Here is a 57,671-nt window from a genome sequence, read left to right on the forward strand (position 1 = left end):
CGGCGGCATCGGGGTGATGAACATCATGCTGGTGTCGGTAACCGAGCGAACCCGGGAGATTGGCATCCGCATGGCGGTCGGGGCCAGAGCCAGCGACGTGCTGCAGCAGTTTTTGATTGAAGCCGTGCTGGTGTGTCTGGTCGGCGGTGCGATGGGGATTGCGCTCTCGATGATGATCGCCTTCGCGCTCCAGCTCTTTTTACCCGGCTGGGAGATTGGCTTCTCGCCGGTGGCCATTATTACCGCATTCTTGTGTTCGACCTTTACCGGCATTTTGTTTGGCTGGTTGCCCGCCCGCAACGCGGCGCGGCTGGATCCGGTGGATGCGCTGGCTCGGGAATAACCCGAAAATAAAAATGCCAGCCGATCGGGCTGGCATTTTGACTGCGGGATGTACACAATAAAACAGAGAGCTATGCAACCGTCTCTGCTTCAATGGGGACGATAAGGCTTGCATGATTGCCTTTTGGTCCCTGGTGGACATCGAACCGGACGGACTGCCCGGCTTTGAGCGTTCTGTAACCATCCATCTGAATGGTGGAATAGTGAGCGAAGATATCCTCGCCGCCGCCTTCGGGGCAGATGAAGCCAAACCCTTTGGCGTTGTTGAACCACTTAACAGTACCCATTTCCATGCTTCGACATCCTTCGTAAATCTTATAAGTTAAGATGGAATGAACCGGTGGTGGAGTGGGGGCTGTTCAAAACCTCGCCATCTCACGCTTGTACAATTTAGAGAAACGAAAGAAGTCGTCAAGCGTTTGGCGCTGGAGATGGGACAATAATCAACCAAAGTTTGAAGCAGTTAACGCTATTGCAACAGTTTGTGACAGACATCGCGGATGACAGTAATAGATGATTGTTATCTAACATCTGAGGTAGATTCAAAGTGGTTATGCAAAATGGGTAAGACCAACGACTGGCTGGATTTTGACCAGCTGGCGGAAGACAAAGTGCGTGACGCGCTAAAACCGCCATCTATGTATAAAGTTATGTTAATGAACGATGATTACACGCCGATGGAATTTGTTATTGACGTGCTACAAAAGTTCTTTTCTTATGATGTAGAACGTGCAACGCAACTGATGCTTACCGTTCATTATCGTGGCAAAGCTATCTGCGGCATCTTCACTGCCGAAGTGGCGGAAACCAAAGTGGCGATGGTGAACGACTATGCGAGGGAGAACGAGCATCCGTTGCTGTGTACGCTGGAAAAGGCCTGATAAGGCATAAAATTGGGGGAGGTGCCTATGCTCAATCAAGAACTGGAACTCAGTTTAAACATGGCTTTCGCCAGAGCGCGTGAGCACCGACATGAGTTTATGACCGTCGAGCATTTACTGCTCGCACTGCTTAGCAACCCATCTGCCCGCGAAGCGCTGGAAGCCTGCTCCGTGGATCTGGTGGCGCTACGTCAGGAACTCGAAGCCTTCATCGAACAAACCACACCGGTGCTGCCAGCCAGTGAAGAGGAGCGCGACACGCAGCCGACGCTCAGCTTCCAGCGTGTGCTGCAGCGCGCGGTATTCCACGTCCAGTCTTCCGGACGTAGCGAAGTGACTGGCGCAAACGTCTTAGTCGCCATCTTCAGCGAGCAGGAGTCACAGGCTGCCTATCTGCTGCGCAAACACGAAGTCAGCCGCCTCGATGTGGTTAACTTTATCTCTCACGGAACGCGCAAAGACGAGCCTAACCAGGCGTCGGATTCCAGCAATCAGGTCAATAACAATGAAGAGCAAGCAGGCGGGGAGGATCGTATGGAAAACTTCACCACCAACCTTAATCAGCTTGCTCGCGTTGGCGGTATCGACCCGCTGATTGGTCGCGATAAAGAGCTGGAGCGCGCGATCCAGGTGCTGTGCCGTCGCCGCAAGAACAACCCGCTGCTGGTGGGGGAATCTGGCGTGGGTAAAACCGCAATTGCCGAAGGGCTTGCCTGGCGCATTGTGCAGGGCGACGTGCCGGAAGTGATTGCCGACTGCACCATCTACTCGCTGGATATCGGCTCGCTGCTGGCGGGCACGAAATACCGCGGTGATTTTGAAAAACGCTTCAAGGCACTGTTAAAACAGCTGGAGCAGGATACCAACAGCATCCTGTTTATCGATGAGATCCACACCATCATCGGCGCGGGTGCGGCCTCCGGCGGCCAGGTGGATGCGGCTAACCTGATCAAACCGCTGCTCTCCAGCGGCAAGATCCGCGTGATTGGCTCCACCACCTACCAGGAGTTCAGCAACATCTTTGAGAAAGACCGTGCGCTGGCGCGCCGCTTCCAGAAAATCGACGTGACCGAACCGTCCGTCGAGGAAACGGTGCAGATCATCAACGGCCTTAAGCCGAAGTACGAAGCGCACCACGACGTGCGTTACACCGCGAAAGCGGTACGTGCGGCGGTGGAGCTGGCGGTGAAATACATCAACGACCGTCATCTGCCGGATAAGGCGATTGACGTGATTGATGAGGCAGGGGCGCGTGCGCGCCTGATGCCAGCCAGCAAGCGTAAGAAAACCGTTAACGTGGCGGATATTGAGTCCGTGGTAGCCCGCATCGCGCGTATCCCTGAGAAAAGCGTCTCTCAGAGCGACCGCGACACGCTGCGCACCCTCGGCAATCGCCTGAAAATGCTGGTCTTTGGTCAGGATAAAGCCATTGAGGCCTTAACCGAAGCGATCAAGATGGCCCGTGCCGGGCTGGGGCATGAGCACAAGCCTGTCGGTTCCTTCCTGTTTGCCGGCCCGACCGGCGTGGGGAAAACCGAGGTAACGGTTCAGCTCTCCAAAGCGCTGGGCATTGAGCTGCTGCGCTTTGATATGTCCGAGTATATGGAGCGTCACACCGTCAGCCGTTTGATCGGTGCGCCTCCGGGCTACGTGGGCTTTGACCAGGGCGGCCTGCTCACCGACGCGGTGATCAAGCATCCGCACGCGGTACTGCTGCTCGATGAAATCGAGAAAGCGCACCCGGACGTGTTCAATATCCTGCTGCAGGTGATGGACAACGGGACGCTGACCGACAACAACGGGCGCAAAGCGGACTTCCGTAACGTGGTGCTGGTGATGACCACCAACGCCGGGGTACGTGAAACCGAGCGTAAATCTATCGGCCTGATCCACCAGGATAACAGCACCGATGCGATGGAGGAGATCAAGAAGATCTTCACGCCGGAGTTCCGTAACCGTCTGGACAACATTATCTGGTTCGATCACCTGTCTACCGAAGTGATCCACCAGGTCGTAGACAAGTTCATCGTCGAGCTGCAGGTTCAGCTGGATCAGAAAGGCGTGTCGCTGGAAGTGAGCCAGGAGGCCCGCAACTGGCTGGCCGAGAAAGGCTACGACCGTGCGATGGGCGCCCGTCCGATGGCGCGTGTGATTCAGGACAACCTGAAGAAACCGCTGGCGAACGAGCTGCTGTTTGGCTCGCTGGTGGACGGCGGCCAGGTGACCGTGGCGCTGGACCAGGCGAAGAACGAACTGACGTACGATTTCCAGAGTGCGGCGAAGCACAAGCCGGAAGCGGCTCATTGATTTCTTACGTAGGTCTTAAAAAACCGGGCAATAGCCCGGTTTTTTTATGCCTGCTTTTCTCCCTCTCCCTGTGGGAGAGGGTTGGGGTGAGGGCAACAGACCGCAGAGGAATTTTGCGAGGCGCTTTCCAGTTTCGTACGACGTTGGTTGCTGGATAAATCCACAGTAATAAAATGGCGGCGCACCTGCAAAATCAGGTGCCGGGATTGGCGTCCTGAAAGTGTGCACAAACAATCTTACGTGCATAAAGGATCACATATGATTGATATTAATAATTTCGCCCAACTTTACAGCGAACTCTTCCTCAACCCCGATCTCCCCACCCTGGCCGAGCGCTGCAACCTGCTCACCGAGATCCTGCTGGATTGCAAATCACTCCCACAAACGCAGCCCGTATGTCGTTGCCTCGGGGCTTATCTGGAAGAGGTAAAATCCGGCCTCACAGAATCCATGCGTGATTTTCAGATAGTGGAATTTGAGGACGAATCGGAACCACCGCAACAAAAGGAATGGCTGCTGGAAGATACAAAAACAAAGTGTGACTACTGTCGGGCGTTAAACCATGTACTAATGGTGTCGCAGTTTGACCGCGATATGCTGCCGCACCTGACGGGGTTGCTGCATGACATTACGCATTCAATGGCCGCGGATGTCGTTGCGCCTCAACGTGCAGAAACGATAGTTCACATTATTTCCTGAATGTAATTCGTAGTGTCGGGGAAAGACTACTGACACCACTGGCTTGACCTTTTTTTTGATGATTACGTAACCTTTTGATTTATATAATGCGAATTTACGTTCCAGAAAAAGGGTTTTATGCGGGAAAGTTGATTATTTTCTTTTCTAACAATAAGATGGCGTGGTTTCCTTTCAGTTCACTGCCGTACAGGCAGCTTAGAAATTCAAGAAGACCGAGTTCGACGGCTTTGGCGGGTTCACTGCCGTACAGGCAGCTTAGAAAATTGTGTTCGCGTGGGTGGACGAACAGAGCGAGTTCACTGCCGTACAGGCAGCTTAGAAATCCCGCAAACCCTGGGCGACGCACGAAAGGAGGTTCACTGCCGTACAGGCAGCTTAGAAATGGAGCGCGATAGCACGCTCGGTGGCTTTTGATGTTCACTGCCGTACAGGCAGCTTAGAAATGAAATCACAGAGATTGCAGCCGATGATATCGGTTCACTGCCGTACAGGCAGCTTAGAAACCACGCCTCATACATGAATACACAGCGAACTCGTTCACTGCCGTACAGGCAGCTTAGAAATCGGCGGGTTTTTTCATTTCAAGAGGCCAATAGTTCACTGCCGTACAGGCAGCTTAGAAATGCTGCGCTACCTGTCTGCTGCAAACCGTATCGTTCACTGCCGTACAGGCAGCTTAGAAAAGCTCGATGAACTGAAAAACAAAACGTGTAAGGTTCACTGCCGTACAGGCAGCTTAGAAATATCACTTGCACATCAAAAGTGGGCTCGAAGCGTTCACTGCCGTACAGGCAGCTTAGAAATTGCCGGGCGTGTATTCAGTCACGCCTGAAAAGTTCACTGCCGTACAGGCAGCTTAGAAAGGAAGCGGCTATGCCGCAGGTGATAACCTGACGTTCACTGCCGTACAGGCAGCTTAGAAATTTGCCGCCCGCCGCAGCAGGCGGTCAAAGGCGTTCACTGCCGTACAGGCAGCTTAGAAAAGCGGCCGCACGCGAGGAGATCTCCCGCTAACGTTCACTGCCGTACAGGCAGCTTAGAAAATCTACGCATCGGGCGTGGATGTTACAACGGCGTTCACTGCCGTACAGGCAGCTTAGAAATGGCTGGCTGCGGTCATTTAGCGCTGCTTTCGGTTCACTGCCGTACAGGCAGCTTAGAAATTGATCCGCCAGGGCGTGCAACGTCCATTATGGTTCACTGCCGTACAGGCAGCTTAGAAACATGGCGTTTAGCTTCTTGCTGATGCGCCTTCGTTCACTGCCGTACAGGCAGCACACCTAAAACCAACCCTATGAAACATTCACTCTACCTATTTAAACCTTAATGCCATCAAACCTGCACTCTTTATTTTTCACAATAAATAAAAAATCCATTCACACACTAATTATATTCTGACCAATATATTTTTGGTAAAAATAATGCATTAAATGGAAAAGTGATCTTCAGTTTTATTATCACGGTAATTACTGTTCATTTGATACTCGTCACATTTGTTTTCATCTTATCTTCGATAACATACCCGCATTCAACACCTTGAAGTAAAAGCCGTTGCTATGCCTGCAAACAGCATTACCCCAACAGATTTAAAAACTATCCTGCATTCGAAACGCGCCAACATTTATTATCTGGAAAAATGTCGCATCCAGGTAAATGGTGGGCGTGTTGAATATGTCACCCAGGAAGGCAGGGAGTCGTTTTACTGGAATATTCCCATCGCGAATACCACGGCAGTGATGCTGGGAATGGGAACATCCGTTACGCAAATGGCAATGCGGGAGTTTGCCCGGGCTGGTGTGATGGTCGGTTTCTGTGGAACGGATGGCACGCCGCTTTATTCTGCGAACGAGGTGGACATTGACGTCTCATGGCTCAGCCCGCAAAGCGAATACCGCCCGACCGCATATTTACAAAACTGGGTCTCATTCTGGTTTGATGAAGAAAAACGTCTGCAGGCGGCAAAGCATTTTCAGTTTGTCCGTTTACAGCAAATTGAAAAACAGTGGGAGAGGCTGCGGATGCATCGGGAAACACTTTTTCAGCCTGATAAGGTCGCGCTGGAGACTATCCTGGAGCGGGCCAGAACGGGCATGGAAAACGCACAGGATCACACCTCACTGATGCTCCAGGAAGCACAGCTCACAAAATCGCTCTACAAACTGACCAGTCAGACGCTGGGTTATGGCAGCTTTACCCGCGCCAAACGCGGTGGTGGGGCTGATATGGCGAACCGTTTTCTCGATCAGGGTAACTATCTGGCCTATGGGCTGGCGGCCGTCGCGGCTTGGGTAACGGGCATTCCTCACGGTCTGGCGGTCATGCACGGTAAAACCCGGCGCGGCGGGCTGGTTTTTGATATTGCCGATCTAATCAAAGACGCACTCGTTATGCCGCAGGCGTTTATTGCGGCTATGGAGGGTGAGGATAATCAACAGTTTCGTCAGCGCTGCATCAACGCGTTTCAACAGTCTGATGCGCTGGATGTGATGATCACCACCTTGCAGGACATCTCGCAATCGCTGGCTGGCGTCGCAAAATGAATGTGCTGATTATCTCCCGGTGTACCAAACGCGCGCGCGAGCAAAGCTGTCAGATTATCGATCAGTTTGCTGAACGTACTGGGGATGCCGCGTGGCAGACGACGATAACGATGGAAGGCGTTAACACGCTGCGCAAGCTGCTGCGTAAAACGGCACGCCGTAATACCGCTGTGGCCTGCCACTGGCTGAAAAAAAACGGTCAAAGCGAGCTGTTGTGGATAGTCGGGAATTTGCGTCGCTTTAACGCGCAAGGGCGCGTGCCTACGAATCGCACGATGCTGCAAATTATCCGCAACGACGGGGAATACCGCTGGCAAAGTGCGGAAAGCATCGCCTTGCTGGCGGCGATCGCCGGGCTGTTTCATGATTTTGGCAAAGCGGGGATGTGCTTCCAGCAAACGCTTAAGGGAGAAAGTCAGCACGTTTGCCAGCCGTATCGACATGAGTGGATCTCGGTTCGTCTGTTCGAGGCGTTTGTGGGAGAGCAAACGGATGCGCAGTGGCTGGCATCGTTGACACAGCTTAAAGCCGCTGATGAAAAGTGCATGCTGAAAGTGTTGAAGATGGACAGGGTAGAGTGGAGCAATAGCCCACTCGAAAAATTGCCCCCTGTCGCCAGGGTGGTGGCGTGGCTAATACTATCGCACCATCGTTTACCTCAACCGTACCCGGCAAAATCCTCGTTACTGTACAGCGAAGGCTGGCTTGAGCGGCAGCTAAATGCAGACTGGAACGCGCTTAATCATAAATCCAATGAAAAACATCAGTGGAAAGAGCGTGATTTTAAAAATGTCTGGAAATTCCCCCACGGCACACCGCTAAGAAGTCAAACCTGGCGCGAGAAGGCCCGCCAGATTGGTAAACGCATCCGGAACCTGCCCGCGCTACTTCACGCGGGATCGCTGGATAATCTTTTCACCCTCCATCTCGCCCGCCTGTCGCTGATGCTGGCCGATCACGTTTACTCCTCACAACCCGCGTATTTAGCCTGGCAGGATGATGCCGTCCCGTGCTGGGCCAACAGCGACCGCCAGTCCGGGCTGCTTAAGCAAAAACTGGATGAGCACAATGTCGGTGTCGCCCATCAGGCGCTGTTGATGGGACGTTCTCTTCCGGCGTTGCGCCGTTCATTGCCCGCCATCGCCCGGCATAAAACGTTTCGGGAGAGGGCGAAAGATCCGCGTTTTCACTGGCAAAACAAGGCGTGGGACGTGGCGTCTTCTCTGCGCGAGAAGAGTGCCGGGCAAGGCTTCTTCGGCATCAATATGGCCTCGACCGGATGCGGTAAAACCTTTGCCAATGCCCGAATTATGTACGCTCTGGCGGATGAGCAGGAAGGGTGCCGTTTCAGCGTCACGCTGGGGTTACGCACGCTGACGCTGCAGACGGGTCAGGCTCTGCAGTCGCGCCTGGGGCTGGATGACGACACGCTGGCCGTGGTGACCGGTGCTGCGGCAGTGAAGGAACTGTATCAGGGCAATGATGCTGAAGATACCAACAGCGCCAGCGACGAAACATTCTTCGCCAGCCACCATTACGTGCATTACGAAGGTGCCACCAGTAGCGGTATCGCGCAGCAGTGGCTGGCGAAAGAACCGATGCTCAATCGTCTGGTCAGTGCCCCGGTGCTGGTGACAACTATCGATCATCTGATGCCGGCAACGGAAGGCGTGCGCGGCGGCAGGCAGATCCCTGCCATGCTGCGCCTGCTGACCAGCGATCTGGTGCTTGATGAGCCTGACGATTTTGACGTTGATGATTTGCACGCCCTTTGTAGGCTGGTTAACTGGGCGGGAATGCTCGGCTCGCGCGTGCTGCTTTCCTCTGCAACATTACCCCCCGCCTTAACGGAAGCGCTGTTTGAAGCCTATCGGGAAGGGCGCAAAGCCTGGCATACGGCGTCCGGCCAGTCGGACAGACTGACGAGTATCTGCTGCGCCTGGTTTGATGAGTATGGCGCGCAGTCGCAGGATGTGGCCGACGATGCTCAATTTCGTCAGGCACATGACGATTTTGTCAGGCAGCGGATTAAACGTCTGCCAGACCAACCCCGGCTTCGTCTGGGTAAGTTGGCCGCAGTAATACCGCAATCTTGCCGTAATGCCGATGTTGTCTCTGCGCTGGCACAGACGTTTCACCAGCAAATGATCGCGCTGCACGGCGATCATCGCAGCACGCACAAAAGCGGCAAAACCGTGTCGTTTGGTCTGGTGAGGATGGCCAATATCAATCCGCTGGTTGCCGTCGCGCAGGCGCTGATGGCATTACCATCCCCGGACAACCATCGTATTCATTATTGCGTGTACCACAGCCAGCACCCGCTGGCGGTGCGGGCGGCCATTGAAAAACGTCTCGACGCGGTGTTCACGCGACACGAACCGGAGCAGGTCTGGCAGTTGCCTGACGTTAAGCAGGCGCTGATGTCACCGGAACAACATCACCTCTTTGTCGTGCTGGGGACCTCTGTTCTGGAGGTCGGGCGCGATTTTGATGCCGACTGGGGGATTATTGAGCCGAGTTCAATGCGTTCGCTTATTCAGTTTGCGGGGCGTATTCAGCGCCATCGTCAGATCGTTCCTGACAACGAAAATCTGGTGATTCTGGAACGTAACGTTCGCGCGCTTCGCGGAGAAAAGATCGCCTACTGCCGACCCGGTTTTGAAACCGAGCATCACCTTCTGCCTCACCACGATCTCCGGGAGCTGCTCAGCGAAGAGAGCTATCGCACTCTGAATGCGATCCCGCGCATCGTTGAAAATTTTCCCGGCAATGCGCTGGCAGAGCTGGAGCATGCTCGCTTGCGCGCCGCGTTGTTGGGCGCAGAGTTGGGCACAGATGCAGTTGCCGCCTCGTGGTGGCGGCTGCCGCTGACGTGGAACGGCGAGCTTCAGAGACGTACACCGTTTCGCCGCTCGTCGCCGCAGGACACTTTCTTTTTGAGTATGGAAGAGGAAGGTGATCAACCTGAGTTTTGCCTGATGCAGGAAAACGGAGTGTTAAAGCCTGCGGGACGGTTTTGCGAGAAGACCTTATCGATGGCTCGTGGCATAGAACCGTGGATGGCGATTGAGTATGGCGAGGTATTACAGGCGCTGGCCGAGGCAAGACAGATGGAGCTGGCCGCGGTATCGCGACGGTATGGCGAAATCACATTGAGAATCAGCAGGCAGGAGGAGACAGAGCAATGGCTGTATCACCCGATGCTAGGTGTGTTTCGCGCCCTCTGAAAGAGGGCGCGAGCTGCTTGTACAGCAGTGAAGTGTGATTCATGGAGATTTTATATATTTCTAAGCTGTCTAATCGACAGTGGTAGGCATTATATTCATATTTTTATTTATAACAAATTAATGCAGCTTAATGATGTCAGTGATTTTATATAGGTGTGGATGGAAGGCATGAAATAGAGTATTTTACCTTTGGTAAAGTAAATGGAATATTCATGCTGATGATAATTAATGGGATTTTATTATATGCGTTTATGATTATACTTTTCATGTACTCAGGGAATTTATATTAATTATGTTTTTTTAACATATATAAATAAGAGTTATGGGAAAGGCTTAATATTAAGGTGGATTATGAAGGAAGGAGATTTAGTCTCATTTCTTTCAACTTATATTGCCGGACGACGGCAAACAAAGCTGGAAGCATTTGATAAAGAGGCCGCAAAGCGTAGCGCTGAAGAGAGCGCGACGATTGCGGCAGAACGGCGGGATCTGGAGCTTCGCTATGAACCGAAAGCCTGGCTGACGGATGCCGCGAAGCGAGCCGGACAAATTAACCTTGTGACGCATGCGGCGAAATTTACCCACGGGGATTCAAAAAGTAGCAGTATTTACAGCGAGGCAGTGGCGCAGGAAGGGTATCTCTGCACCGCTGCGTTGTCAGGTCTGGAACCGGATGCCGTGGGAAACGCTGCTGCGCTGGACGTTGCGAAATTGCTGCAAACACGGGTTAACGGTGGTGATTCTCTACTGGCGAGCCTGAAACGTGGTGATCACGCTGCGCTGGCCGCTTTTACCGATGAGGCGAACCAACGGCGTGAATGGATTGCGGGTTTTTCCCGTGCGTTAACGCCCGGCGAACCCGCTTCGCACAAGTTGGCTAAACAGGGGTATTTCCCGGTAGGTGAAAATTACCATCTGTTGAGCCCGTTATTTGCCACCTCGCTTGTTCACGCCATGCATCAGAAAATGATTGCCTTCCGTTTTGGCGACGATGTTAAAGCTATCTGGAAAGCACGCCGGGAAAAAACCTGGCATCCCACTCCGCTGACGCTTTTCCCGGATTCAGCGGAAATACACTTTGGTGGCACCAAACCGCAAAACATTTCCTATCTCAACAGCGTGCGCGGGGGGCGTAGCTGGCTGCTTTCCTGTCAGCCTCCGCAGTGGAAAAAAACAGAAAAGCCGCCGACGAAGTTACGTTCTATTTTCACTTCAGGTGGTCAGTTTGATCGGCGTGCAAACAGCACTGTTCAATTGCTTGTGTCTTTATTGACCAGAACCGGTGATTACACCAACGTCCGTATTCGCGAAGCGCGTGATGAATACATTGATGCGCTTATCGATCTGCTCTTTGTGGTCGCATCGGAACTACAGCGTGATACGTGGCAAAACTGGACGCTCTCGTGCGAACGACTAGTCAGTCATCAACAACTCTGGCTCGATCCCTGGCGCACCAAAACCGATGAGGCTTTTCGTCTCGAGCGGGATAAAGACGACTGGCAGGTAAGCGTCGCGACAGATTTTGCCCTGTGGCTTAACGGGCGCCTGAGCAAGGCATTGAAGGATGTGGGGTATGTGGAACAGCGTGAATGGCAAACCCGTGAACGTTTACGCAGCAACTTACGTGAGATGGAAAAAATTATCCGGGAGGCGCTGAAATGAGTTCCTTGATCCTGCTTCACCATATCAGCGTCGAAAACGCCAACGCAATTGCTGGCCTGACTTACGGTTTCCCCGCCATTACCCATTTCCTGGGATTTACCCATGTGCTGTCCCGCAGGTTGAAGGAAACGCACGGGCTGCGCATTGATGGCTGTGCTGTCGTCAGTCACGAACACCAGATCCACGCGCATACCTCTGGCCGCGATTATCAATTTGCCCTGACCCGCAACCCGCTCACACGGGAAGCGAAAACGGCCTCCTTTAACGAAGAGGGGCGCATGCACATGACGGTTTCACTGCTGCTGGAGTGTCACGGGGAAATTCCAAATGGCGAATACGGTCAGCGCGACCTTGCCGAGCATCTCAGGCAGGTATGTCCGACGCTCCGACTGGCGGGGGGAATCATCGTCAATATCCAGGACATTTCGGTTATGGCGATGCCTGCCAGCGGTCAGGAGATGGGCCGATTAAAGTGGCAACTGATGCCGGGCTTTGCCTTGCGGGATCGCAGCAACTGGCTGGGCGAGCATCATAAGACTCTGCTTGAACATAACCCGGATGCAACGCTTCTCGACGCCTGGCTGGATTTTGCCGCGCTAAAAATACAGGCAGAAACGCCAGAGGATAGCAATATCCAGGAAGGCGAACCGGCCAACTGGCACGTTGTTCCCAAACCTAACCCCGGTTATCTGGTGCCGTTGATGACGGGCTATCAGCGCATCTCTGAACTCTACGCGCCGGGCATCGTGGCAAACGCACGCGATGCAGAAACGCCCTTTGCATTTACCGAAGCGGTGTATGGCGTGGGCGAGTGGTGCGGTCTGCACCGGATTCGGTCACTGGAAGAGATTTTCTGGCGTTATCGCACGACAGAAACAGGCTACTACTGTCAGGGCGCGGGCGCGCCGGTGACAACTGAACATCTTAATTAAAAAGGACTTATCTATGGCAAAGGCTCCAACTGCCGTTAAAACGGCATCTGTACTGGCATTTGAACGTAAGCTGGCAACCTCGGATGCGGTGATGTATTCCGGAAGCTGGGAGGGCAAGCAGTGGCAACCGATCCGCATCCAGGAAAAAGCGGTGCGTGGCACCATTTCTAACCGTCTGAAAAACGCGCTAACCAACGATCCGGCAAAACTGGATGCTGAGATCCAGAAAGCGAACCTGCAGCGTGTGGATGTGGCGGCGCTGCCTGCCGATGCAGATACCCTGAAGGTGAAATTTACCCTGCGCGTGCTGGGAAACCTGTCGACGCCTTCTGTGTGTAATGACCGCGCGTATCAGGATGAACTTCAGCAGGTTATCGATGGCTACATCAATGAACACGGTTTTGCCGAACTGGCGCGCCGTTACGCAACTAACCTGGCGAACGGCCGTTTTTTATGGCGCAACCGCGTCGGTGCTGAAAAAATCATCGTGAACGTGACGGGCAGTAAGTCGTGGACGTTTGATGCATACAATTATGCGCTGCGAGATTTTACAGCCAGCGACGAGAGCCTAAACGCGCTGGCGCAGGAAATCGAAAAAGGACTTAGCGGTGAAGGTTTTGTGCTGTTGAACGTCGAAGCGCAGGTGCTGCTCGGTGCCGGGCAGGAGATCTTCCCGTCGCAGGAGCTGGTTCTGGACAGCAACAGCAGCAAGAGCCGTCTGTTGTATCAGGTAGACAGTGTTGCGGGCATGCATTCGCAGAAAATCGGGAATGCCATTCGAACTATCGATACCTGGCATCCTCAGGTAGATGCGCTGGGCGCTATCGCCGTTGAGCCGTACGGCTCAGTCACCAGTCGCGGTGTGGCTTGTCGTCAACCGAAAGAGAAAATGGACTTCTACACCTTACTGGATAACTGGGTGACGAAAGGACTGAAACCTGAGATCGAGCAGCAGCATTACGTCATGGCTGTTCTGATCCGCGGTGGCGTTTTCGGTGAGAAGGGCGACTAAGGAGTGGCTATGGATCACTATCTTGAGATCCGCGTTCTGCCTGATCCGGAGTTCAGCGAGGAGATGCTGATGGCTGCGCTGGTGGCCAAACTGCACCGCGCGCTGGGACAACGAGGGCAGGGGGATATTGGGATCAGCTTCCCGGCATATGGCCTTAAGCCTGGCCCCGTATTACGCGTACACGGTCATCATCAGGCATTAAGCGATCTTGAAGCATTGTCCTGGCGAAAAGGATTAAGTGACTATTGCTTGTCCTCGGGAATACAGCCTGTACCTGCCGTTAATCAATGGCGCTGCGTGAGTCGCGTTCAGGTTAAAAGCAGCGCGCATCGGCTTATGCGACGTTCGGTGAAAAAAGGATGGTTGACAGAGGAGGAGGCGCAACAACGTCTTCTGACGATGCAGGAGACAAGGTCGGATCTACCCTGGCTAAACTTGCGCAGCCTTTCTACGGGCCAGACGTTTAAACTCTTTATTTGTCATGGAGAATTGCTCTCCTCGCCTGTCGCGGGGACGTTTACGACCTACGGTCTTAGCGCGACGGCGACGGTTCCCTGGTTCTGATATGCATCACCGCATCCGCGTTCAGGGTGCGGTTTTTTCTGTCAGGCGGGTATCAAAAACAAAGGGGAGTTGCTGAACTGAATTTAGCGCCGGGTGGAACGCCGGATGTAAGGGGTTAAGGATGGCATTGTTTTCATAAGGAATGATACAGGAAGGTAAGATGAGCGCGAGGGCACTGTTAGCCTGTAACCAACCGGTTCCCAGATCCATTGTCGATACCGGCGCCGGATTTTCCTGCCAGTCCTCAGGGAGCCACGCTTTATCCAGGTAATCTATCTGGTCATCCGGGATATCAATGCTGAAAAGCTGGTACTGATTCAGCACGGTATCTTTTCTGACATGTACCAAAATCTCCAGTGAGGCCAGCGAGATGGAGGTGGAGGCATATACAGCTGGATGGCCTTTATGATTCCACCGTCCGCCATACTGATTTGCGCCACTTCCACTCCACGCTTCGCTGGCATAGCGGCCTGTCACCAGACGATAAAAAATCATGCGAACACTCCGTGTTCCAGGCGGCCAATTAAATCGGTGACTTCCAGCGCACCGGTTTCCGTCGCTATTAAGTCGACGGGCGCCACGTTCCCCAGTCCGCGCACTGGTGCCTGCAGCCAGGTCCATGCTTCTTCTTTACTGCCAAAATAGTCAACGGCAGCATCCAGCACCCGAACGAAACGGGCCACGCGTTCGCTCTCGTCGGGCGTTAACGTCCGTCCCGCGCTTTTGCGGCGGGCTACGTTACGTTCGTTGATACCCGTGACACGCAAAATGTCCGCTTTCGACATGGACGTCCACTCGTGGATGTTGTCGAGCACGCTGACGGGTAATCCCTGATTGAGAAATTCAATCAACCGCATACCTCGGTTGGCAGGTAAACCGGCGTAACGCCAAAGCGCGTTATCAGCAGGTTTCTGTGCGGGGATCCATGTTCTCATGTAACCTCCTGAGTAATGTCATTTGTCATAGACAAGTATAGTCATTTGTCAGAGGGAGTGGAATGGGCGTTTTTTGTGCGGGTGGTTAATGCGAAGAAAAGTGTTTTGACCCTAATTTTTAGAGATTGTGTAATATATTGATTTTAAATGATTATTTTGGGTGGATGAAAAAGAGGGTTAGAGAAGGTTTTTTAGCTTTTTTTGTATGCAAATCATAAGGGTGTGGAGATATTATTTCAGTGCGCTGCCGTACAGGCAGCTTAGAAAACCATTCCGGGTAATGACCTGTCGCGTGATAGGTGCGCTGCCGTACAGGCAGCTTAGAAAGTGCAGTCAGTTCATCCATGCGCAGCAGCTCGGTGCGCTGCCGTACAGGCAGCTTAGAAACTGACACCAGAGGTCAAGGCCTCGCTACTGGCGGTGCGCTGCCGTACAGGCAGCTTAGAAAACCCCATTGCCGGCACGCTTCTTTTTGGCAAGGTGCGCTGCCGTACAGGCAGCTTAGAAACTGTATCGAGTAGCGCCTGAATAAAACCGGCTTGTGCGCTGCCGTACAGGCAGCTTAGAAACAGGAGAGCTGGCAAGCACACGATCTGTTATCGTGCGCTGCCGTACAGGCAGCTTAGAAAATGCCGTCCCAACCCCCGCCACCGGGCGGGAAGTGCGCTGCCGTACAGGCAGCTTAGAAAGCCAGGACGTTAACACCATTAATGCGGCGGATGTGCGCTGCCGTACAGGCAGCTTAGAAATGGCGCGCGGAGTTCGTAGAAGCGCCGGATCAGTGCACTGCCGTACAGGCAGCTTAGAAAATTATGGCCTGAAGATTCCTGAATACTCTGTTAGTGCACTGCCGTACAGGCAGCTTAGAAAGCCGGCGGATGGAAATATGGTGATGTGGCCGATGTGCACTGCCGTACAGGCAGCTTAGAAAAGTTGACCAGGATATATTTGGTTATCAAGAGCGTGCACTGCCGTACAGGCAGCTTAGAAAATCACCAGCGCCACCCCGTGGTCAAAGTCAACGTGCACTGCCGTACAGGCAGCTTAGAAATTCAACAAATATCCAGCGCTCAATGTTTAACCGTGCACTGCCGTACAGGCAGCTTAGAAAGGTAATCACGCGAATGTCACGCAGGATATCGCGTGCACTGCCGTACAGGCAGCTTAGAAAGTGGAAAACATTAACGCTGCAGCGGTTAATTTGTGCACTGCCGTACAGGCAGCTTAGAAAGAAAAGTACCTGGGAATGAAGCCACGGACGGCGTGCACTGCCGTACAGGCAGCTTAGAAGTTCAATCGAATTAACCGACAGTTCCGGGAGTAGTGCACTGCCGCACACGCAGCTCAGCAAAATAGAAAATAAGGCCTCACACTTCTTGCTCTCTGCACTGTCGAACAGACAGCCCTGAAGCAGAAACAAAACCCAAATAATTGTTCAAATAATCAACTGCACCACAAAAAAATAAAGCCGGGAAAACCCCGGCCTTATTTAATATTCATCTGCCATTACAGGCGAAAACAATTAGCGACTACGGAAGACAATGCGGCCTTTGCTCAGGTCGTACGGGGTCAGTTCAACAGTCACTTTGTCGCCCGTCAAAATGCGGATGTAGTTTTTGCGCATTTTACCGGAGATGTGCGCAGTTACCACGTGACCGTTTTCCAGCTCTACGCGAAACATGGTATTAGGCAACGTATCAAGTACGGTACCCTGCATTTCAATATTGTCTTCTTTGGCCATCTAATCCTCTGGGGTATCACTACCAAGTTTTGAACCGGCAAGATAATGCCGAAATTCATCAATTAAGTAAAGAATTGCGCGATTAAAACGCAGCAAAACAGTTTCGGCGCATTGCCCAAGCGTCACGGTACAACCGAACAGGAAGCGCATTCGTAAAGGGGAGACAACAGGATAAACGTCAGGACGTTATCTGAAGCGAGGGTCCCAAACGGCGGCGGGGCAACAGGCAGAAGCTACTCTGCGGCATAATTATAACACCCTCACAAAAAATATGCGGAAAACATTTAGGCATTGGGCATAAAGAGCGTTCTCGGTATCCAGAAGTCGCGGGGGAGCTTCTCCTGACGACTGGCATCCAGATGCTCGATGTACTGGCGTCTCGGGATCTCAACGGCGCCGAGAGAAGCCGTGTGCTCGTTAAGCACCTGACAATCGATCAGGCGTCCACCGCGCTGGGCAAACGCCTGGCTGAAGACCAGCAGCGCCGTTTTCGAGGCATTCACCGCGCGGGAGAACATCGATTCGCCGCAAAACAGCGTCCCCTGCGCCACGCCATACATGCCGCCGACGAGTGCTCCACCGTCCCATACCTCGATGGAATGAGCGTAGCCAAGCTCATGAAGCTGGTGGTAGGCGGTAATGATATCGCGGGTAATCCATGTTCCCTCAAAGCGGTCTTCGGCACAGCCTTCAATGACCTGTCCAAAGGCGTGGTTCAGGGTGACGCGGTAGGGGGATTTCGCATGGAAACGCTTCATGCTGCGGCTCAGGTGAAACTGCTCTGGCCACAGCACGGCACGCGGATCGGGAGACCACCATAAAATGGGGTCGCCGGGAGAAAACCAGGGGAAGATTCCGCGCTGGTACGCCATCAATAGCCGCGCAGGGCTGAGGTCACCGCCAAGGGCCAGCAGCCCATTGGGCTCACGCAGCGCCCCTTCCGGAGAAGGGAACGCGATATTATGACGAGAAAGCTGGACCAGGCGCATGACAGCAAAACTCCAGTACGCGAGTGAGGACGCTACAAATATAGTCTACAGACGCTGTTTAAACTGGTAGTAGCGACCCTGTTTCGCCAACAGCTCTGCGTGACTACCTTGCTCAATAATGTGTCCGTTGTCCATCACAATTATCCGATCAAAACTCGACAGTCCACGCAGGCGGTGCGTGACCATCAGGACGGTTTTACCGGTCATGACATTGGCCAGCAAATCAAGGATTTGGCTCTCGGTCGTGGCATCCAGCCCTTCGGTGGGCTCGTCAAGCAGCATCAGCGGCGCATCGTGCAGCAGCGCGCGCGCAATCGCCAGGCGGCGCAGTTCACCGCCGGAGAGTTGACGACCGCCTTCGCCCAGCCAGCTGTTCAATCCCTCGTCCTCAAGCAGCTTATGCAGACCGACCTGTTCCAGCATGGCGCGAAGCGCATCATCCGTGGCCTCTGGGGCTGCCAGCAGCAGGTTATCGCGCAGGGTGGCGCTGAACAGATGCACGCGCTGCGGAACGACGCTGACCGTTTTGCGCAGGGCCTGCTCGCTGAAATCATTCAGCGATGTGTTATTAAAACGAATCTGGCCGCGCTGCGGATCCCAGGCGCGGGTCAGCAGCTGAAGCAGCGTCGATTTACCGCAGCCGGTACGGCCGAGGATCGCAATCCGCTGACCGGCATTAACAGAAAGGGTAATACCGTCCAGCGCGTTCTGCGCCTGTTTGTCGTAGCTGAAGGTGACATCTTCAAGCGTCAGCGCAACCTGCCCAGGTACCACGGTCTGCCCGGCACTGAACGTGACTTCAGGTTTCTGCTCGGCAATCTGGGTGATGCGCAGGGCAGAAGCGATGACCTGCCCCAGATGCTGGAAGGCGCCCGTCACCGGGGCCAGCGCTTCAAACGCGGCCAGCGCACAGAAGACGAAAAGGGCAATAAGCGGACCCGGCTGTGTATTTCCCCCGATATCGCCGGATGCCAGCCAGAGCATGGCTATCACCGCCACGCCGCCGATCAGCATCATCAGCGCCTGAGAGAAGGCCGTCAGTTCCGACTGGCGGCGCTGGGCTTCATGCCAGTTCAGCTCCGTGCTTTCCATCCGCGCGCGGTAGCGCTTGCTGGCACCAAAAATGGTCAGCTCCGCCTGCCCCTGAAGCCAGGCGGTCAGCTGCTGACGGTAGTCCCCGCGCAGGCGCGTCAGGTTTTCCCCGGTGGATTTCCCGGCGCGGTAAAACAGCGGCGGCAGAATGATAAGCGTCAGCAGCATGATCCCACCCAGCGTCAGCGCAACGGGGACATCCAGAACAGACAGCCCCAGCGTGACCACCACAATCACCACAAACGCGCCCACGATCGGGGAAATCACCCGCAGGTAAAGGTGATCCAGCGTGTCGACATCCGCCACCACGCGGTTAAGCAACTCGCCCTGACGAAAACGCGCCAATCCGGCAGGGGAGAGGGGCAGCAGTTTGCTAAAGGTATAGATACGCAGGTGCTGCAGCACGCGGAAAGTGGCGTCGTGGCTGACCAGCCGTTCGAAATAGCGTCCGGCAGTACGGGTGATGGCGGTACCGCGAACCCCGGCAGCCGGAAGCATGTAGTTGAAGCTGTATAAACCGGCGAACCCCGCGACGGCCGAGGCCGACAGGAACCAGCCGGAAAGCGTGAGCAGGCCGATGCTGGCGAGCAGCGTGACAATAGCCAGCACAATACCCAGCGTCAGCATCCATTTGTGGCGTTTATAGAGCGCCAGGTAAGGTAGCAGAGCGCGCATCAGATATCCTCCTGACGGTTCGCCAGCAGGGTAGCAAATGGCCCCTGGGCGGCAACGAGAGAGGCGTAATCGCCTTGCTCAACAATACGGCCGTTTTCCATGACCCAGATCTGGTCCCAGTCGGCAATCCCTTCCAGCTGGTGGGTGACCATTAGTGTGGTTTGCTGCAGGGAGGCGGCGTTAAGCGCTTCCATGACGCGCTGCTCGCTGTGTGCGTCAAGGCTGGCTGCAGGCTCGTCCAGCAGCATCAACTGGCATGGGTTGAGCAGCGCGCGGGCAACGGCTACACGCTGCGCCTGCCCGACCGACAGCCCGGCGGACTGGTCGCCGACAACGGTATCCACCCCTTGCGGCAGCAGCGGCAGAAACTCGCTAACCCAGGCGCGGTCGAGAACCGATTGCAGTTCATCTTCACGCGCGTCCGGGCGCGCCAGAAGTACATTTTCGCGCAGCGTAGCGGCGGGAAGCTGTGGGTTTTGGCCTACCCAGCTGAGCTGTTTACGCCAGGCGTCAGGGTCGAGATTGCGCAGTTCGGTTTTGTTGATCCGCAGTGAACCGGTGTAGGCCATAAAACCGGACAACGCGTTCAGCAGAGAACTTTTCCCGGAACCGCTGATGCCGACAAGGACCACGCGTTGTCCGGCAGGTAAGGTAAAGTTCAGCGGACCGGCGAGCACTTTGCCTTCGGGCGACAGAATGGAAAAGTCCTGCGCTTCAATGGTCACCGGATCTTTCGCATTCAGCGTCACGTCACCGCGCTCCGGGTGGGCCAGCGGCGTTTCCAGGAACGTTTTAAGGCTATCGGCGGCGCCAACCGCCTGAGCTTTGGCGTGATAGAAAGTTCCCAGATCGCGAAGCGGCTGGAAAAATTCCGGCGCCAGGATCAGCGCCAGGAAACCGGCGGAAAGGGTCACCGCCGTGCCGTAATGGCCGAAATCCAGCGCACCGAGGTAGGAGAAGCCGAAGTAGACCGCCACAAGGGCAATCGACAGCGAGGTGAAGAATTCCAGAACGCCTGAAGACAGGAAGGCGAGGCGTAGTACTTCCATGGTGCGCTGACGGAAGTCCTGTGACGCCAGGCGAATATTTTCGGTTTCCGCTTCACCGCGGCCAAAAATGCGTAACGTCTCCATGCCGCGCAGACGATCGAGGAAATGACCGCTTAAGCGACCCAGTGCGAGGAAGTTACGGCGGTTGGCATCCGCAGCTCCCATGCCGACCAGCGCCATAAACAGCGGGATCAGCGGGGCGGTGCCCATCAGAATCAGCGCCGCCATCCAGTTCACCGGGAAGATGGCGATCACGATCAGCAGCGGAACGAAGACGGCAAGGGCCATCTGCGGCAGATAGCGTGCGTAGTAGTCATGCATATCGTCAATCTGCTCAAGGATCAGCGTCGCCCAGCTACCGGCCGGTTTACCCTGGATCCACGCGGGCCCGGCTTCCTGAAGCCTGTCGAGCACCTGACGGCGGATCTCGTAGCGGATGTGCTGTCCGGCGTGAAAACCGACACGCTCACGCAGCCACACCACCCAGGCGCGCAGGATAAAAATCAGGATCAGGACAATAAAGGGCAGCAGGAGCGCTTCGCGTGGAATGTTCTCCATGATCATGTGATTAAGAATGCGGGCCAGCAGCCATGCCTGGGCAACAATCAACAGACCGCTGACGAAACCCAAAAGACGGGAAATCGTAAGCCAGCGGCGGGAAAGAACGCTTTGCTGTTTCAGCCAGCGTGTTAACTCTTGTTGACGGGTTTTTTCCATTGCGTACTTTGCAGGTGACGTTATTAGAAGTTGGGCAGCGCAATGTTACAACGGGGAGACAATAAAGGCGACTTATCGCCGCCTTTATTTACGTTTGTTACTGACTTGTAAAGATTATTTACCTTGTTCAGCCAGTCCATCAAGGTAGCGTTCAGCGTCCAGCGCGGCCATACACCCGGTGCCCGCAGAGGTGATCGCCTGACGATAAATATGGTCCATCACGTCGCCAGCCGCGAATACGCCCGGGATGCTGGTTTGAGTCGCATTACCATGAATGCCGGACTGCACTTTGATGTAGCCGTTTTCCAGCTCAAGCTGACCGTCGAAGATTGCGGTGTTCGGGCTGTGACCAATGGCCACAAACAGACCCGCCACTTCCAGCGTTTCGACATTATCGGTGTTCTGGGTATCACGAATACGCAGACCGGCAACGCCCATCTGGTCGCCCGTCACCTCTTCCAGCGTACGGTTGGTGTGCAGCACGATGTTGCCGCTTGCTACTTTGTCCATCAGACGTTTGATCAGGATCTTCTCCGCGCGGAAGGTTTCGCGGCGGTGGATCAGGTGTACTTCAGAGGCAATGTTCGCCAGGTACAGCGCTTCTTCCACGGCAGTGTTGCCGCCGCCGATGACCGCGACCTTCTGATTGCGATAGAAGAAACCGTCGCAGGTGGCGCAGGCAGAAACCCCGCGGCCTTTAAACGCTTCTTCGGATGGCAGGCCGAGGTAACGGGCAGAGGCACCGGTTGCAATGATCAGCGCGTCACAGGTGTATTCACCGCTGTCACCCGTCAGGCGGAACGGACGGTTCTGCAGGTCGACCTTATTGATGTGATCGAACAGAATTTCGGTTTCGAATTTAGCAGCATGCTCGTGCATACGCTCCATCAGCAGCGGCCCGGTCAGGTCGTTCGGGTCGCCTGGCCAGTTTTCCACTTCGGTGGTGGTGGTCAGCTGACCGCCTTTTTCCATGCCGGTGATTAATACCGGGTGCAGGTTAGCGCGTGCAGCATAGACCGCCGCGGTATATCCCGCAGGTCCAGAACCAAGGATTAGCAGCTTACTGTGTTTGGCCGTGCCCATGAGATCCCCATTGTTGTTGGCAGACATTTGGCTGGATTGTAGGGAATTTGTTGCCGTAAAAAAAGAGCGCAGCAATTTTGATATCAATCTGTGTAATAGCCATGGACGATGAATCGCGCCCGATAACATCACGCTTTCTCCAGAAAAGCGGTCGTTTGTAAGGCAATAAAATGAGGATTAATACCCTGCCGCAATGAATATCCGGCATGTTGTACTAAAAAACGATGTTTTGCTTTGACAATCCCCTGCGCTTTTGCGAAAACATTCAAGGAAGAAAAAAAACCGCGTTAACCGTATGCCGCATAGGCATGCACGTAAATGCCATTTTTACCGGGTCAGTGAAATCTACGCATGGCGTGGACAGACGCCATACGTGATGTCGGTGACTGCCTTCGGGCAACGGTTTTCTTACCAACAGAACCCGAATCCGCATCGCGTCTATTACATAATCAGGCGATGTGATGACTAACGGGTACAGGCTCTGAACAGTGATGTGCACAGGGTCCAGGCAGGAGTAGGGAAGGAATACAGAGAGACAATAATAATGGTAGATAGCAAGAAGCGCCCTGGCAAAGATCTCGACCGTATCGATCGTAACATTCTTAATGAATTGCAAAAGGATGGGCGTATTTCCAACGTCGAGCTTTCAAAACGTGTGGGACTTTCCCCGACGCCGTGCCTTGAGCGTGTGCGCCGACTGGAAAGACAGGGTTTTATTCAGGGCTATACGGCTCTGCTGAACCCGCATTATCTGGATGCCTCACTTCTGGTATTTGTTGAGATTACTCTGAATCGTGGTGCGCCGGATGTGTTTGAGCAATTTAACGCCGCTGTACAAAAACTTGAAGAAATTCAAGAGTGTCATCTGGTGTCCGGTGATTTCGACTACCTGTTGAAAACCCGTGTGCCTGATATGTCCGCCTACCGTAAGCTGCTGGGGGAAACCCTGTTGCGTCTGCCGGGCGTGAACGACACCCGTACGTACGTGGTGATGGAAGAGGTCAAACAGAGCAATCGTCTGGTTATTAAGACGCGCTAACACGGAACAGGTGCAAAATCAGCGTAGTTTGATTACACTCCTGTTAATCCATACAGCAACAGTGCCGGGGAGTCCCGGCGCTGTTGTCCGTTTTAGCAAACAGGCAGGATATGCCTGATACCTGGAGAGCCTTTCTTGAGCCAGGAATACACTGAAGACAAAGAAGTCACACTATCGAAGCTAAGCAGCGGACGTCGTCTCCTCGAGGCTTTGCTGATTGTTATTGCCCTTTTTGCCGTCTGGCTGATGGCAGCCTTACTCAGTTTCAACCCCTCGGATCCCAGCTGGTCACAAACTGCATGGCATGAGCCTATCCATAATTTGGGCGGTGTCCCCGGTGCCTGGCTTGCGGACACGCTGTTCTTCATTTTCGGTGTGATGGCCTACACCCTTCCCGTCATTATCATTGGCGGATGCTGGTTTGCGTGGCGTCATCGTCAGAACGATGATTACATCGACTATTTCGCCGTCTCGCTGCGCCTGATTGGCGCGCTGGCGCTGATCCTCACCTCCTGCGGGCTGGCGGCGATTAACGCCGATGATATCTGGTACTTCGCCTCTGGCGGGGTGATCGGCAGCTTATTAAGTTCTGCGCTCCAGCCGATGCTGCACAGCAGCGGCGGCACGCTGGCGCTGCTGTGCATCTGGGCCGCCGGGCTGACGCTGTTTACCGGCTGGTCCTGGGTGAGCATTGCCGAGAAAATTGGCAGCTTTATCCTCACCATTCTGACTTTTGCCAGCAATCGTACCCGCCGTGACGATACGTGGGTGGATGAAGACGAATACGAAGATGAAGAGGAAGATGACGCGCCTGTGCAGCGTCGTGAGTCTCGTCGTGCCAGAATTTTGCGCGGCGCGCTGGCGCGTCGCCAGCGTGTTGCTGAGAAATTTGCCAACCCGCTCGGCCGTAAAACCGATGCGGCGCTCTTCTCCGGTAAACGCATGGATGAAGACGAGCAGGTGGCGTATCGCGCTGCGGGTGTCGCCGTCGATCCTGACGATGTGCTCTTCTCCGGCAGCCGGGCCACGCCCGGGGACTTTGACGAATACGACCCGCTGTTAAACGGCCACTCGGTCACCGAACCGGTAGCAGCCGCGGCCGCCGCGACGACTGCAGCCCAGGCGTATGCCGCGCCTGTCGACGCCGTGATGCCATCCGCGCCGGTCCCGCCACCGGAATCCGTTATTCAGCAGCCTCAGGTTGAGTGGCAGGCTGCGCCGGGTGTTCACACGCCAGAGCCCGTCATTGCGCCTGAACCTGAAAGCTACATCCCCGTGCAGCAGGAACAGTGGCAGCAGCCTTATCAGCCGCCGCAGCCTGAGTATGAACCGCAGCAATATCAGCAGCCAGTGGCTCAACCGTATCAGGAGTACGTGCCTGAACCGGTTGAACCTGTGCAGCCTTATGTTGCACCGCAGCCTGAACCTGAGCCTGAAATCGTGGAAGAGGTGAAGCCTGCCCGTCCACCGCTGTACTATTTTGAAGAAGTCGAAGAGCGCCGCGCGCGTGAGCGCGAACAGCTGGCCGCCTGGTATCAGCCTGTGCCTGAACCAGTGCAGGAGCAGGTTACGAAAGCGCCTTCTGTTTCTGTTCCACCTGTCGACCCGACGCCTGCTGTTGCACCCGTAGCGGAAAGCGTGAAGCAGGCTACCGCGGCGGCGGCCGTGGCTGCACCCGTCTTTAGCCTGGCAACCGGGGGGGCACCTCGTCCTCAGGTGAAAGAGGGGATCGGTCCGCAGCTGCCTCGTCCTAACCGCGTCCGCGTGCCAACCCGCCGTGAGCTTGCTTCTTATGGCATCAAGCTGCCTTCCCAGCGTATGGCTGAAGAAAAAGCGCGCGAGTCTGAATACGACGATGATGCTGATGAAATGCAGCAGGACGAGCTGGCCCGCCAGTTCGCTGCGCAGCAGAATCAGCGCTACGGTGAAGAGTATCAGCACGATGAACCGGCGCTGGAAGACGACGATGACGCCGCGGAAGCGGAACTGGCGCGTCAGTTTGCCGCCACCCAGCAGCAGCGCTATTCCGGTGAACAACCGGCTGGTGCAAATCCGTTCTCGCTGTCGGACTTTGAATTCTCGCCGATGAAAGATCTGGTGGATGATGGCCCAAGCGAGCCTTTATTTACCCCGAGCGTGATGCCGGAAGCTGAGCCTGTGCGCCAGCCACCGGCACCACAGGCCTACGCGCAGCCGCAACAGCCCGTTCAGCAGCCGTATACACAACCGCAGCAGCCACCACAGCCGCCGCAGTTCCAGCAGCCTGCGCCTCAGCCTCAGGAGAGCCTGATTCACCCGCTGCTGATGCGTAACGGTGAAAGCCGTCCGCTGCAGCGTCCAAGCACGCCGCTACCGTCTCTGGATCTGTTAACGCCGCCGCCGTCAGAAGTTGAACCGGTTGATACCTTCGCGCTGGAGCAGATGGCGCGTCTGGTGGAGGCACGTCTGGCTGACTTCCGTATCAAGGCGGACGTGGTGAACTACTCGCCGGGTCCTGTGATCACCCGTTTTGAACTGAACCTGGCGCCGGGCGTAAAAGCCGCGCGTATTTCCAACCTGTCCCGCGACCTGGCGCGTTCGCTGTCGACCGTAGCGGTGCGCGTGGTGGAAGTGATACCGGGTAAACCTTACGTTGGTCTTGAGCTGCCGAACAAAAAACGTCAGACCGTCTACCTGCGTGAAGTGCTGGATAACACCAAGTTCCGCGATAACCCCTCCCCGCTGACCGTGGTGCTGGGTAAAGATATCGCTGGCGATCCGGTGGTGGCAGACCTCGCAAAAATGCCTCACCTGCTGGTCGCGGGTACTACTGGTTCCGGTAAGTCCGTCGGTGTGAACGCCATGATCCTCAGCATGCTCTATAAAGCGCAGCCGGAAGATGTGCGTTTCATCATGATTGACCCGAAAATGCTCGAACTGTCGGTCTATGAAGGTATTCCTCATCTGCTGACCGAAGTGGTCACCGACATGAAAGACGCCGCCAACGCTCTGCGCTGGAGCGTGAATGAGATGGAGCGTCGCTACAAGCTGATGTCTGCGTTGGGCGTACGTAACCTGGCCGGTTATAACGAGAAAATCGCCGAAGCGGCGCGCATGGGACGTCCGATTCCGGATCCATACTGGAAGCCGGGTGACAGCATGGATGCCCAGCATCCGGTGCTGGAAAAACTGCCTTATATCGTGGTGCTGGTCGATGAATTCGCTGACCTGATGATGACCGTCGGTAAGAAAGTGGAAGAGCTGATTGCCCGCCTGGCGCAGAAAGCGCGTGCGGCCGGTATTCACCTTGTGCTGGCGACTCAGCGTCCTTCCGTGGACGTCATCACCGGTCTGATTAAAGCGAACATTCCGACGCGTATCGCCTTTACCGTATCCAGTAAAATTGACTCGCGTACTATTCTTGACCAGGGCGGTGCAGAATCGCTGCTGGGTATGGGTGACATGCTCTATTCCGGTCCGAACTCTACCTCTCCTGTGCGTGTTCACGGCGCGTTCGTGCGCGACCAGGAAGTGCACGCGGTTGTGCAGGACTGGAAAGCGCGCGGTCGTCCGCAATACGTCGATGGCATCACCAGCGACACGGAAAGCGAAGGCGGCGGCGGTGGCTTTGACGGCGGTGAAGAGCTGGATCCGTTATTCGATCAGGCGGTTAACTTCGTTACCGAAAAACGTAAAGCATCTATCTCCGGCGTACAGCGTCAGTTCCGCATCGGCTATAACCGCGCTGCGCGCATCATCGAGCAGATGGAAGCGCAGGGCATTGTGAGCGAGCAGGGGCATAACGGTAACCGCGAGGTGCTGGCACCGCCACCGTTTGATTAACCTTCCGCAATTGCAAAGAAGGGTAAATCAGCCAAAATTAAGCATTTTCTTCTGTCGCCTGCCTTCGGGCAGGTCCAGAATAGAAGACGGAAACCCCTATCGGGAAGACGTATTTTAAGGAATAACAATGAAAAAAATCGCCATCGCCTGTGCATTACTCACCAGTTTTGTCGCCAGCAGCGTCTGGGCTGATGCAGCCAGCGACCTTAAAAGCCGACTGGATAAAGTAAGCAGCTTCCACGCCAGCTTCACCCAAAAAGTGACGGACGGCAGCGGCAACGCGGTGCAGGAAGGTCAGGGAGATTTGTGGGTAAAACGCCCCAATCTGTTCAACTGGCACATGACCCAGCCGGATGAGAGCATCCTGGTCTCTGACGGTAAAACCCTATGGTTCTTCAACCCGTTCGTTGAGCAGGCCACGGCGACCTGGCTGAAGGATGCGACCAGCAATACGCCGTTTATGCTGATTGCCCGTAACCAGGCCAGCGACTGGCAGCAGTACAATATTAAACAGACGGGTGACGAATTTGTCCTGACGCCGAAAGGCAGCAACGGCAACCTGAAGCAGTTCACCATCAATGTCAGCACCAACGGTACCATTAATCAGTTCGGCGCGGTTGAGCAGGACGATCAGCGCAGCAGCTATCAGCTCAAGTCTCAGCAGAACGGCGCCGTTGATGCATCGAAATTCACCTTTACCCCGCCGAAGGGCGTAACGGTGGACGACCAACGCAATAAGTAAGAGGCGTGAGTGGGCAATCTGTCGCTCGATTTTTCAGATAACGCGTTTCAACCTCTGGCCGCACGTATGCGGCCAGAAAATTTAGCGCAGTACATCGGCCAGCAGCACCTGCTGGCTGCCGGTAAGCCCTTGCCGCGCGCCATTGAGGCGGGGCATTTGCACTCCATGATCCTCTGGGGGCCACCCGGCACCGGTAAAACGACCCTCGCTGAAGTGATTGCCCGCTATGCCAACGCAGACGTCGAACGTATCTCGGCGGTGACGTCCGGCGTCAAAGAGATCCGCGAAGCGATCGAGCGTGCGCGGCAGAACCGCAATGCCGGGCGGCGCACCATTCTCTTTGTGGACGAAGTCCACCGCTTCAACAAGAGCCAGCAGGATGCCTTCCTGCCGCACATTGAAGACGGCACGATCTTCTTCATCGGCGCGACCACCGAAAACCCGTCGTTTGAGCTGAACTCGGCGCTGCTTTCCCGCGCGCGCGTTTACCTGCTCAAATCGCTGACGACCGAGGATATCGAAAAGGTTCTTACTCAGGCGATGGACGACAAATCGCGCGGCTACGGGGGGCAGGATATCGTTCTGCCTGACGAGACGCGTCGTGCGATTGCGGAACTGGTTAACGGCGATGCGCGTCGGGCGCTGAACACGCTGGAGATGATGGCCGATATGGCCGAGGTCGACGATGCTGGCAAGCGGGTGCTAAAACCGGAACTGCTCACCGAAATTGCCGGGGAACGCAGCGCGCGTTTCGATAATAAAGGTGACCGTTTTTACGATCTCATTTCGGCCCTGCATAAGTCCGTGCGCGGCAGCGCGCCGGATGCGGCGCTGTACTGGTACGCGCGTATTATCACTGCGGGCGGCGATCCGTTATACGTCGCGCGCCGCTGTCTGGCGATTGCCTCAGAAGATGTCGGCAATGCCGACCCGCGTGCCATGCAGGTCGCGCTGTCGGCCTGGGATTGTTTCACCCGGGTTGGACCTGCGGAGGGCGAGCGTGCCATTGCGCAGGCGATTGTCTATCTGGCCTGTGCGCCGAAAAGCAATGCCGTTTATACCGCGTTTAAGGCCGCGATGTCTGACGCACGCGAACGCCCGGACTACGATGTACCGGTTCATCTGCGTAATGCGCCGACCAAACTGATGAAAGAGATGGGGTATGGGCAGGAGTACCGCTACGCTCATGATGAACCCAATGCCTACGCCGCCGGGGAGGAATATTTCCCGCAGGAGATGGCACAAACGCGCTATTATCACCCCACAAACAGAGGTCTTGAAGGCAAGATTGGTGAAAAGCTCACCTGGCTCGCCGGACAGGATCAAAATAGCCCTATAAAACGCTACCGTTAGTTCAGTCGTTGCGGTAATGTTGGCAATTGTATCCTTGTGACCGCAGGCTGTGGTCACATTTCCTATTTTAATTCGATAAGCACAGGATAAGCATGCTCGATCCCAATCTGCTGCGTAATGAGCCAGACGCAGTCGCTGAAAAACTGGCACGCCGGGGCTTTAAGCTGGATGTAGATAAGCTGCGCGCTCTTGAAGAGCGTCGTAAAGTTCTGCAGGTACAAACTGAAAATCTGCAGGCAGAGCGTAACTCTCGATCGAAATCCATCGGCCAGGCGAAAGCGCGCGGGGAAGATATTGAGCCATTACGCCTGGAAGTGAACAAGCTGGGTGAAGAACTGGATCAGGCGAAAGCGGAGCTGGATGTTCTTCAGGCCGAAATTCGTGATATTGCCCTGGCTATCCCGAATATTCCTGACGGCAGCGTGCCTGTCGGCAAAGATGAAAACGACAACGTTGAAGTGAAACGCTGGGGTACGCCTCGTGAGTTTGACTTCGAGGTGCGCGATCACGTGACGCTGGGCGAAATGCACGCGGGCCTGGATTTTGCGGCAGCGGTTAAGCTGACCGGTTCTCGCTTCGTGGTGATGAAAGGCCAGATTGCCCATCTGCACCGCGCGCTGGCGCAGTTCATGCTGGATCTGCACACCGAGCAGCATGGCTACAGCGAAACCTACGTGCCGTATCTGGTCAACCACGATACGCTGTACGGTACGGGCCAGTTGCCGAAATTTGCCGGCGATCTGTTCCATACCCGTCCGCTGGACGAAGAAGCAGACAGCAGCAACTACGCGCTGATCCCAACCGCGGAAGTGCCGCTGACTAACCTCGTGCGTGATGAGATCATCGACGAAGACGATCTGCCAATCAAACTGACGGCGCACTCTCCGTGCTTCCGTTCTGAAGCCGGTTCTTACGGTCGCGACACGCGCGGTCTGATCCGTATGCACCAGTTCGACAAGGTTGAGATGGTGCAGATCGTTCGTCCTGAAGAGTCCATGGACGCGCTGGAAGAAATGACCGGCCACGCGGAGAAAGTGCTGGAGCTGCTGGGTCTGCCGTACCGTCGTATGGCGCTGTGCACCGGTGATATGGGCTTTGGCGCCTGCAAAACCTTCGATCTGGAAGTGTGGGTGCCTGCGCAGAACACCTACCGTGAAATCTCCTCCTGCTCTAACGTCTGGGATTTCCAGGCGCGCCGCATGCAGGCACGCTGCCGCAGCAAATCTGACAAGAAAACCCGTCTGGTGCATACCCTGAACGGTTCTGGTCTGGCTGTGGGCCGTACCCTGGTTGCCGTGCTGGAAAACTATCAGCAGGCAGACGGTCGTATCGAGATCCCTGAAGTGCTGCGTCCATACATGAAAGGCCAGCAGTACATCGGTTAATATTTGCCTTAAAACAAAAAAGCGCCTCAGGGCGCTTTTTTTATGCCTTTGATTTGATACGACGCAATAACCCCTCCCTCTAAAGTAGTAATACTCCTCCGAATGAAAGTCAGCATAAAACGCTGATAACGAAAAAATTCGTTATATATAAAACTACATAGCGGTTTGCGCCGCCTCTCTTTTCTTTGTGAGCAACCAAAGTGAGTCTCTATGAAAATCAACGCGCCTGAAGCATTAATGGCTGCCGAGGTCACTCGCCGTGGGTTGATGAAAACCACGGCCATAGGCGGCCTGGCCGTAGCCAGCAGTGCCTTCTCGCTCCCTTTTACCCGACTGGCGTCGGCGGCAGAGGCTCTGTCTCCGGCCACTTCGCCGGAAAAAGTGGTGTGGAGTGCCTGTACCGTCAACTGCGGTAGCCGTTGTCCGCTGCGTATGCATGTGGTGGACGGTGAAATTAAATATGTCGAAACCGACAATACCGGGGATGATAACTACGAAGGGTTACATCAGGTCCGTGCCTGCCTGCGTGGTCGTTCCATGCGTCGTCGCGTCTATAATCCGGACCGCCTGAAATATCCGATGAAGCGCGTCGGTAAGCGTGGGGAAGGGAAATTCGAGCGGATTAGCTGGGACGAAGCCTACGATATCATCGCCACCAACATGCAGCGTTTGATTAAAGAGTACGGTAACGAATCTATCTACCTGAACTACGGTACCGGGACGCTTGGCGGCACGCTGACCCGCTCCTGGCCACCGGGAAAAACGCTGGTGGCGCGCCTGATGAACTGCTGCGGCGGTTATCTCAATCACTATGGCGACTACTCCTCTGCGCAGATCGCGGCAGGACTGAACTACACCTACGGCGGCTGGGCTGACGGCAACAGCCCGTCCGATATCGAAAACAGTAAGCTGGTCGTGCTGTTCGGTAACAACCCGGGTGAAACCCGCATGAGCGGTGGCGGGGTGACCTACTACCTCGAACAGGCACGCGCCAAATCCAATGCCCGCATGATCATCATCGATCCGCGCTATACCGACACCGGTGCCGGACGTGAAGACGAGTGGATCCCAATCCGTCCGGGTACCGATGCCGCGCTGGTCTCCGCGCTCGCGTGGGTGATGATCACCGAAAACCTTGTTGATCAGCCTTTCCTGGATAAATACTGCGTCGGCTATGACGAGAAAACGCTGCCCGCCAGCGCGCCGGCAAACGGTCACTACAAGGCGTATATTCTCGGACAGGGCAGTGACGGCGTGGCGAAAACGCCGGAGTGGGCCTCCACCATCACCGGCATCCCGGCAGAGCGTATCGTTCAGCTGGCGCGTGAGATTGGCTCAGCCAAACCGGCATATATCAGCCAGGGCTGGGGTCCGCAGCGTCATGCGAACGGCGAAATCGCGACCCGTGCCATCTCCATGCTCTCCATTCTGACCGGCAACGTCGGCATTCACGGCGGTAACACCGGCGCGCGTGAAGGTTCATATGAAGTGCCGTTCGAACGTATGCCGACGCTGGATAACCCGGTTCAGACCAGCATCTCCATGTTTATGTGGACCGATGCGATTGAACGCGGCCCGGAAATGACCGCTCTGCGCGACGGCGTGCGCGGCAAGGACAAGCTGGACGTGCCGATCAAGATGATCTGGAACTATGCCGGTAACTGTCTCATCAACCAGCACTCTGAAATCAACCGCACCCATGAAATCCTGCAGGACGACAAGAAGTGCGAGATGATTGTGGTGATCGACTGCCACATGACCTCCTCGGCAAAATATGCCGATATCCTGCTGCCGGACTGCACCGCCTCTGAGCAGATGGATTTCGCGCTGGACGCCTCCTGCGGCAACATGTCCTACGTGATCTTTACCGACCAGGCGATTAAACCGCGCTTTGAGTGCAAAACCATTTATGAGATGACCTCTGAGCTGGCGAAACGTCTTGGCGTTGAGCAGCAGTTTACCGAGGGACGTACTCAGGAAGGGTGGATGCGCCATCTGCATGAACTCTCCCGCAAGGCGATCCCGGACCTGCCGGACTTTGATACCTTCCGCAAGCAGGGGATGTACAAACAGCGAGATCCGGAAGGGCACCACGTGGCGTACAAAGCGTTCCGTGAAGATCCGCAGGCGAACCCGCTGACCACGCCGTCGGGCAAAATCGAAATCTACTCCGAAGCGCTGGCAAACATTGCGTCAACCTGGGAGCTGCCGGAAGGGGACGTCATCGATCCACTGCCGATCTACACGCCGGGCTTTGAAAACTATAACGATCCGCTGACGGCGAAATTCCCGCTGCAGCTGACCGGCTTCCACTATAAAGCGCGTGTTCACTCTACCTACGGTAACGTCGACGTGCTGAAGGCCGCCTGCCGCCAGGAGATGTGGATCAACCCGATGGACGCGAAAGCGCGCGGCATCAGCAATGGCGATCGCGTGCGTATCTTCAACGGTCGCGGCGAGGTGCATATTGAAGCCAAAGTCACCCCACGCATGATGCCCGGCGTGGTGGCGTTAGGGGAAGGGGCCTGGTACAGCCCGGATGCCAACCGCATCGACCAGGCGGGCAGTATTAACGTACTGACCACACAGCGTCCGTCGCCGCTGGCGAAGGGTAACCCATCCCACACAAACCTTGTCCAGGTTGAAAAGGTTTAAGGAGTAACCGATGACAACTCAGTATGGATTTTTTATTGATTCCAGCCGTTGTACCGGGTGCAAAACCTGCGAGCTGGCCTGTAAAGACTACAAAGACCTGACGCCGGACGTGAGCTTCCGTCGCATCTACGAATACGCCGGGGGCGACTGGCAGGAAGATAACGGCGTCTGGCATCAGAACGTCTTTGCGTATTACCTGTCGATTGCCTGTAACCACTGTGAAGATCCTGCCTGCACGAAGGTTTGTCCGAGCGGAGCGATGCACAAGCGCGAAGACGGCTTTGTGGTGGTGGATGAAGATGTCTGCATAGGCTGTCGCTACTGCCATATGGCCTGTCCGTACGGCGCACCGCAGTATAATGCCGCTAAAGGCCACATGACCAAATGCGATGGTTGCCACACCCGCGTAGCGGATGGCAAAAAGCCGATTTGCGTCGAGTCCTGTCCGCTGCGCGCGCTGGACTTCGGCCCGATTGAAGAGCTGCGTCAGAAACACGGTCAGCTCGCCGCCGTGGCACCGCTGCCGTCTGCGCACTTCACGAAGCCAAGTATTGTGATTAAACCTAACGCCAACAGCCGTCCTACAGGTGACACCACCGGCTACCTGGCAAACCCGAAGGAGGTGTGAGATGGGAAGTGGATGGCATGAATGGCCGCTGATGATCTTCACGGTCTTTGGTCAGTGCGTGGCGGGCGGCTTCATTGTGCTCGCGCTGGCGTTGTTGAAAGGTCAGCTCAATGCTGAACAGCAGCAGCGTTTAGTGTTGAGCATGTTTGGCCTGTGGGTGCTGATGGGGATTGGCTTTATCGCCTCAACGCTGCACCTGGGCTCGCCGATGCGCGCGTTTAACTCCCTGAACCGCGTGGGGGCCTCATCACTGAGTAACGAGATTGCCAGTGGCGCAATTTTCTTTGCCGTCGGTGGGCTAGGCTGGCTGCTGGCCGCTATGAAGAAGTTGCCTGCGGGTCTGCGCAGCCTGTGGCTGATCCTGACCATGGTGCTGGGCGTGGTGTTCGTGTGGATGATGGTGCGTGTCTATAACACCATTGATACCGTCCCCACCTGGTACAGCGTCTGGACGCCAATGAGCTTCTTCCTGACGATGTTTATCGGCGGGCCGCTGCTGGGCTACCTGCTGCTGCGCGTGGCGGGTGTCGACGGATGGGCTATGCGTTTGCTGCCCGCTGTTTCGCTTCTGGCGCTGGTAGTGAGTGCGATGGTCGCTCTGATGCAGGGTTCTGAACTGGCAACCATTCACAGCTCTATCCAGCAGGCCTCTGCTCTGGTGCCGGACTACGGTGCTCTGATGGCCTGGCGTATCGTCCTGCTGGTCGCTGCGCTGGTATTCTGGATTGCTCCTCAGCTTAAAGGCTATCAACCTGCGCTGCCGCTGTTGTCACTGGCTTTTGTGCTGGTACTGGCGGGTGAACTGATTGGTCGCGGCGTGTTCTACGGGTTGCATATGACTGTAGGTATGGCTATCGCCAGTTAATGTTATATTTGGTTATATCAAGCCGGGCCTGAGTGCCCGGCTTTTTCTTTTTTCGATCATGAAATTTTTCGACTGTCGTGTTGTTTTAATTTTGCCCATTAATAAATGAAAACAGAGACATAATTAATATCTATAGCAGGCGTGGCATTAGCAGGATAAGTTTTTTAAATCGACAGGGAACATATTGTGCGAGGCGGCTAAATCAGTGGATTGACTTTGTTTTTGCCAGTGGCATGATGCGCACGAAATCTGAACTTCCTCACGGCTTTTTAATCCATGACCACCTATACCCGGCCAGTGCTGCTGTTGCTCTGTGGCCTGCTTCTGTTGACCCTGGCGATCGCAGTGTTAAATACGCTCGTCCCGCTGTGGCTCGCCCATGAAAACTTACCGACCTGGCAGGTAGGTATGGTCAGCTCATCCTTTTTTACCGGGAACCTGCTGGGGACGCTGGTGACCGGGAGCCTGATCAAGCGCTTTGGCTTTAACCGTAGCTATTATCTGGCTTCGCTGATTTTCGCTGCCGGGTGTGCGGGGCTGGGCCTGATGGTCGGCTTCTGGAGCTGGATGGCATGGCGCTTTATCGCCGGTGTTGGCTGCGCGATGATTTGGGTGGTCGTTGAAAGTGCGCTGATGTGCAGCGGCACCTCCCGCAACCGCGGTCGCCTGCTGGCTGCCTACATGATGGTTTATTACGTCGGCACCGTGCTGGGACAACTGATGGTAAGCAAGCTGCCAACTGACCTGATGAGCGTTCTGCCGTGGGTGACCGGTATGGTGCTGGCCGCGATCCTGCCGCTGCTCTTTACGCGCATTGTGAACCAGAACAGCGAACACCAGGAAGCAACCCACGTCTGGCCAATGCTGAGACTGCGTCAGGCGCGTCTTGGCGTTAACGGCTGCATTATCTCGGGGATTGTCCTCGGCTCGCTCTATGGCCTGATGCCACTCTATCTGAACCATCAGGGCGTCAGCGACTCCGGGATTGGTTTCTGGATGGCGGTGATGGTGAGTGCGGGTATTGTGGGGCAGTGGCCAATTGGCCGCCTGGCGGACCGCTTTGGACGTCTGCTGGTGCTGCGCGTTCAAGTCTTCGTGGTGATCATGGGCTGTCTTGCTATGCTCAGCAACGCCGCGATGGCGCCTGCGCTGTTCATTCTCGGGGCTGCTGGCTTTACGCTCTATCCCGTCGCGATGGCCTGGGCCTGTGAGAAAGTTGAGCATCACCAACTGGTGGCAATGAACCAGGCGCTGTTACTGAGCTATACCATCGGCAGCCTGTTAGGGCCGACGTTTACCGCGATGCTGATGCAGAATTACTCCGACAATTTACTGTTTATCATGATCGCCAGCGTGTCGTTTATTTATCTGTTAATGCTGCTGCGTAAAGCGGGCGAACATCCAACGCCGGTGGCACATGCCTGATGAATTAAAAGCCTGTCGATGACAGGCTTTTTTGTCCCCATCACAACTCAGAGTTTTACTTATTGTTTGTTTATTGCGCCGGACGATAATTCAGGTGAGTCCTACCACAATAAGGCAGCAATCATGTCTATACGTCGTTTTTCCACTACCGCACTGGCCGTAGTGTTGTCTTTAACGTTTGCAACGGCTCCGGTCATGGCTAATCCTGGCAACGGGAATGGCAATGGTCACGGAAACGGAGGCGGACAGGGTAACAGCGGCAATCATGGTAACGGGAATTCTGGTAACGCCGGTAACCATGGTAATAAGCAAAATAACGGTCAGGATAACCCTGGTAAATCGGATAAGAACTTCAAAAGCAGCAAAGATGTCGGTAATGACGTTGATGCTCGCGTGAGCTTCGATCATGCCCGCCATCTGGCCGTGAATTACGGCTTAACGGGCTATAAGTCTCTGCCTCCGGGGATCGCAAAAAACCTGGCGCGCGGTAAACCACTGCCTCCGGGTATTGCGAAGAAGGCCGTGCCGGCCTCAATGCTGGACCAGCTTCCTTCCTATCCCGGCTATGAATGGCGCGTAGTGGGTGACGACCTGGTCTTAATTGCGCTGAGTACTGCCATTGTGACGTCCGTTATTAACGGCGTCTTTAAATAGAATATAAAAAGGCCCGGTTTTTACCGGGCCTTTTCTTTAATACATCACTTTGTGACCGTACTGTTCAAGAATACCTTTGACGCGTTCCATCGTCTCTTTTTTCGGCGGCTTCACGCCATCGAGCTTGTACTCTTCACCCATGGCCACCCATTTATGTTTACCCAGCTCGTGATAGGGCAGAAGCTCGATTTTCTCGACGTTGCCCATGTCGCGGGTGAATTCCCCCAGGCGGTGCGCGGAGTCGTCGTCATCTGACCAGCCTGGTACCACCACGTAGCGGATCCAGGTTTTGATGCCTTTATCGGCAATGTATTTGGCAAACTCCAGCGTGCGGTGGTTGGAGACGCCCACCAGGTTCTGGTGGATCTCATCGTTCATCTGTTTGAGATCGAGCATCACCAGATCGGTCACCTCGAGCAGTTCATCAATTACCGGATCGTAGCGACGTACAAAGCCATTGGTATCCAGGCAGGTATGAATGCCTTCTTTGTGGCAGGCGCGGAACCAGTCGCGGACAAATTCAGCCTGAAGAATGGCTTCACCGCCGGATGCGGTCACACCGCCACCTGAAGCGTTCATAAAGTGGCGATAGGTCACCACCTCTTTCATCAGATCGTCGACGGTGACTTCTTTACCGCCGTGCGTGTCCCAGGTGTCGCGATTATGACAGTACAGGCAGCGCATCAGGCAGCCCTGGAAAAAGGTGATAAAGCGGATACCCGGGCCATCGACGGTGCCACAGGATTCAAAGGAGTGAATACGACCAATAGTTGACATTGCGGTGATATCTCCATCATCGGCCCGTCCCGGGCCTGTGTATGCACAGCTCAAAGCCGGCTGTGTTAAGTCTGTTTTGGCTGTTATCCATTCAGTATAGATAGCGGACAAAAGAGACTGAGGTGGAGAGGGTGCTAAAAAGGCCCCACTGACGTGGAGCCTTTATTGTACGCTTGTTAACGCGTGATTTCAGTCAATTCCACTTACATGGACTGAGTGAAAGTACGGGTGATAACGTCCTGCTGCTGTTCTTTAGTCAGGGAGTTAAAACGTACTGCGTAGCCAGATACGCGGATGGTCAGCTGAGGATATTTCTCAGGATGTTCCATCGCGTCGAGCAGCATTTCACGGTTCATGACGTTCACGTTCAGGTGCTGACCACCTTCGATGGACGCTTCGTGGTGGAAGTAACCATCCATCAGACCCGCGAGGTTAGTTTTACGCACTTCGTCGTCTTTACCCAGCGCGTTTGGCACGATAGAGAAGGTGTAAGAGATACCATCTTTCGCGTAAGCAAACGGCAGTTTAGCAACGGAAGTCAGAGAGGCAACCGCACCTTTCTGGTCACGACCGTGCATTGGGTTCGCACCTGGGCCGAATGGCGCGCCAGCACGACGACCGTCTGGGGTGTTACCGGTTTTCTTACCATACACAACGTTAGAGGTGATGGTCAGAACAGACTGAGTCGGGATAGCGTTACGGTAGGTAGTCAGTTTCTGAATTTTCTTCATGAAACGTTCTACCAGGTCAACCGCCATGTCATCAACGCGAGAATCGTTGTTACCAAACTGCGGATATTCGCCTTCGATTTCGAAGTCGATAGCCAGACCGTCTTCGTCACGAATTGGTTTAACTTTCGCATATTTGATTGCAGACAGGGAGTCAGCAGCAACGGACAGACCTGCGATACCACACGCCATGGTGCGGATAACGTCACGGTCGTGCAGCGCCATCAGAGAAGCTTCGTAGCTGTACTTGTCGTGCATGTAGTGGATAACGTTCAGCGCAGTGACGTACTGTTTCGCCAGCCAGTCCATGAAGTGATCCATGCGGTCCATCACTTCGTCGAAGTTCAGAACGTCGCCTTTGATCGGCTCAGACTTAGGACCAACCTGCATTTTCAGTTTTTCATCAACGCCGCCGTTGATAGCGTACAGCATGGTTTTCGCCAGGTTTGCACGCGCACCGAAGAACTGCATTTGTTTACCAACAACCATTGGGCTTACGCAGCAAGCGATAGCGTAATCGTCGTTGTTGAAGTCCGGACGCATCAGGTCATCGTTCTCGTACTGCAGAGAAGAGGTGTCGATGGACACTTTAGCGGCGAATTTCTTGAAGTTCAGAGGCAGTTTTTCAGACCACAGAACGGTGATGTTCGGCTCCGGAGAAGGACCCATGGTGTACAGGGTGTTCAGGAAGCGGAAGCTGTTTTTGGTCACCAGAGTACGGCCGTCAACGCCCATACCGCCGATGGATTCAGTTGCCCAGATTGGGTCACCGGAGAACAGCTCATCGTATTCAGGCGTACGCAGGAAGCGAACCATACGCAGTTTCATGACCAGGTGGTCAATCATTTCCTGAGCGTCTTGCTCGGTGATTTTGCCTGCTTTCAGGTCACGTTCGATGTAAGCATCCAGGAAGGTGGATACGCGACCGAAGGACATCGCAGCACCGTTCTGAGACTTAACTGCGGCCAGGTAGCCGAAGTAGGTCCACTGGATAGCTTCCTGAGCGTTGGTAGCAGGACCAGAGATATCGCAGCCGTATTTAGCCGCCATCTCTTTGATCTGACCCAGCGCGCGGTGCTGTTCAGCGATCTCTTCACGCAGACGGATAGTCGCTTCCAGGTTTACGCCGTTTTCCAGATCGGACTGCAGGGAAACAAACTGCGCGTACTTGTCTTTCATCAGGAAGTCGATACCGTACAGCGCAACGCGACGGTAGTCACCGATGATACGACCACGGCCATACGCATCTGGCAGACCAGTCAGAACGCCAGATTTACGGCAGTTCAGAATGTCTTTGGTGTAAACATCGAATACGCCCTGGTTGTGGGTTTTGCGGTATTCGGTGAAGATTTTTTTCAGCATTGGGTCCAGCTCGCGGTTATACGCTTTGCAGGAACCTTCAACCATTTTAATACCACCGAACGGGATGATTGCGCGTTTCAGTGGTGCTTCAGTCTGCAGACCAACGATTTTCTCAAGGGCTTTGTTGATATAGCCAGCATCGTGAGAAGTGATGGTGGAAGCAACGGAGGTGTCAAAATCAACTGGCGCGTGAGTGCGGTTTTCCAGTTTAACGCCTTCCATTACGCTGTCCCACAGCTTGGTGGTCGCGTCAGTTGCGCCAGCCAGGAAGGATTCGTCACCTTCATACGGGGTATAGTTTTTCTGAATGAAGTCACGTACGTTTACCTCATTCTGCCAGTCACCTTTCGCAAAACCTTCCCAGGCTGTGGCTAACTTTTCATTAAGCTCGGACATGTAACACCTACCTTCTTAAGTGGATTTTTTATTTACTGCCTGAGAAAACCATCAATGATGATCGTCGCCACGCAGGTAAATGACCCAGTATGTCAACCCAACTAACAGACCCCCACCGATAATGTTCCCGATAGTGACAGGGATCAGGTTATCAGTAATGAAATTCATAATAGTCAGGTGAGAGAAACTTTCCGGGGATGAACCAACTGCGGTCCAGAACTCCGGGCTCGCAAAGTCGCGGATAACAATGCCCATTGGGATCATGAACATATTCGCGATACTGTGCTCAAAGCCGCTGGCAACAAACATCGCAACCGGCAGAACCATAATTAAGGCTTTGTCCATCAGGCTACGACCCGAGTAGCTCATCCATACAGCCAGGCAGACCATCAGGTTAGCGAGGATGCCGAGAGCAACGGCTTCGATAAATGTGTGGTGCATTTTGTGGTCGGCGGTTTGCAGGACGTTAAGGCCCCAGCCACCGTTGGCGGTCATGTACTCGCCAGAAAGCCACATCAACAAAACAAAGAGCAGACAGCCAACCAGGTTACCCACGTAAACATTAAGCCAGTTACGTGCCAGCTGACCCCAGGTAATTCTTCCGCTGGCCTTTGCCACGACAATCAGCACCGTTGAGGTGAAGAGGTCGGCGCCGCAAATGACGCAAAGAATCAGACCCAGTGAGAAACAAATGCCGCCAATCAGTTTGGCCATGCCGAAAGGCATTCCGGCAGTACCGGTGGTGGCGGTGATGTAGAAGACGAAAGCGATAGAGATGAACACACCAGCCGTGATCGCCAGATAGAACGTCTTCATCGGGTGTTTCGTTGCTTTATAGACACCTGCTTCTTCGGCAACTTTGGCCATCGCAGCAGGGAGTAAAAGATCAAAAGGGTTGTCAGCTTTCACACTAACTCTCTCTTTATTAAGTCGACGACGAGATACTAACAAAGCATTATAGAAGAGAAATTGATATAGATCATATCTCGCCTGGCTTATAGGCCCGCAGCGTGTATGGATTTACAGCAAATGCGGAGTAAGTGTTTGATTATCCGTATAAAAATAAATTTTAAAAGTTATGAAAAGAGTTGAATTTTTTCGTTCAGCCACCTCTTTATCAGTTAATTAATATGGAGTATTAACCATAAAAAGTAACAGTAAAGCCCAGATCAATATTATTATATTTACCCGTGTTTAACTTTATTATTACAATCAACAATCATTGCCGAAGAAAATAAAAAACGGGGCAATGAAATTGCCCCGTAATATAGCCCAGACGATTGAATACGCCTACTGCTGGTAATGTTATATGCGCTTATTTTGACCAGTAAGCAGCTTTTGCTTTCTGCAGCTTTTCGTAGGCCTTCAGCAGTGACTGATGCGCCGGGAAGGCTTTCAGATCGCTATCAACAGCCTGCAGGCCATAGAACGGCGCTTCGCCGCTCAGGGCCGCGCTGGCTGCTTCAACGGCCTCAGCCCCGTACATACGCACGAAAGCATTCAGGTATTGCAGCGGTTCGCGATCCTCTTCCTGTGCAAGCAGCAGCAGGGTTTGCAGGCAACGGTAATAATTGGTGCGCTCGGCAGAGAAGACCGACTGGTTGAACTCCATGGTCCACTCGGTCCAGGCCAGGGCCTGATCCAGATCGCCACCCGCCAGAGCCAGCATTGCTTTCAGTTCACCGATACGCAGGGTATACCAGCCGTTATCTTTACCGGTCGCCAGACCCAGGAGTTCGCGTACGCGGGTGAAGTCATCGTGGCCTTCTTCGTCCAGTTGGGCGATCAGGTTCAGGTAATCTTCTTTCTCCCATTCACTGCCCGGCAGAGCCAGCAGCGTTTCGCGCAGATGGGCGCCCATGCTGTTGTTTGCCAGCCACAGGTCTTCCGCTGGATAGATATCAGACATGCCAGGCACGATGATGCGGCACGCGTAAACGCCCAGGTGCTCGTAATCGGCAATGTACACTTCCTGGTCTTCCGCGTTGAAGATCGCCATCAGCGTGGCGAACTCTTCTTCCGTGGTACCGGCGAAGCTCCAGTCCACGAACGGATAGTCCGCGTCCTGCTTGAACATATCCCAGGAAATTAAGCCGCTGGAATCGATGAAGTGGGTTTCGAGGTTGGTATGCTCGGCCACTTCTTCATCGTCAAACGTTGGCGGCGTAAACACGTCGAGATCTTTCAGGCTACGGCCCTGCAGCAGCTCAGTGACGGTACGCTCCAGCGCCACGCCGAAGTCCGGGTGCGCGCCGAAGGAGGCGAAGCAGGTACCGTTGGTCGGGTTAAACAGCACGACGCAGATCACCGGATACTTGCCGCCCAGCGAGCCGTCATACGCGAAGATTGGGAAACCTTCTGCTTCCAGTTTGGCGATGGATTCCACCACGCCCGGGTAGCGCGCCAGCACGTCTGCCGGAATTTCAGGCAGGCTGATGGATTCGGCAATAATGCGGTTTTTGATGTGACGCTCGAAGACTTCAGACAGACCCTGCACGCGCGCTTCATTGCGGGTGTTACCGGCGGACATGCCGTTAGACACATACAGGTTGCCGACGATGTTCATCGGGATATAGACGGTCTGCTCGTCAGACTGACGGGTAAAGGGCAGGGCGCAAATACCGCGATCGTCGTTTCCGGACTGCAGATCGATCAGCATGCTGGCGGTCAGTTCGTTTTCCGGATCGTAGAAAGCACGCAGACGCGCGTCGAGAATACCTTCCGGCAGTTCGTCGTCTTCCGTCAGTGGGAACCATTTTTCGTTCGGATAGTGAACGAACGGGCCGTTGGCGATGGTTTCGCCCAGCCAGAAGTCAGCGAAGAAATAGTTGGTGGACAGACGCTCAAAATACTCACCCAGCGCGGAGGCCAGTGCCGCTTTTTTCGTCGCGCCTTTACCGTTGGTAAAGCACAGGGCACAGTCTTTATCGCGAATATGAACGGACCAGACATGAGGCACCGGATTGAGCCAGGAGGCTTCTTCGATGTTAAAACCCAGGTCGGTCAGTTTCTGCTGGAAGCGAGCGATGGAATCTTCCAGAGCGGCGTCTTTGCCGGGGATAAACGTTTGAGTCATGGCGTTCACTTTTATCGTACGTAAAGCGCGCAATGATACGGGTTTTGCGTGACGGGTGCTATCTTCGGCGAAAATAAATGCCTGAGCTATGCTTACAGTCAGTAACCTACTGTTAAGGCATAGAAAAATGAAAGCGTTTGATCTCCAGCGGATGGCGTTTGATAAAGTCCCTCCAGAGTTTTTAGGCGAAGTCGCGCTTCGCAGCCTGTATACCTTCGTCCTCGTGTTCCTGTTTCTCAAAATCACGGGCCGCCGTGGCGTAAGGCAGATGTCGCTCTTTGAAGTATTGATTATCCTGACGCTGGGTTCCGCGGCGGGGGATGTCGCCTTCTATGATGATGTGCCGATGGTGCCGGTCTTCATCGTTTTTGTCTCCCTGGCGCTGCTTTACCGGCTTGTCATGTGGCTGATGTCGAAAAGTGAAAAGCTGGAAGATCTGCTTGAAGGGAAGCCGGTCGTTATCGTCGAGGACGGTCAGTTGGCCTGGGAAAACGTTCAGAGCGCCAATATGACCGAGTTTGAGTTCTTTATGGAGCTACGCCTCAACAGCGTGGAACAGCTCGGGCAGGTGCGTCTGGCGATCATGGAAACCAACGGGCAGATTAGCGTCTATTACTATTCTGACGATGAGGTGAGGCCGGGACTGTGCATCCTGCCGGATATGCTGATCGAGCGTTTCAGAACCGTACCTGAGTCAGGCGAGTACGCCTGCGTGAGATGTAGCCATGTCGTCGCGATGCAGCCGGGGGATCGTCAATTATGCCCCCGCTGTGCAAATCCGGAATGGACGAAGGTTAGCCGGGCTAAACGCATCACCTGACAGCCATTTTGTCGGTTTTGTCCTGGCGAGGCGGCAGATTGTTTTGTGTGACGTGGGGCACATTTCACGGGTCATAAGTTTTAGACATTGCGGCGCGTGTCACTGAATGATAAAACCGATATCCACAGTTATAACTTATGGCTTTTAGCGTGGTGAGGGGAAATGGCTCAAGTCTTTAATTTCAGTTCAGGTCCGGCAATGTTACCGGCAGACGTGCTTAAACAGGCTCAACAGGAACTTTGTGACTGGAACGGTCTGGGAACGTCGGTGATGGAAATCAGCCACCGGGGTAAAGAGTTTATTCAGGTGGCGGAAGAGGCAGAAAAGGATTTTCGCGATCTGCTGAATATTCCCTCGAACTACAAAGTATTGTTCTGTCACGGCGGCGGGCGCGGCCAGTTTGCGGGCGTACCGCTGAACATCCTGGGCGATAAAACGACGGCAGACTACGTTGACGCAGGCTACTGGGCGGCCAGTGCGGTGAAAGAAGCGCACAAATACTGCACGCCGAATGTGATCGACGCCAAAGTGACTGTTGACGGCCTGCGCGCCGTGAAGCCAATGAGCGAGTGGCAGCTTTCTGATAACGCCGCGTATCTGCACTACTGCCCGAACGAAACCATTGACGGCATTGCCATCGACGAGACGCCAAACTTCGGCAGCGATGTCGTGGTTGCCGCTGACTTCTCCTCCACCATTCTGTCTGCGCCAATTGACGTCAGCCGTTATGGCGTGATCTACGCGGGCGCACAGAAAAATATCGGCCCTGCAGGCCTGACGATTGTTATCGTGCGTGAAGATCTGCTGGGTAAAGCGCATACATCCTGCCCGTCGATTCTTGATTACACCGTGCTGAACGACAACGATTCTATGTTCAACACCCCACCGACGTTTGCCTGGTACCTCTCCGGCCTGGTCTTCAAATGGCTGAAGCAAAACGGCGGCGTGGCGCAGATGGACAAAGTGAATCAGCAGAAAGCCGAACTGCTGTATGGCGTGATCGACAAGAGCGATTTCTACCGCAACGATGTGGCGAAAGCTAACCGTTCCCGCATGAACGTGCCGTTCCAGCTGGCGGACAGCAACCTGGATAAAGTGTTCCTGGAAGAGTCCTTCGCGGCAGGCTTGCACGCGCTCAAAGGTCACCGTGTCGTGGGCGGCATGCGTGCCTCCATCTATAACGCGATGCCGCTGGAAGGCGTTAAAGCTCTGACCGATTTCATGATCGACTTCGAACGTCGCCACGGTTAATTGCGCTGTTTTCACCCCCGTAGCCCTGCTGCGGGGTTTTTATTATGTTGAGTTGAGAGTTAAGTTTTCATGGAATCCCTGACGTTACAACCTATCGCGCGGGTAGATGGCACCATTAATCTGCCTGGTTCAAAAAGTGTCTCGAACCGCGCTCTGCTGCTGGCAGCACTGGCAAACGGCACCACCGTCCTTACAAACCTGCTGGACAGCGATGACGTGCGCCATATGCTCAATGCGCTGAAAGCGTTGGGCGTTCATTACACTCTCTCCGACGATCGCACCCGCTGCGAAGTGACCGGCAACGGCGGCGCGCTGCAGACGGGTGAAGAGCTTGAGCTGTTTCTGGGCAACGCGGGTACCGCGATGCGTCCGCTGGCGGCGGCTCTGTGTCTTGGGCGCAACAACATTGTGCTGACCGGTGAGCCGCGCATGAAAGAGCGTCCGATTGGTCATCTGGTGGATGCCCTGCGTCAGGGCGGCGCGCAGATTGAGTATCTGGAGCAGGAAAATTATCCGCCACTGCGTCTGCGCGGGGGCTTTACCGGCGGTCACGTCGAGGTTGACGGCAGCGTTTCCAGCCAGTTCCTGACCGCGCTGCTGATGACCGCGCCGCTGGCACCGCAGGATACGGTAATTACGATTAAAGGCGAGCTGGTCTCCAAACCGTATATCGATATCACGCTGCACCTGATGAAAACCTTCGGCGTCGAGGTGGAAAACCAGTCTTATCAGCGCTTCGTAGTACGTGGGGCGCAGCAGTACCAGTCGCCGGGCAGCTATCTTGTTGAAGGCGACGCCTCGTCGGCTTCTTACTTCCTGGCGGCGGGCGCCATCAAAGGCGGTACCGTGAAGGTGACTGGTATTGGCCGCAACAGCGTGCAGGGCGATATCCGTTTTGCGGACGTGCTGGAGAAAATGGGCGCGGTTGTGACCTGGGGCGATGACTTCATCTCCTGTACCCGCGGCGAGCTGAAGGCCATCGACATGGACATGAACCATATTCCGGATGCGGCGATGACCATTGCCACAGCGGCGCTGTTTGCAAAAGGCACCACCACGCTGCGTAATATCTACAACTGGCGCGTAAAAGAAACCGACCGACTGTTCGCGATGGCGACTGAGCTGCGTAAGGTCGGCGCTGAGGTGGAAGAGGGCGAAGACTACATTCGCGTCACGCCTCCTGCAAAACTGCAGGTTGCCGAGATCGGAACCTACAACGATCACCGTATGGCGATGTGCTTCTCGCTGGTGGCGTTGTCAGACACGCCTGTCACCATTCTTGATCCAAAATGTACGGCGAAAACGTTCCCGGACTACTTCGAACAGCTGGCACGCATTAGCACGCTGGCCTGATAACGCCTGCCGCATCACCCGATGCGGCATTTCCTTACGCTTCCTGACGAACACATCCGTTCATTTCTTCTACACTCTGCTTCAATCAATCCGTAATTTGCACGCAAAGGTAACAGTTGCGCACGTTGACGCGTATAATGCGCGGCGTTCATGTAAACGGTATGCCTTATTTAAGGAGAAAAAGATGACGGCAATTGCCCCGGTAATCACCATTGATGGGCCGAGTGGCGCAGGGAAAGGGACTCTGTGCAAAGCGATGGCGGAAGCATTGCAATGGCATCTTTTAGATTCGGGAGCAATCTATCGCGTGCTGGCTCTGGCTGCGCTGCATCATCATGTGGACGTGGCGTCTGAAGAAGCGCTGGTTCCGCTGGCTGCACATCTTGATGTGCGTTTCGTGTCGACCGATGGCAACCTGGAAGTCATCCTTGAAGGGGAAGACGTGAGCGGGGAAATTCGTACTCAGGAAGTGGCGAATGCGGCCTCCCAGGTAGCAGCCTTCCCGCGCGTTCGTGAGGCATTGTTACGTCGTCAGCGCGCGTTTCGTGAAGCACCGGGCTTGATCGCAGACGGACGCGATATGGGAACCGTGGTATTCCCTGATGCACCTGTGAAAATTTTCCTTGACGCCTCTTCGGAAGAACGTGCTCAACGCCGCATGCTTCAGTTGCAGGAAAAGGGGTTTAGTGTTAACTTTGATCGCCTTTTATCCGAGATAAAAGAGCGCGATGACCGCGATCGTAACCGCGCCGTCGCCCCACTTGTTCCAGCAGAAGATGCATTAGTTCTGGATTCAACCAGTTTAACTATTGAGCAAGTGATTGAAAAAGCGCTACAATATGCGCGCCAAAAACTGGCACTCGCGTAATCGCGACCGATTTAGCAGTACCCCCGCTGCAAGGGATTGACGGCGGGTATGTGAAACAACCCCATCCGGCACGGAGCCAGGTGGACGTTAATATTAACCTGAAGATTAAACATGACTGAATCTTTTGCTCAACTGTTTGAAGAATCCTTAAAAGAAATCGAAACCCGCCCGGGTTCCATCGTTCGCGGTGTTGTTGTTGCTATCGACAAAGACGTAGTACTGGTTGACGCCGGTCTGAAATCTGAGTCCGCCATTCCGGCAGAGCAGTTCAAAAACGCCCAGGGCGAGCTGGAAATCCAGGTTGGCGACGAAGTTGACGTTGCTCTGGACGCAGTAGAAGACGGCTTCGGTGAAACCCTGCTTTCTCGTGAGAAAGCGAAACGTCACGAAGCATGGATCACGCTGGAAAAAGCTTACGAAGAAGCTGAAACTGTGGTCGGTGTTATCAACGGCAAAGTTAAAGGTGGCTTCACTGTTGAGCTGAATGGTATTCGTGCGTTCCTGCCAGGTTCTCTGGTAGACGTTCGTCCAGTTCGTGACACCCTGCACCTGGAAGGTAAAGAGCTTGAGTTCAAAGTAATCAAGCTGGACCAGAAGCGTAACAACGTTGTTGTTTCCCGTCGTGCCGTTATCGAATCCGAAAACAGCGCAGAACGCGATCAGCTGCTGGAAAACCTGCAGGAAGGCATGGAAGTCAAAGGTATCGTTAAGAACCTCACTGACTACGGCGCATTCGTTGACCTGGGCGGCGTTGATGGCCTGCTGCACATCACCGACATGGCGTGGAAACGCGTTAAGCACCCAAGCGAAATCGTGAACGTGGGCGACGAAATCACTGTTAAAGTGCTGAAGTTCGACCGCGAGCGTACTCGTGTATCCCTCGGCCTGAAACAGCTGGGCGAAGATCCATGGGTAGCTATCGCTAAGCGTTACCCAGAAGGTACTAAACTGACTGGTCGCGTAACCAACCTGACTGACTACGGCTGCTTCGTTGAAATCGAAGAAGGCGTTGAAGGTCTGGTGCACGTTTCCGAAATGGACTGGACCAACAAAAACATCCACCCATCCAAAGTTGTTAACGTTGGTGATGTAGTGGAAGTGATGGTTCTGGATATCGACGAAGAACGTCGTCGTATCTCCCTGGGCCTGAAGCAGTGCAAAAACAACCCATGGCAGCAGTTCGCGGAAACCCACAACAAGGGTGACCGTGTTGAAGGTAAAATCAAGTCTATCACTGACTTCGGTATCTTCATCGGCCTGGACGGCGGCATCGATGGCTTGGTTCACCTGTCTGACATCTCCTGGAACGTTGCAGGCGAAGAAGCAGTTCGTGAATACAAAAAAGGCGACGAAATCGCTGCAGTTGTTCTGCAGGTTGACGCAGAGCGTGAGCGTATCTCCCTGGGCGTTAAACAGCTCGCAGAAGATCCGTTCAACAACTGGGTTGCACTGAACAAGAAAGGCGCAATCGTAAACGGTAAAGTGACTGCAGTTGACGCTAAAGGCGCAACCGTAGAACTGGCTGACGGCGTTGAAGGTTACCTGCGCGCTTCTGAAGCTTCCCGTGACCGCGTTGAAGATGCCACTCTGGTTCTGAACGTAGGCGACGACGTTGAAGCTAAGTTCACCGGTGTTGACCGTAAGAACCGTGCAATCAGCCTGTCTGTTCGTGCTAAAGACGAAGCTGATGAGAAAGATGCAATCGCAACTGTTAACAAACAGGAAGATGCAAACTTCTCTAACAACGCAATGGCTGAAGCTTTCAAAGCAGCTAAAGGCGAGTAATATCAGGTTCTCAGCATCATGTGCGCTGTAATGCATTTACAGCGTGAAGGATGAGGAGCAAACTTGACAGATTACAGGATTCGTCCTGTAATCAATAACAAAGGGCGGCTACGGCCGCCCTTGTTTAATGAGCTGTTCAGCTAATTGGTTTGAAAGGAACCGGAGGAATCATGACCAAGTCAGAATTGATTGAAAGACTTGCCAGTCAGCAACCGCATATCCCTGCCAAAGCAGTGGAAGATGCCGTAAAAGAGATGCTGGAGCATATGGCCTCCACTCTTGCCCAGGGCGAGCGCATTGAAATCCGCGGTTTCGGTAGTTTTTCTCTGCACTATCGTGCTCCACGTACCGGGCGTAACCCGAAAACTGGCGATAAAGTCGAGCTGGAAGGTAAGTACGTTCCACACTTTAAGCCGGGTAAAGAACTGCGCGATCGCGCCAATATTTACGGCAACTGAGTTTAGCCAGCCGGTTAAACTGGGTTCGAAAGAAAGCACCTGCGGGTGCTTTTTTTGTACCCGTCGCTTTCTTTCTGAAGGTGCCCCGCATTTTCCGTTTCGTTTTCTGCAACCCGTAAAATACCTTGCTGCGCTTGCTGTAAATCGCATCCTTCACACCTGACGACCCGCTCAACCTGCTTGCATACTGCCACCCTGAAACAGGGAGGTAGCAATGGGAATTCCCGCGCTTAGTGTCTGCGCCATGCTGGCGATAGTTCCGTTACTCTGGTTACCTGAATTGCCGTCACCTTACGCCGTGTGGGTCATGGTGGCTGGCGGGATAGTGCTTGCTGCATGGCAAAACCGTCGAGTGAAGTATGCTGGTATCACGCTGTTATTTTGTGCGTGGGGCATTCTGGCCGCGCAAGAGAGCGTCTGGCCGATGCAGCATTTAACAACGGGGGCCGTGCAGGCTGAGGTAGAGCTCACCGCGACCGACGGCGCCACTTTGCATCAGGGAAACATTCGCAGCGTCGATGGCAAGCGCTGGTGGGCCTCCACCGGCGTAACGCTGTATGGCAATTATCTGCCGCAGAAAGCCTGTGCCGGTCAGCGCTGGACCATGACGCTCAGGCTCAGGCCTGCACACGGCGAACTGAACGACGGCGGTTATGATGCTCAGCGCAGCGCTTTTGCCCGACATCAAACGTTGAGCGGGCGCTTCACCCGTGCGGAACTCGTCGACGGGCGCTGCAGCCTGCGAGCGCAATATCTGCTGTCGCTGGAAAACCGACTTTCTGCTTATCCATGGGGAGCGGTTATCCTGGGCCTTGGGATGGGGGAACGCCTGGATGTACCGCGGGAAATAAAAGATCTGATGCGGGAAACCGGCACGCTGCATTTGATGGCGATTTCGGGTCTGCATATCGCACTGGCAGCCTCTCTCGTCTGGTTACTTGCACGTGGACTCCAGTTTTTATTACCCAGCCATCGGGTCCACTGGCAAATGCCTCTCCTTGCCGGGTTAATCTTTGCTGCTTTCTACGCCTGGCTTACCGGCCTGCAACCGCCTGCGCTGCGGACGGTCATCGCACTTGCTGTGCTTGCCATGTTGCGGATCGCTGGCCGTCAATGGTCGCCCTGGCAGGTATGGGGGTGCTGTATCGCGGCGATACTGTTAAACGATCCGTTAGCCGTACTTTCGCAGAGTCTGGCTTTGTCAGCCTTTGCCGTCGCCGCGCTGATATTTTGGTTTCAGTGGCTGCCGCTTCCTGACTGGCAGTGGGCAAGACGTATACAGCCGCTAGTGAACCTGATTTATCTGCAGGTCGGCATGTTGCTTCTGCTCATGCCGTTACAGGTTCTGATTTTCCATGGCTTCAGCCTCTCATCCCTGGTCGCGAATCTCTTTGCCGTGCCCCTGGTAACGTTTGTCTCCGTCCCGCTGATCCTGCTCGGTATGCTGCTCCATCTGCTACCGCTGGCAGCGGTTGAAAGTGCCATCTGGTTTGCTGCCGATAAGTCGCTTGCGGGACTCTTCTGGCTACTGATGCGCCTGCCTGATGGCTGGCAGAATGTCGATCAACGCTGGCAAACTATGGCATTACTGCCGTGGTTGATCATCATTGCCTGGCGTTTTCGTGCCTGGAAAACTGTTCCTGCCGTTTGTCTTGCAGGCAGCGTCTTACTGACGTTTCCTCTCTGGCGAGAGGCAAAAAGCGAGAGCTGGACGCTGCATATGCTGGATGTGGGGCAGGGGCTGGCCATGGTCATTGAAAGGCAGGGAAAAGCCATTCTTTATGATACCGGGCTCGCCTGGCCGGACGGAGACAGCGCGCAGCGGTTAATTATTCCCTGGCTTCGCTGGCATCACCTGCGGCCAGACGGGGTGATTCTCAGTCATGAACACCTCGACCATGCAGGAGGCCTCATTTCGTTGCAAAAAGCATGGCCGGATATATGGATAAGAAGCCCGTTGCGCAGGACGGGACACCATCCCTGTTTTCGTGGGCAGAAATGGGAATGGCAGGGGTTAACCTTCACCGTCCACTGGCCCCCTGAAAATTACCCGGCCCAGGGGAATAACCGTTCCTGCGTGGTAAAGGTGGACGACGGGGAGCAAAGTGTTCTGTTAACAGGAGATATTGAAGCGCAAGCGGAACAGGCTATGCTTAGCCATTACTGGCGTTATATGACGTCCACGCTGATACAGGTGCCCCATCATGGCAGCAATACCTCGTCTTCATTGCCGCTGGTACAGCGGGTGGGAGGACAGATTGCCCTGGATTCCGCGGCCCGCTATAACGCATGGCATTTCCCGTCAGCAAAAGTTGTCCGACGCTATCGAAAAGAGGGGTATATCTGGCACGATACCCCTCATTCAGGACAAATATCGGTGACATTCTCGCAACATCACTGGCAAATCCGGCGCTTGCGAGAGCAAATTTTACCACGTTGGTATCATCAGTGGTTTGGCGCGCCCGTCGATAACGGGTAGAATATGCGGCTATTTCAACAATGCTGGTTTTTTGAATGCATAACGACAAAGATCTCTCCACGTGGCAAACGTTCCGCCGACTCTGGCCGATGATTGCCCCTTTTAAAGCAGGCTTGATCGTGGCGGGTGTAGCGTTAATCCTCAACGCAGCCAGCGATACTTTTATGCTATCGCTTCTTAAACCGTTACTGGATGACGGTTTTGGTAAAACGGATCGCTCAGTGCTGCTATGGATGCCTCTGGTGGTTATCGGACTGATGATCTTACGCGGTATCACCAGCTATATCTCAAGCTACTGCATTTCCTGGGTATCCGGGAAAGTGGTGATGACCATGCGCCGTCGACTGTTCAGTCACATGATGGGCATGCCGGTTGCGTTCTTTGACAAGCAGTCAACCGGGACGCTGCTGTCGCGTATTACCTACGACTCCGAGCAGGTTGCTTCTTCCTCTTCCAGCGCGCTGATTACCGTTGTGCGCGAGGGCGCGTCGATCATCGGTCTGTTCGTGATGATGTTCTACTACAGCTGGCAGCTGTCGCTTATCCTTATCGTTCTGGCACCGGTGGTTTCCATTGCTATCCGCGTCGTGTCAAAGCGCTTCCGCAATATCAGTAAGAATATGCAGAACACGATGGGGCAGGTGACCACCAGCGCAGAGCAGATGCTGAAAGGGCATAAAGAAGTGCTGATTTTTGGTGGTCAGGACGTCGAAACCAAACGCTTTGATAAAGTCAGCAACAAAATGCGTCTGCAGGGGATGAAAATGGTCTCGGCCTCTTCCATCTCTGACCCGATTATTCAGCTGATTGCTTCGCTGGCACTGGCGTTCGTCCTGTATGCAGCAAGCTTCCCGAGCGTCATGGAGACGCTGACGGCGGGTACCATTACCGTGGTCTTTTCCTCAATGATTGCCCTGATGCGTCCGCTGAAGTCACTGACGAACGTAAACGCCCAGTTCCAGCGTGGGATGGCCGCCTGCCAGACCCTGTTCAGCATTCTGGATTCCGAACAGGAAAAAGATGAAGGTAAACGCGTCATTGAGCGCGCGAACGGCGACGTTGAGTTCCGCAATGTGACCTTTACCTATCCTGGCCGCGAAACACCGGCTCTGCGCAATATCAACCTGACCATTCCGGCGGGGAAAACCGTTGCGCTGGTAGGCCGTTCTGGCTCGGGGAAATCGACCATTGCCAGCCTGATCACCCGTTTCTACGACATTGACGAAGGTGAAATTCTGTTAGACGGCCACGACCTGCGGGAGTATACCCTGCAGTCGCTGCGTAATCAGGTAGCGCTGGTCTCTCAGAACGTGCACCTGTTCAACGATACCGTGGCAAACAATATTGCCTATGCGCGTACTGAAGAGTACAGCCGCGAGCAGATTGAGAACGCCGCGCGTATGGCTTACGCGATGGACTTTATCAACAAGATGGATAACGGTCTGGATACCATCATCGGTGAGAACGGCGTACTGCTCTCCGGTGGGCAGCGTCAGCGTATCGCCATTGCCCGTGCGCTGTTGCGCGACAGCCCGATCCTGATCCTGGACGAAGCGACCTCTGCGCTGGATACGGAATCTGAACGCGCGATTCAGTCCGCGCTGGATGAGCTGCAAAAGAACCGTACCTCGCTGGTGATTGCGCACCGTCTGTCGACTATCGAGCAGGCTGATGAAATCGTCGTGGTTGAGGACGGTATCATTGTTGAGCGTGGAAGCCATGCTGACCTGCTGGAACACCGCGGCGTTTACGCTCAGCTTCATAAGATGCAGTTCGGCGAATGATTGCACGCATCTGGTCCGGTGAATCCCCGCTGTGGCTGCTGCTTTTGCCGCTCTCCTGGCTCTACGGCCTGGTGAGCGGCATCATCCGCCTGCTTTATCGTCTGGGGGTGAAGCGGGCCTGGCGCGCGCCGGTGCCGGTTGTGGTTGTCGGTAATCTTACGGCGGGCGGCAACGGCAAAACGCCGGTGGTGATCTGGCTGGTAGAGCAGTTACAAAAACGCGGTATACGCCCGGGCGTGGTATCGCGCGGATATGGTGGTCAAGCGGCGCATTACCCGCTGTTGCTGACGGCGGAAACCACGACGGCTGAAGCGGGTGATGAACCGGTATTGATTTTCCAGCGTACCGGCGTACCGGTCGCGGTTTCCCCGGTGCGCAGCGATGCCGTACAGGCACTGCTTGCCGAACACGCGGTACAAATCATCATCACTGACGATGGTCTGCAGCATTACGCCCTGGCGCGTGATAAAGAGATTGTGATCATCGACGGCGTTCGCCGTTTTGGTAACGGCTGGTGGTTACCTGCCGGGCCCATGCGCGAACGCGCTTCACGTCTGAAGTCTGTGGATGCGGTGATCGTGAACGGGGGTGAGGCGAAAACGGGTGAAATCCCGATGCACCTGCAGCCGGGCCTGGCGATCAACCTGGTGACGGGGGAACGCCGGTCGGTTTCAGAGTTGCCTTCACTGGTAGCGATGGCGGGCATTGGTCATCCGCCGCGCTTCTTCGCGACGCTGGAACAGTGTGGTGCCCGGCTGGAAAAACGCGTTCCGCTGGCCGACCATCAGGCGCTGGTGGAAGGGCAGGTAGACGCCCTGACCGCACCCGGGCAGTCGCTGATCATGACCGAAAAAGATGCGGTGAAATGCCGCGCCTTTGCGAAAGATAACTGGTGGTATCTGCCGGTTGACGCCGAACTCAGCGGTGAGCAGCCGGAACATTTGCTCAAGGAACTGATTGCGTTGGTGCACTAAAGGCTTACGCGGTTCTGGTGGCGCTTTGACTGACAGGAAAACGCATGTCTCTACCGCAACTCTCGCTTTCAGCCGCACGTAATCTCCACCTGGCCGCGCAGGGGCTGCTCAAAAAGCCCCGCCGCCGCGCGCAGCCTGCCGATATCCTCTCTACCGTACAGCGCATGTCGCTCCTCCAGATCGACACCATTAATATTGTGGCCCGCAGCCCTTACCTGGTGCTGTTTAGCCGCCTGGGGAGTTATCCTTCCCAGTGGCTGGATGAGGCGCTCAGCAAGGGGGAGTTGATGGAGTATTGGGCGCATGAAGCCTGCTTCCTTCCTCGCAGCGATTTTGCCCTGGTGCGTCACCGTATGCTTGCGCCGGAAAAGATGGGCTGGAAATACCGACAGGCCTGGATGCAGGAACATGCGGCTGAAATAGAGCAGCTCATCGCGCATATTCAGGAAAACGGTCCTGTACGCTCTGCCGATTTTGAACACCCGCGCAAGGGGGCAAGCGGCTGGTGGGAGTGGAAGCCGCACAAACGTCATCTCGAAGGGTTATTTACCTCTGGGAAAGTCATGGTGATTGAGCGGCGTAACTTTCAGCGCGTCTACGATCTGACGCATCGCGTGATGCCGCACTGGGACGACGAGCGCGACCTGCTTACCCAGGAGGCGGCCGAGGCCATTATGCTGGAGAACAGCGCCCGCAGTCTGGGGATTTTTCGCGCGCAGTGGCTGGCAGATTATTATCGCCTGCGCCAGCCCGTGCTGAAACCGCTGCTGGACATGTGGCAACACGAGCAGCGCGTTATTCCCGTTACCGTGGAAACGCTGGGCGAAATGTGGCTGCATGCGGATCTCCTTCCGTTATTGCCTCAGGCTCTGGAGGGGAAACTTCAGGCAACCCACAGCGCGGTATTGTCGCCGTTCGACCCGGTCGTCTGGGACAGAAAACGCGCCGAGCAGCTCTTTGATTTTAGCTACCGGCTGGAATGTTATACCCCGGCCCCAAAGCGCCAGTATGGCTACTTTGTTTTACCGCTGCTGCATAAAGGACAGCTGGTCGGGCGCATGGATGCCAAAATGCACCGCAAGACCGGCACGCTTGAAATCATTGCGCTTTATCTGCAAGAGGGCGTCAGGGTGACGGCGAGCCTGGAAAAAGGATTAACGTCCGCCATTAGTGAATTCGCGCGTTGGCAGGGGGCCGACGACGTGACGCTGGGCCGGGTACCTGATGGATTGTTTACATCCTGTCGAAGTGGCTGGGAAACAGGCACGTCCTGAAAAGGGAATGTGTTAAGCTTTAGCGATTACCCATACGGAGGAACTATGGATCACCGTTTACTTGAAATTATTGCCTGCCCGGTATGCAACGGCAAACTTTACTACAGCCAGGACAAACAAGAGCTCATTTGCAAGCTGGACAGTCTGGCTTTCCCGCTGCGTGACGGTATTCCGGTATTGCTGGAAAATGAAGCCCGTTCCCTGGTGGCAGAAGAGAGCAAGCCATGAGTTTTGTCGTCATTATTCCTGCGCGTTATGCCTCAACGCGTCTGCCGGGTAAACCGCTGGTGGATATTAACGGCAAGCCGATGATTGTGCATGTCCTCGAGCGCGCGCGTGAATCGGGTGCTGACCGCGTGATTGTTGCCACCGACCATCCGGATGTCGCTCGTGCGGTTGAGGCCGCAGGCGGAGAGGTGTGCATGACTCGCGCCGATCACCAGTCCGGCACCGAACGTCTGGCGGAAGTGGTTGAGAAATGCGGTTTCAGTGATGATACGGTCATCGTAAACGTGCAGGGTGACGAGCCGATGATCCCCGCGGTCATTATCCGTCAGGTGGCCGAAAACCTGGCGCAGCGTCAGGTCGGAATGGCGACGCTGGCGGTACCCATTCATCATGCAGAAGAAGCGTTTAACCCGAATGCGGTGAAGGTCGTCATGGATGCGGAAGGCTATGCGCTCTATTTCTCCCGCGCCACGATCCCGTGGGATCGCGATCGCTTTGCGCTCTCTAAAGAGACCATCGGTGATACCTTCCTGCGTCATATTGGGATCTACGGTTATCGCGCTGGCTTTATTCGCCGCTATGTGGCCTGGGCGCCGAGCCCGCTGGAGCATATCGAAATGCTGGAGCAGCTTCGCGTGCTCTGGTACGGCGAGAAAATTCACGTTGCCGTTGCTGAGGAAGTCCCCGGCACGGGCGTAGACACCCCTGAAGATCTTGAGCGCGTTCGCGCCGAATTGCGTTAATCTTACCGGCATCTCTCCGCAGGGAGGGATGCACTCTCCGCTTTATTTTTCACTTTCTTTTTCCTGATTGATCTCTTCCGGGTGACATCTTCATTAAGGACGCTCATTATAAAAGCAGTAGTCTTAATGGGGGTAATCTCATATGGAACAGCTGCGTGCCGAACTTAGCCATCTGCTGGGTGAAAAGTTAAGCCGGGTCGAATGCGTGAGTGAAAAAGCCGATACCGCGCTCTGGTCGCTTTACGACAGTCAGGGTAACCCAATGCCGCTAATGGCAAGAAGTTTCACGTCACCCGGCGT

At 54.7% G+C, this 57,671-nt stretch carries 45 protein-coding genes and 2 CRISPR repeat arrays (2 of these 47 only partly in view); of the genes, 33 read left to right on the forward strand and 12 right to left on the reverse strand.

The window, feature by feature from the left end; all coding sequences use genetic code 11:
• Nucleotides 1-343 carry the 3' portion of a macrolide ABC transporter ATP-binding protein/permease MacB gene (gene macB, locus ACMGGU_RS05495; RefSeq protein WP_045908399.1) on the forward strand. It extends 1,598 nt beyond the left edge of the window, so only the last 343 of its 1,941 coding nucleotides appear in the window; its start codon lies off the left edge, out of view; it ends in the stop codon at nt 341-343.
• Nucleotides 344-413: 70 nt separating this feature from the next.
• On the opposite strand, the gene cspD is transcribed toward macB, so the two are convergent.
• Nucleotides 414-635 (reverse strand): cold shock-like protein CspD, encoded by a 222-nt coding sequence (gene cspD, locus ACMGGU_RS05500; protein ID WP_008499993.1) that lies wholly within the window; start codon nt 633-635, stop codon nt 414-416.
• A 267-nt stretch (nt 636-902) separates the two neighbouring features.
• Here cspD and clpS point away from each other — a divergent pair, with 267 nt between their 5' ends.
• From clpS to cas6f, 9 genes are all read left to right on the forward strand, one after another.
• Entirely contained in the window at nt 903-1,223 is a 321-nt protein-coding gene (gene clpS, locus ACMGGU_RS05505; protein ID WP_006174393.1) for an ATP-dependent Clp protease adapter ClpS, read from the forward strand.
• A 27-nt stretch (nt 1,224-1,250) separates the two neighbouring features.
• Nucleotides 1,251-3,530, forward strand: a complete 2,280-nt coding sequence (clpA, locus tag ACMGGU_RS05510) for an ATP-dependent Clp protease ATP-binding subunit ClpA (RefSeq protein WP_014831269.1) — start codon at nt 1,251-1,253, stop codon at nt 3,528-3,530.
• Between the two features lie 258 nt (nt 3,531-3,788).
• Nucleotides 3,789-4,229, forward strand: coding sequence for a hypothetical protein (locus ACMGGU_RS05515; protein ID WP_343665699.1), 441 nt, complete (start codon nt 3,789-3,791; stop codon nt 4,227-4,229).
• A 174-nt stretch (nt 4,230-4,403) separates the two neighbouring features.
• Nucleotides 4,404-5,512: direct repeats of the CRISPR family, unit length 28 nt; unit sequence GTTCACTGCCGTACAGGCAGCTTAGAAA.
• 273 nt (nt 5,513-5,785) lie between these two features.
• On the forward strand, nt 5,786-6,769 hold the full coding sequence (gene cas1f, locus ACMGGU_RS05520) for a type I-F CRISPR-associated endonuclease Cas1f (RefSeq protein WP_420300317.1): 984 nt from the start codon (nt 5,786-5,788) through the stop codon (nt 6,767-6,769).
• Entirely contained in the window at nt 6,766-9,996 is a 3,231-nt protein-coding gene (gene cas3f / locus ACMGGU_RS05525; RefSeq protein WP_420300318.1) for a type I-F CRISPR-associated helicase Cas3f, read from the forward strand. The genes cas1f and cas3f overlap by 4 nt, the downstream gene beginning before the upstream one ends.
• A gap of 351 nt (nt 9,997-10,347) precedes the next feature.
• Complete coding sequence (gene csy1, locus ACMGGU_RS05530; RefSeq protein ID WP_420300319.1) at nt 10,348-11,658, forward strand: type I-F CRISPR-associated protein Csy1; 1,311 nt, start codon at nt 10,348-10,350, stop codon at nt 11,656-11,658.
• Complete coding sequence (csy2, locus tag ACMGGU_RS05535; RefSeq protein WP_223540214.1) at nt 11,655-12,590, forward strand: type I-F CRISPR-associated protein Csy2; 936 nt, start codon at nt 11,655-11,657, stop codon at nt 12,588-12,590. Before csy1 ends, csy2 begins: the two co-directional genes overlap by 4 nt.
• Before the next feature lie 13 nt (nt 12,591-12,603).
• The gene (gene csy3, locus ACMGGU_RS05540; RefSeq protein WP_406915405.1) at nt 12,604-13,602 is read left to right on the forward strand and encodes a type I-F CRISPR-associated protein Csy3; all 999 of its coding nucleotides are present in this window, start codon (nt 12,604-12,606) and stop codon (nt 13,600-13,602) included.
• A gap of 9 nt (nt 13,603-13,611) precedes the next feature.
• The gene (gene cas6f, locus ACMGGU_RS05545) at nt 13,612-14,166 is read left to right on the forward strand and encodes a type I-F CRISPR-associated endoribonuclease Cas6/Csy4 (RefSeq protein ID WP_262790420.1); all 555 of its coding nucleotides are present in this window, start codon (nt 13,612-13,614) and stop codon (nt 14,164-14,166) included.
• Between the two features lie 21 nt (nt 14,167-14,187).
• Here the strand turns inward: cas6f and ACMGGU_RS05550 are convergent, their stop codons facing one another.
• From ACMGGU_RS05550 to trxB, 7 genes are all read right to left on the reverse strand, one after another.
• The gene (locus ACMGGU_RS05550) at nt 14,188-14,661 is read right to left on the reverse strand and encodes an RES family NAD+ phosphorylase (RefSeq protein WP_252073600.1); all 474 of its coding nucleotides are present in this window, start codon (nt 14,659-14,661) and stop codon (nt 14,188-14,190) included.
• Nucleotides 14,658-15,101, reverse strand: coding sequence for an antitoxin Xre/MbcA/ParS toxin-binding domain-containing protein (gene parS, locus ACMGGU_RS05555; RefSeq protein WP_023327017.1), 444 nt, complete (start codon nt 15,099-15,101; stop codon nt 14,658-14,660). The genes ACMGGU_RS05550 and parS overlap by 4 nt, the downstream gene beginning before the upstream one ends.
• A 239-nt stretch (nt 15,102-15,340) precedes the next feature.
• A CRISPR array of direct repeats spans nt 15,341-16,452; the repeat unit is 28 nt; unit sequence GTGCGCTGCCGTACAGGCAGCTTAGAAA.
• A 171-nt stretch (nt 16,453-16,623) separates the two neighbouring features.
• Nucleotides 16,624-16,842, reverse strand: a complete 219-nt coding sequence (gene infA, locus ACMGGU_RS05560; RefSeq protein ID WP_002211347.1) for a translation initiation factor IF-1 — start codon at nt 16,840-16,842, stop codon at nt 16,624-16,626.
• A gap of 284 nt (nt 16,843-17,126) precedes the next feature.
• The gene (gene aat, locus ACMGGU_RS05565; RefSeq protein WP_045908398.1) at nt 17,127-17,831 is read right to left on the reverse strand and encodes a leucyl/phenylalanyl-tRNA--protein transferase; all 705 of its coding nucleotides are present in this window, start codon (nt 17,829-17,831) and stop codon (nt 17,127-17,129) included.
• Nucleotides 17,832-17,876: 45 nt separating this feature from the next.
• Complete coding sequence (gene cydC, locus ACMGGU_RS05570; RefSeq protein ID WP_420300320.1) at nt 17,877-19,598, reverse strand: heme ABC transporter ATP-binding protein/permease CydC; 1,722 nt, start codon at nt 19,596-19,598, stop codon at nt 17,877-17,879.
• Nucleotides 19,598-21,364, reverse strand: coding sequence for a heme ABC transporter permease/ATP-binding protein CydD (gene cydD, locus ACMGGU_RS05575; protein ID WP_048027181.1), 1,767 nt, complete (start codon nt 21,362-21,364; stop codon nt 19,598-19,600). Before cydD ends, cydC begins: the two co-directional genes overlap by 1 nt.
• Before the next feature lie 114 nt (nt 21,365-21,478).
• The gene (gene trxB / locus ACMGGU_RS05580; protein WP_032638969.1) at nt 21,479-22,447 is read right to left on the reverse strand and encodes a thioredoxin-disulfide reductase; all 969 of its coding nucleotides are present in this window, start codon (nt 22,445-22,447) and stop codon (nt 21,479-21,481) included.
• A 544-nt stretch (nt 22,448-22,991) separates the two neighbouring features.
• Here trxB and lrp point away from each other — a divergent pair.
• The 10 genes from lrp to ACMGGU_RS05630 all read left to right on the forward strand — a co-directional run bounded on the left by lrp (nt 22,992) and on the right by ACMGGU_RS05630 (nt 37,015).
• The gene (lrp, locus tag ACMGGU_RS05585; RefSeq protein ID WP_000228469.1) at nt 22,992-23,486 is read left to right on the forward strand and encodes a leucine-responsive transcriptional regulator Lrp; all 495 of its coding nucleotides are present in this window, start codon (nt 22,992-22,994) and stop codon (nt 23,484-23,486) included.
• A 135-nt stretch (nt 23,487-23,621) separates the two neighbouring features.
• Nucleotides 23,622-27,308 (forward strand): DNA translocase FtsK 4TM domain-containing protein, encoded by a 3,687-nt coding sequence (locus ACMGGU_RS05590; protein ID WP_420300321.1) that lies wholly within the window; start codon nt 23,622-23,624, stop codon nt 27,306-27,308.
• Between the two features lie 127 nt (nt 27,309-27,435).
• Nucleotides 27,436-28,050, forward strand: a complete 615-nt coding sequence (gene lolA, locus ACMGGU_RS05595) for an outer membrane lipoprotein chaperone LolA (RefSeq protein ID WP_024907806.1) — start codon at nt 27,436-27,438, stop codon at nt 28,048-28,050.
• Between the two features lie 9 nt (nt 28,051-28,059).
• A complete protein-coding gene (rarA, locus tag ACMGGU_RS05600) occupies nt 28,060-29,403 on the forward strand; it encodes a replication-associated recombination protein RarA (protein ID WP_008499984.1) in 1,344 nt (447 codons plus the stop codon).
• Nucleotides 29,404-29,495: 92 nt separating this feature from the next.
• A complete protein-coding gene (gene serS, locus ACMGGU_RS05605; RefSeq protein WP_262805354.1) occupies nt 29,496-30,788 on the forward strand; it encodes a serine--tRNA ligase in 1,293 nt (430 codons plus the stop codon).
• 210 nt (nt 30,789-30,998) lie between these two features.
• A complete protein-coding gene (dmsA, locus tag ACMGGU_RS05610) occupies nt 30,999-33,443 on the forward strand; it encodes a dimethylsulfoxide reductase subunit A (protein ID WP_248221083.1) in 2,445 nt (814 codons plus the stop codon).
• A gap of 10 nt (nt 33,444-33,453) precedes the next feature.
• Nucleotides 33,454-34,071 (forward strand): DMSO/selenate family reductase complex B subunit, encoded by a 618-nt coding sequence (locus tag ACMGGU_RS05615; protein WP_021240882.1) that lies wholly within the window; start codon nt 33,454-33,456, stop codon nt 34,069-34,071.
• A 1-nt stretch (nt 34,072) separates the two neighbouring features.
• Complete coding sequence (locus ACMGGU_RS05620) at nt 34,073-34,936, forward strand: dimethyl sulfoxide reductase anchor subunit family protein (protein WP_048027192.1); 864 nt, start codon at nt 34,073-34,075, stop codon at nt 34,934-34,936.
• A 276-nt stretch (nt 34,937-35,212) separates the two neighbouring features.
• Complete coding sequence (locus ACMGGU_RS05625; protein ID WP_008499979.1) at nt 35,213-36,361, forward strand: MFS transporter; 1,149 nt, start codon at nt 35,213-35,215, stop codon at nt 36,359-36,361.
• Between the two features lie 123 nt (nt 36,362-36,484).
• Complete coding sequence (locus tag ACMGGU_RS05630) at nt 36,485-37,015, forward strand: RcnB family protein (RefSeq protein ID WP_262801912.1); 531 nt, start codon at nt 36,485-36,487, stop codon at nt 37,013-37,015.
• A 36-nt stretch (nt 37,016-37,051) separates the two neighbouring features.
• Here the strand turns inward: ACMGGU_RS05630 and pflA are convergent, their stop codons facing one another.
• The 4 genes from pflA to ycaO all read right to left on the reverse strand — a co-directional run bounded on the left by pflA (nt 37,052) and on the right by ycaO (nt 43,354).
• Nucleotides 37,052-37,792, reverse strand: a complete 741-nt coding sequence (gene pflA, locus ACMGGU_RS05635; protein WP_008499976.1) for a pyruvate formate lyase 1-activating protein — start codon at nt 37,790-37,792, stop codon at nt 37,052-37,054.
• Between the two features lie 203 nt (nt 37,793-37,995).
• Nucleotides 37,996-40,278, reverse strand: a complete 2,283-nt coding sequence (gene pflB / locus ACMGGU_RS05640) for a formate C-acetyltransferase (protein ID WP_023310992.1) — start codon at nt 40,276-40,278, stop codon at nt 37,996-37,998.
• 51 nt (nt 40,279-40,329) lie between these two features.
• Nucleotides 40,330-41,187, reverse strand: coding sequence for a formate transporter FocA (gene focA, locus ACMGGU_RS05645; RefSeq protein WP_008499974.1), 858 nt, complete (start codon nt 41,185-41,187; stop codon nt 40,330-40,332).
• A 406-nt stretch (nt 41,188-41,593) separates the two neighbouring features.
• Nucleotides 41,594-43,354 carry a 30S ribosomal protein S12 methylthiotransferase accessory factor YcaO gene (ycaO, locus tag ACMGGU_RS05650; protein ID WP_045417297.1) on the reverse strand — a complete coding sequence of 587 codons (1,761 nt, stop codon included), beginning with the start codon at nt 43,352-43,354 and terminating at the stop codon, nt 41,594-41,596.
• A gap of 127 nt (nt 43,355-43,481) precedes the next feature.
• Between ycaO and ACMGGU_RS05655 the strand changes: the two genes are divergently transcribed.
• The 13 genes from ACMGGU_RS05655 to ACMGGU_RS05715 all read left to right on the forward strand — a co-directional run.
• Nucleotides 43,482-44,174: a DUF421 domain-containing protein gene (locus ACMGGU_RS05655; protein ID WP_045908389.1), complete on the forward strand. Its 693-nt coding sequence runs from the start codon at nt 43,482-43,484 to the stop codon at nt 44,172-44,174.
• Between the two features lie 162 nt (nt 44,175-44,336).
• Nucleotides 44,337-45,425: a 3-phosphoserine/phosphohydroxythreonine transaminase gene (gene serC / locus ACMGGU_RS05660; RefSeq protein WP_045908388.1), complete on the forward strand. Its 1,089-nt coding sequence runs from the start codon at nt 44,337-44,339 to the stop codon at nt 45,423-45,425.
• 69 nt (nt 45,426-45,494) lie between these two features.
• The gene (gene aroA, locus ACMGGU_RS05665) at nt 45,495-46,778 is read left to right on the forward strand and encodes a 3-phosphoshikimate 1-carboxyvinyltransferase (protein WP_045908387.1); all 1,284 of its coding nucleotides are present in this window, start codon (nt 45,495-45,497) and stop codon (nt 46,776-46,778) included.
• A gap of 184 nt (nt 46,779-46,962) precedes the next feature.
• Nucleotides 46,963-47,646, forward strand: coding sequence for a (d)CMP kinase (gene cmk / locus ACMGGU_RS05670; RefSeq protein ID WP_024907794.1), 684 nt, complete (start codon nt 46,963-46,965; stop codon nt 47,644-47,646).
• A 111-nt stretch (nt 47,647-47,757) separates the two neighbouring features.
• The gene (gene rpsA, locus ACMGGU_RS05675) at nt 47,758-49,431 is read left to right on the forward strand and encodes a 30S ribosomal protein S1 (protein ID WP_008499966.1); all 1,674 of its coding nucleotides are present in this window, start codon (nt 47,758-47,760) and stop codon (nt 49,429-49,431) included.
• 170 nt (nt 49,432-49,601) lie between these two features.
• On the forward strand, nt 49,602-49,889 hold the full coding sequence (gene ihfB / locus ACMGGU_RS05680; protein WP_008499965.1) for an integration host factor subunit beta: 288 nt from the start codon (nt 49,602-49,604) through the stop codon (nt 49,887-49,889).
• 214 nt (nt 49,890-50,103) lie between these two features.
• Nucleotides 50,104-52,368, forward strand: a complete 2,265-nt coding sequence (locus tag ACMGGU_RS05685) for a ComEC family protein (RefSeq protein WP_395299932.1) — start codon at nt 50,104-50,106, stop codon at nt 52,366-52,368.
• Nucleotides 52,369-52,403: 35 nt separating this feature from the next.
• Nucleotides 52,404-54,152 (forward strand): lipid A ABC transporter ATP-binding protein/permease MsbA, encoded by a 1,749-nt coding sequence (gene msbA / locus ACMGGU_RS05690; RefSeq protein WP_045908385.1) that lies wholly within the window; start codon nt 52,404-52,406, stop codon nt 54,150-54,152.
• Entirely contained in the window at nt 54,149-55,126 is a 978-nt protein-coding gene (lpxK, locus tag ACMGGU_RS05695) for a tetraacyldisaccharide 4'-kinase (protein ID WP_420300322.1), read from the forward strand. Before msbA ends, lpxK begins: the two co-directional genes overlap by 4 nt.
• 44 nt (nt 55,127-55,170) lie before the next feature.
• Nucleotides 55,171-56,400 carry a winged helix-turn-helix domain-containing protein gene (locus ACMGGU_RS05700; protein WP_069719502.1) on the forward strand — a complete coding sequence of 410 codons (1,230 nt, stop codon included), beginning with the start codon at nt 55,171-55,173 and terminating at the stop codon, nt 56,398-56,400.
• A 45-nt stretch (nt 56,401-56,445) separates the two neighbouring features.
• Nucleotides 56,446-56,628 carry a protein YcaR gene (gene ycaR / locus ACMGGU_RS05705; protein WP_006174474.1) on the forward strand — a complete coding sequence of 61 codons (183 nt, stop codon included), beginning with the start codon at nt 56,446-56,448 and terminating at the stop codon, nt 56,626-56,628.
• A complete protein-coding gene (gene kdsB / locus ACMGGU_RS05710) occupies nt 56,625-57,371 on the forward strand; it encodes a 3-deoxy-manno-octulosonate cytidylyltransferase (protein ID WP_008499959.1) in 747 nt (248 codons plus the stop codon). The genes ycaR and kdsB overlap by 4 nt, the downstream gene beginning before the upstream one ends.
• A 142-nt stretch (nt 57,372-57,513) precedes the next feature.
• Nucleotides 57,514-57,671, forward strand: partial view of a YcbJ family phosphotransferase gene (locus ACMGGU_RS05715; protein ID WP_045908382.1) — the beginning only. The gene runs 736 nt beyond the window's last position; 158 of the gene's 894 nt are visible here — the first part of the coding sequence; the start codon lies at nt 57,514-57,516; its stop codon lies off the right edge, out of view.

Origin of the sequence: Enterobacter sp. BNK-8 (assembly GCF_048685095.1) — a bacterium.
Classification (GTDB): Bacteria; Pseudomonadota; Gammaproteobacteria; order Enterobacterales; family Enterobacteriaceae; genus Enterobacter; species Enterobacter quasiroggenkampii.

Coding starts and splice junctions, on each gene's coding strand:
- cspD (WP_008499993.1), bottom strand. CDS start 635: ATGGAAATGGGTACTGTTAAGTGGTTCAACAACGCCAAAGGGTTTGGC.
- clpS (WP_006174393.1), top strand. CDS start 903: ATGGGTAAGACCAACGACTGGCTGGATTTTGACCAGCTGGCGGAAGAC.
- clpA (WP_014831269.1), top strand. CDS start 1,251: ATGCTCAATCAAGAACTGGAACTCAGTTTAAACATGGCTTTCGCCAGA.
- ACMGGU_RS05515 (WP_343665699.1), top strand. CDS start 3,789: ATGATTGATATTAATAATTTCGCCCAACTTTACAGCGAACTCTTCCTC.
- cas1f (WP_420300317.1), top strand. CDS start 5,786: ATGCCTGCAAACAGCATTACCCCAACAGATTTAAAAACTATCCTGCAT.
- cas3f (WP_420300318.1), top strand. CDS start 6,766: ATGAATGTGCTGATTATCTCCCGGTGTACCAAACGCGCGCGCGAGCAA.
- csy1 (WP_420300319.1), top strand. CDS start 10,348: ATGAAGGAAGGAGATTTAGTCTCATTTCTTTCAACTTATATTGCCGGA.
- csy2 (WP_223540214.1), top strand. CDS start 11,655: ATGAGTTCCTTGATCCTGCTTCACCATATCAGCGTCGAAAACGCCAAC.
- csy3 (WP_406915405.1), top strand. CDS start 12,604: ATGGCAAAGGCTCCAACTGCCGTTAAAACGGCATCTGTACTGGCATTT.
- cas6f (WP_262790420.1), top strand. CDS start 13,612: ATGGATCACTATCTTGAGATCCGCGTTCTGCCTGATCCGGAGTTCAGC.
- ACMGGU_RS05550 (WP_252073600.1), bottom strand. CDS start 14,661: ATGATTTTTTATCGTCTGGTGACAGGCCGCTATGCCAGCGAAGCGTGG.
- parS (WP_023327017.1), bottom strand. CDS start 15,101: ATGAGAACATGGATCCCCGCACAGAAACCTGCTGATAACGCGCTTTGG.
- infA (WP_002211347.1), bottom strand. CDS start 16,842: ATGGCCAAAGAAGACAATATTGAAATGCAGGGTACCGTACTTGATACG.
- aat (WP_045908398.1), bottom strand. CDS start 17,831: ATGCGCCTGGTCCAGCTTTCTCGTCATAATATCGCGTTCCCTTCTCCG.
- cydC (WP_420300320.1), bottom strand. CDS start 19,598: ATGCGCGCTCTGCTACCTTACCTGGCGCTCTATAAACGCCACAAATGG.
- cydD (WP_048027181.1), bottom strand. CDS start 21,364: ATGGAAAAAACCCGTCAACAAGAGTTAACACGCTGGCTGAAACAGCAA.
- trxB (WP_032638969.1), bottom strand. CDS start 22,447: ATGGGCACGGCCAAACACAGTAAGCTGCTAATCCTTGGTTCTGGACCT.
- lrp (WP_000228469.1), top strand. CDS start 22,992: ATGGTAGATAGCAAGAAGCGCCCTGGCAAAGATCTCGACCGTATCGAT.
- lolA (WP_024907806.1), top strand. CDS start 27,436: ATGAAAAAAATCGCCATCGCCTGTGCATTACTCACCAGTTTTGTCGCC.
- serS (WP_262805354.1), top strand. CDS start 29,496: ATGCTCGATCCCAATCTGCTGCGTAATGAGCCAGACGCAGTCGCTGAA.
- dmsA (WP_248221083.1), top strand. CDS start 30,999: ATGAAAATCAACGCGCCTGAAGCATTAATGGCTGCCGAGGTCACTCGC.
- ACMGGU_RS05615 (WP_021240882.1), top strand. CDS start 33,454: ATGACAACTCAGTATGGATTTTTTATTGATTCCAGCCGTTGTACCGGG.
- ACMGGU_RS05620 (WP_048027192.1), top strand. CDS start 34,073: ATGGGAAGTGGATGGCATGAATGGCCGCTGATGATCTTCACGGTCTTT.
- ACMGGU_RS05625 (WP_008499979.1), top strand. CDS start 35,213: ATGACCACCTATACCCGGCCAGTGCTGCTGTTGCTCTGTGGCCTGCTT.
- ACMGGU_RS05630 (WP_262801912.1), top strand. CDS start 36,485: ATGTCTATACGTCGTTTTTCCACTACCGCACTGGCCGTAGTGTTGTCT.
- pflA (WP_008499976.1), bottom strand. CDS start 37,792: ATGTCAACTATTGGTCGTATTCACTCCTTTGAATCCTGTGGCACCGTC.
- pflB (WP_023310992.1), bottom strand. CDS start 40,278: ATGTCCGAGCTTAATGAAAAGTTAGCCACAGCCTGGGAAGGTTTTGCG.
- ycaO (WP_045417297.1), bottom strand. CDS start 43,354: ATGACTCAAACGTTTATCCCCGGCAAAGACGCCGCTCTGGAAGATTCC.
- ACMGGU_RS05655 (WP_045908389.1), top strand. CDS start 43,482: ATGAAAGCGTTTGATCTCCAGCGGATGGCGTTTGATAAAGTCCCTCCA.
- serC (WP_045908388.1), top strand. CDS start 44,337: ATGGCTCAAGTCTTTAATTTCAGTTCAGGTCCGGCAATGTTACCGGCA.
- aroA (WP_045908387.1), top strand. CDS start 45,495: ATGGAATCCCTGACGTTACAACCTATCGCGCGGGTAGATGGCACCATT.
- cmk (WP_024907794.1), top strand. CDS start 46,963: ATGACGGCAATTGCCCCGGTAATCACCATTGATGGGCCGAGTGGCGCA.
- rpsA (WP_008499966.1), top strand. CDS start 47,758: ATGACTGAATCTTTTGCTCAACTGTTTGAAGAATCCTTAAAAGAAATC.
- ihfB (WP_008499965.1), top strand. CDS start 49,602: ATGACCAAGTCAGAATTGATTGAAAGACTTGCCAGTCAGCAACCGCAT.
- ACMGGU_RS05685 (WP_395299932.1), top strand. CDS start 50,104: ATGGGAATTCCCGCGCTTAGTGTCTGCGCCATGCTGGCGATAGTTCCG.
- msbA (WP_045908385.1), top strand. CDS start 52,404: ATGCATAACGACAAAGATCTCTCCACGTGGCAAACGTTCCGCCGACTC.
- lpxK (WP_420300322.1), top strand. CDS start 54,149: ATGATTGCACGCATCTGGTCCGGTGAATCCCCGCTGTGGCTGCTGCTT.
- ACMGGU_RS05700 (WP_069719502.1), top strand. CDS start 55,171: ATGTCTCTACCGCAACTCTCGCTTTCAGCCGCACGTAATCTCCACCTG.
- ycaR (WP_006174474.1), top strand. CDS start 56,446: ATGGATCACCGTTTACTTGAAATTATTGCCTGCCCGGTATGCAACGGC.
- kdsB (WP_008499959.1), top strand. CDS start 56,625: ATGAGTTTTGTCGTCATTATTCCTGCGCGTTATGCCTCAACGCGTCTG.